Source organism: Rhodopseudomonas parapalustris, assembly GCF_053772255.1.
This window is the reverse complement of sequence record NZ_JAMKBZ010000023.1, coordinates 1-56,079: the sequence shown is the minus strand read 5'-3', so window position 1 is coordinate 56,079 and position 56,079 is coordinate 1. Positions and strand designations below refer to the sequence as shown.

Below are 56,079 nucleotides of genomic sequence, written 5' to 3'. Positions count from 1 at the left end.
TCAGCCCGTCATTCCGGGGCGCGCGCCAGGCGCGCGAACCCGGAATTCCGAGGTGTTCTGGAGCCGAGATTCCGGGTTCGCGAGCTCGCGCCCCGGAATGACGACAAAAGCAAAATCGCGCGGCTCATTTCTTCTTCCCGAATCCCGGGAAGCCGCCGAGGCCGGGCAGAGTCGGCTTGCCGGACAGGCCGGTGAGGCCGGGCAGGTTGGGCATGCCGCCGCGCAGCGAGGCGGGCAGGTCCTTCGGCAGCTCCGGGAGGCCCTCGGGCATGTCGCCGCTCTTCATCTTTTCCTGCATCGCCTTGATCTCGTCGGGCGAGGGCAGACCGCCGCCGAAGCCCATCGCCTTGGCGAAGCCGGCCATCGGGCCACCCTTGCCGCGGCCCACGGCCTTCATCATGTCGGCCATGTTGCGATGCATCTTCAGCAGCTTGTTGACGTCCTCGACCTTGATGCCGGCGCCGGCAGCAATGCGCTTCTTACGGCTGGCCTTGAGGATGTCGGGGTTCTTGCGCTCCTCGCGGGTCATCGAATCGATGATCGCGACCTGGCGCTTGAGCACCTTGTCGTCAATGCCGGAGGCGGCGATCTGGTTCTTCATCTTGGAGATGCCGGGCATCAGACCCATCAGCCCGCCGATGCCGCCCATCTTGGTCATCTGCTGCAACTGATCGCGCAAGTCGGTGAGATCGAACTTGCCCTTGCGCATCTTTTCGGCGACAGCGGCGGCCTTTTCGGCATCCAGCGTCGCGGCGGCCTTTTCGACCAGCGAGACGATGTCGCCCATGCCGAGGATGCGGCTGGCGATCCGGCTCGGATGGAAGTCTTCGAGCGCATCGGTCTTTTCGCCGGTGCCCATCAACTTGATCGGCTTGCCGGTGACGGCGCGCATCGACAGGGCGGCGCCGCCGCGGCCGTCGCCGTCGATACGGGTCAGCACGATGCCGGTGAGGCCGACGCGCTGATCGAACGCACGGGCGAGATTGACGGCATCCTGACCGGTCAAGCTATCAGCGACCAGCAGCACTTCGTGCGGATTGGCGGCGGCTTTGATCTCGGCCGCCTCAGTCATCATCTCTTCGTCGAGCGTGGTGCGGCCGGCGGTATCGAGCAGCACGACGTCATAGCCGCCGAGCTTGCCGGCTTCCATCGCGCGCCGGGCGATATCCGGCGGCTGCTGACCGGCGACGATCGGCAGCGTGTCGATCTCGAGGTCGCGGCCGAGCACTGCGAGCTGCTCCATGGCGGCCGGACGATAGACGTCGAGCGAGGCCATCAGCACCTTGCGCTTGTCGCGCTCGGTCATGCGGCGCGCCAGCTTGGCGGTGGTGGTGGTCTTACCCGAGCCCTGCAGACCGACCATCATGATCGGCACCGGCGGCACCGCGTTGAGGTCGATCGACTGGACTTCCGAGCCCAGCGTAGCGATCAGCTCGTCATTGACGATCTTGACCACCATCTGGCCGGGCTTGACCGACTTGACGACGGTGGCGCCGACAGCCTGCTCGCGGACCCGCTCAGTGAACGAGCGCACCACTTCGAGCGCGACGTCGGCCTCCAGCAGCGCGCGGCGGATTTCGCGCATCGCCGCATCGACATCGGCCTCGCTGAGCGCACCGCGCCCGGTCAGCCGATCGAGAATACCGCCCAGCTTATCCGAGAGATTATCGAACATCGGCCCAATTCCAGCGACGGCCTTCCGGCGAAAGGCCTACAAAACCAAACACTTATGGCGCCCGAGGGCGCATCGCGCTGTCGGACGTTGACCTCCGGCCTCACAGGACCGGGCGGCGGTTCGAAAAGAGCACTTTTCGAGATTTCGGCGGCATCAATACGCGACATCGCCCCGAAGTCAAGAAATCCGGCGCTTCAGCGCCTCGGAGGGACTCCCGACTGGGCGGAAAAGCGCTATATTTCGTGAACTTAACGAGGTCCAAGGCGATGAAGCACGTCAGTCTGGCAGATGCGCGGGCCAACATTGCGAAACTGCTCGACGAAGTCGAGCGCGGCGAAACGGTGACGATCAGCCGTGAGGGTGTCAGCAAGACCGAACTGGAGCCGCCGTTCGACGAGGAGCGAAGAGAGGCAGCTCGCCAAGCGATTGAAGGCATCCGTGCATTCCGGAGCAGCGCAGCTCGGGCGACGATCGACGAGATCATTGCTTGGAAGAACGAAGGTCGCGAATAGCTATGCCATTCGTGATCGATGTCTCGCTCATGGCCGTTTGGCACTTCCCGGACGAGCGAGACTCGACGGCTGATGCGGCTCTTGCGAGGCTCGAGCATGAGGGTGGGGTTGTGCCCCTAATCTGGTGGTTCGAGGTCCGCCAAGTCCTCTTGAAAGGTGAGCGCCGGAGCCGAACGGGTCCGGAGCAATCAGCTCGATTCCTGGCATTCCTCGATAATCTCCCGCTCCGCATTGCGCCGCTGCCTGACGACGATGCGGTCATGCGGCTTGCGCGGCGCCATCAGCTCAGCTTCTACGACGCCGCCTATCTCGAACTGGCGCAGCGCGAGCGGATCGGGCTGGCAACGCTCGACGCGGCGCTGGTCCGGGCGGCGACCGCCGAAGGCGTGGCGCTGGTCGGCGCATGAGCGGATGAACGCGATCACACGCCGCCGCCTGCTGGCGACTGCTGCCGGCCTTGCCGCCACGGCCGGGCTTTCCTCCCTCTGGATCTCCCGCATGACCTATTACCAAGGCCCGGTCACCGATCACTTCGATGGCACGCGGTTTTTCGATCCCGACGGCGCGCCGCCGAAGAGCTTCCTCGACGTGCTGCGCTGGCGGTTCAGCCACAAGCCGGCGCAATGGCCGGACTGGGCGCCGAGCCCGTTTGCCGACACCCCGCCGCCGCGCATCGACGGCGCAGGGGTACGGCTCGTTTATGTCGGGCACGCGAGCTGGCTGATCCAGACCGGCGGGCTCAACATCCTGATCGATCCGGTGTGGTCGGAGCGGGTGTCGCCGGTCTCATTCGCGGGGCCGAAGCGGCACAACGATCCGGGCATCGCGTTCGATAAGCTGCCGGATATCGACGTGGTGCTGGTGTCGCACGGCCATTACGACCATCTCGATCTCGCGACGCTGTCGCGGCTCGCCGCCGCGCATACGCCGCGGGTGATCACGCCGCTCGGCAATGATCTGACGATGACCGCGCACGACGATGCGATCCGCGCCGAGGCCTACGATTGGAGCGACCGGGTCGCGCTGAACGAACGCGTCGCGGTGACGCTGGTGCCGACCCGGCATTGGACCGCGCGCGGCCTGTTCGACCGCAATCGCGCGCTGTGGGCGAGCTTCGTGCTCGAAACGCCGGCCGGCAGGATCTACGTCGTGTGCGATTCCGGCTATGGTGAGGGGCGGCACTTTCGCCGCGTCCGCGATGCGCATGCGCCGCTGAAGCTGGCGATCCTGCCGATCGGCGCCTACGAGCCACGCTGGTTCATGCAGGATCAGCACATGAATCCGGCCGACGCGGTGAAGGCACTGGCCGACTGCGGCGCCGAGCGGGCGCTCGCCAATCATCACGGCACTTTCCAGCTCACCGACGAGGCGATCGACGCGCCCGAGCAGGCGCTGTATACGGCCCTCGACGCAGGGGGCATGCCGCGCGAACGGTTTCCGGTGCTGAAGCCGGGACAGGTGTTCGAGCTTTGAGGGCCGCGCTCAGCGCGTCTTGAAGGCCCAGTTCACCGTCACCGACACGTTCAGGGTTTGCTCGCCCGGCGCGACCTGAGCACCGGCGGCAAAATCGGCCGCCATCTTGCGCATCGGCATCACGACCGGCCCGGAATCTTCCGCGATAGACAGCGGCGCCTCGAGCGTCAGGCCGGCGGCGCGCGCGTAGACCTCCGCTTTGCGGCGCGCGTCGGCGATCGCTTCGGTCCGCGCTTCGTCGAGCAGCTTCGAGGAATCGCTGACGCCGAAGCTGATGCCGCGGACCTCGTTGGCACCAGCCGTCATCAGCCGGTCGAGAATGCCCGCGACCGCCGCAATGTCGCGGACCTTCACCGAGACAATGTTCTTGGCCACATAGCCGGTGATCTCGGTCGGGCCGGGCCGGTCTGCATATTGCGGTTGCAGCGACAATTGCGAGGTCTGGATATCCTTGGGGTCGATGCCGGCGTTCTTCAGTTCCAGCAGCACCTTGCCCATTGCAAGGTTGGTGGCTTCCGCCGCCGCGCGAGCGGATTTGGCGAAGTTCGATACCCCGGCCTCGATCCCGGCGATGTCGGGCGCGACCGATTTGTGGGCTTCGCCACGCACGACGATTCCCGGCGGCGGCGCGTCCTGGGCGCGGGCCGGAAGAGCGACGAGCAGGCAGGCGGCGACGGCAGTGGAGACAGAGAGGAGCTTTTTCATTTCATCGGCACGTAAACGTTGATCACCAGTTTGTCTTCGGCGGTCTTCAGCGGGTCGGTGATGTACTCCTCGATGAAGGTGTCCTTGGCCTCGAGCTTCTTGTCGTCGAGGAAGTTGGTGATCGCCTCGTAAGTGTTGTCCATATTGTCGTAGGAACCGCGGTGGACGAACTTCAGCGCCTTGCCGTCGGGCGATTTGCCGATGCTCATCGACTTGGCGAGGTTCTTCGGCTCCTGCGGCACCGGCACTTCGGCCTGGAAGGTGAACCCGGTATCGTCGGTCGAGGTGTAGACGATCATCGGATTTCCATTGGGCACGATGCCCTGCTTGTCGAGCAGCGCGGTCAGCGACTTGAACGCATCCATCAGGCTGTCGAAGGCGTTGTCCCAGGTCGCCTTGCTCTTCAGAATCACCACCGTCTTCGGCTCCAGCGTGGTCTCTTCGCCGAACGGATCGGCGGTCTGGACCGGCGCGGGAGTAGCCGGCGCGGCCGGTGTCTGGGCCGCCGATGGCGCCTGCGGTGAGGTGGGCGCTGGCGTCACGGCCGGGGCTTCGCTGGCGGACGGCGGCGAGGCAGGGGCGGTGGGCGTAGCAGGAGGTGAGGCTGGCTGGGCCGACGGCGTCTGTGCCGGTTCGGCGGCCGGCGCCTTGTCCTTGGCGTCCTTGCTGGCGTCGGGCGCGGTTTGGGCCGATGCGCCGGCGATCCCGAGCGTCAGCACCAGCGCCGGCACGAGCCCGATACGCGTCAGACCAAACAGGCAGGGGCGTTCCATTCCATGTCTCCCAAGGCCGCAGCGAACGACGCCCGACCTTCCCGCGTGGTGCAGCGTCGGCCGTTGCGCGAGTCGCCGAGTCGAGCGCCTTCTCATAGCATCCGATCCGCGACGTCGTCCCGTCCCGGCGAGGCATGCGACGGCGGTGTGGCTTCCCTGTGGCCGGACGGCGCTTCCGGCGACGGACTGGCCAAACCAGCCGGGGTTCGCCATATAGGCGCGGCGAGGACGAGAGCATGAGCGCGCTGGACAACCGCCTGTTCGCCAAGATGAACGGCATCGGCAACGAGATCGTGGTGGTCGACCTGCGCGATCAGCCGGCACCGGTGACGCCGGCAGATGCGCGGGCGGTGGCGGCGCATGTGCCCTACGATCAGCTCATGCTGCTGCAGCCGGCCCGGTTGCCCGGCACCGAAGCCTTCGTCCGGATCTACAACAATGACGGCTCCGAATCCGGCGCCTGCGGCAATGGCATGCGCTGCGTCGCGCGGCAGATGTTTGCAGCCACCGACAAGAACGGCCTGACCTTCGAGACCCGCGCGGGCCTGCTGAATTGCTGGCGCGGTCCGGCCGACGGCCTCTACACCGTCGACATGGGTGAACCGAAATTCGGCTGGCAGGACATCCCGCTGGCCGAGGAATTTCGTGACACCCGCATGATCGAATTGCAGATCGGCCCGATCGACGCGCCGGTGCTGCATACGCCTTCAGTGGTCAGCATGGGCAACCCACACGCGATCTTCTGGGTCGACGATGTCGACGCCTACGATCTTACTAGGCTCGGACCGCTGCTGGAGAACCATCCGATCTTCCCAGAGCGCGCCAACATTACGCTGGCCCACATCGTCGATCGCCAGCACATCACGATGCGGACCTGGGAGCGTGGCGCCGGCCTGACCAAGGCGTGCGGCTCCGCCGCCTGCGCCACCGCGGTCGCGGCCGCGCGGCTGAAGCGGACCGATCGGGTGGTCGAGATGACGCTGCCAGGCGGCCGACTGACGATCGAGTGGCGCGACAGCGACCACCATGTGCTGATGACCGGCGGCGCCGAATTCGAGTTCGAAGGCAGGTTCGATCCGGCGATGTTCGCCGGCGCGCTCGCTTCGACCACCGCATAATGGCGGTCGAAGTCGTCACTTTCGGCTGCCGCCTCAATGCGTTCGAATCCGAATTGATCCGGCGCGAGGCGGAAGGCGCGGGGCTCACCGAGACCATCGTGGTCAATAGCTGCGCGGTGACGAACGAGGCCGTGGCGCAGGCGCGGCAGCAGATTCGCAAGCTGAAGCGCACGCGCCCCACGGCACGCATCATCGTCACCGGCTGCGCCGCGCAGACTGAACCGGCGACGTTCGCCGCGATGGCAGAGGTCGACCGCGTCATCGGCAACGACGACAAGACCCGCAGCGACGCTTGGCGAGCCGCCAAGGGCGCGCTCGACGCCAGAGCCAGTTTCGGGCTCGACACCGAACAGAAAATCGCGGTCGCCGACATCATGGCGGTACGCGAGATGGCGCCGCATCTGCTGGACGGCTACCAGAGCGGGCTGCCGCGTGTGTTCGTTCAGGTGCAGAACGGCTGCGACCATCGCTGCACCTTCTGCATCATCCCGTATGGACGTGGTAACTCCCGATCCGTGCCGGTCGGCGCGGTGGTCGAGCAGGTGCGGCGTCTGGCCGAGCGTGGCCATGCCGAGATCGTGCTAACCGGGGTCGACCTCACCAGCTACGGAGCCGACCTGCCGGGCGCCCCCAAGCTCGGCAGCCTGGTTAAGAAAGTGTTACGGCACATTCCGGAGCTGCAGCGGCTGCGGATCTCGTCGATCGATCAGGTCGAGGCCGATCGCGACCTGATCGACGCACTCGCCACCGAGCCGCGGCTGATGCCGCATCTGCATCTGTCGCTGCAGGCCGGCGACGATCTGATCCTGAAGCGGATGAAGCGCCGCCACTCCCGCGCCGACGCCATCGCGTTTTGCGAGGAGGTCCGCCGGCTGCGCCCCGACATCGCGCTCGGCGCCGACCTGATCGCCGGCTTCCCGACCGAAACCGACGACATGTTTCGGCGCTCGCTCGATCTGGTCGAGGCGTGCGGCCTGACGTTTCTGCATGTCTTTCCCTACTCGCCGCGCCCCGGCACGCCGGCGGCGCGAATGCCGCAGGTGGCAGGCGATGTCATCAAGGACCGGGCAAGGCGCCTCCGCACCGCCGGCGAAGCGGCGCTGCAGCGGCGGCTGTCCGCGGAGATCGGCGCCGTGCGAAATGTGCTGATCGAAAGCCCGACGCAGGGACGCACCGAGCATTTCATTCCGGTCGCGATCTCAGGCGCGACGCCGGGCGACGTGCAGACCCTGCGGATCATCGGGCACGATGGCGCGCGACTGACCGTGTAGGGACGCGAATTACTTCAACGTCCATACGCCGGTGTGTTTGATTTCGGAATCTTCCAGTTCCCGCGTCACCGGCACGCCGTAGCTCTCAAGCTTCACAAGTTGATCCTTCGGCAGGTAGTAACGCCCCGGATCGCCGATCAGCACCCGTGCACCTTGCGCCGCTCGACTTTGCAGAAACGCGAAGGCCAGCCCGGCGATATCCTGCTGATAGAAGATATCGCCGGCGAGGACGGCCTGCGCCCGCAGCGGATGCGGCCCGGCGAGCAGATCGTCCCCACAGACCTCGATTGCGACGCCGTTGGCCGCGGCGTTGACCAGGATCGCCTCGCGGGCAAAGCCGTCGATGTCGAACGCGGTGACACAGCGGGCGCCGGCCTTCATCGCGGCGATCGCCACCAGCCCGGAGCCGGAGGCGAGGTCGATCACGTCCCTACCGGCGACGTCCTGCGGATGATCCAGCACGTAGCGCGCCAGCGCCTGTCCGCCGGCCCAGGCGAACGCCCAGAACGGCGGCGGCAGCCCGGCCTCGCCGAGCTCTTCCTCGGTCTTGCTCCAGAGCGGCAGCGCCTCGTCGGCGACATGCAGCATCACCTCCGGCACCAACGGCACCTCGCGCAGCCGGGTGTTGGCATGGATGAAGGCGACCGGATCGACGATGGCGGAGCTGCTCATCGCGCGGTGATGGGGGAGCGACGAAGAGATGTAAAGCGTTGCTCTAAGCCAACCACGTCATCGCCCGCATCCGCGGGGATGACGTCAGAACGCGGAGCTTGCGCTCTGCACTACAGCCCGCCCATTTTGCAGACCAGCTTCCACTCCTCGGCGGTGACCGGCTGCACCGACAGGCGCGAGTATTTCATCAGCGCCATGTCGGCGAGCCGGGGCTCAGCCTTGACGGCTGCGAGCGTCACCGGGGTCTTCAGCGGCTTGTCGGCCTTGATGTCGACGCAGACGAACTTGCCGCTCGCGTCGGTCGGATCCGGATAGGCCTCGCGGATGATCTCGGCGATGCCGACAATCTCCTTGCCCTCGTTGGAGTGATAGTAGAACGCGCGGTCGCCGACCTTCATCGCCACCATGTGCAGCTTGGCAGAGTGATTGCGCACGCCGGTCCAGGCTTCGCCGGCAGCGCCCTTGGCGACCTGCTGGTCCCACGACCATACCGACGGCTCGGACTTCACCAGCCAATACGCCACGTCTATTCCTCCGCCTTGAGAGGCCGCGTCAGCAGCCCTTCGATCGCTGCATCGACGCTGAGCTTGCCGCCGAGCACGGCCGCCACCGCGGTCGAGATCGGCATGTCGATGTCTTTCGCCTGCGCCATCTCCAGCAGCACCGGCGCGGTGTAGTAGCCTTCCGCCAGCTTGCCATGCGCGGCGGACTCGATCCCTTCGCCGCGGCCGAGCGCCATGCCGAACGAGAAGTTGCGCGACTGCGGCGTCGAGCAGCACATCGTCAGGTCGCCGAGGCCCGACAGGCCGTGCATGGTCTCGATCCTTGCCCCATAGGCCTTGCCGAACCGCACCAGCTCGACGAAGCCGCGGGTCGTCATCGCCGCCAGCGCCGAAGCGCCGAGCTGCTTGCCCTCGACGATGCCGGCGGCGATCGCCAGCACGTTCTTGGTGGCGCCACCGAGTTCGACGCCGCGCACGTCGGTCGAATGATACGGGCGGAAGCTGCCGGAATTCATCGCCTGGGCGAGCGCCTGAGCGCAGGCCGCGTCAGTGGCAGCGATCGTCACCGCGGTCGGCAGACCGCGCGCCACATCCGCCGCAAAGCTCGGCCCCGACAGGATCGCTGGGATCGCGGCCGGCGCCGCTTCGGCGATGATCTCGGTCATGAACCGGTGGGTGCCGTGCTCGATGCCCTTGGCGCAGGCGACCAGCGGCGTCTTCGGCACGATCAGCGGCTGCAGCAAGGTCACGACCTGGCGCAGCACCTGTGCCGGCACCACCAGCAGCAGCGCATCGGCGCGCGCCGCTTCGGCAAGATCGCGCGTCACCTGAACCGACGGCTCCAGCCTCACACCCGGCAGAAACCGGCTTTCGCGCGCCGTGATCAGATGCTCGGCATTGCCGGGATCATGCTCCCACAAAGTCACATTTCGCCCGGCGCGCGCAGCGGTTTGTGCCAGCGCGGTGCCCCAGGCACCGCCGCCGAGCACGGCAATGGATTGGAAAGAGGTCATCGAAAGAGCTCGTTGAAGTCGTTGTTCGTGCATGCCGCGCAGGCGGGCCGCTGCCTCCCCACCGACGGGGCGGAATGAAGAGGCGCTGCGGCGAGCAGAAAGGCCACGTCGATGATTCCCTCAGAATCCTGCGCGGGTGTTGGTAAACTTGGCCGGCGCAGTGGCGTTGGCGTCGAGCAGCCAGCGCGCGCGCGGCGCAGTGTCCATGGCGTCGGTGAGGCCGAGCGCCAGCCGTTCGGCGCCGGCCCAGGCGATCATCGCGCCGTTGTCGGTACACAGCGCCGGCGGCGGCACCATCAGCGTGGTCTGCGCCTTGGCGGCGACTTCACGCAGCATCCGGCGGATCGCCTGATTGGCCGCTACCCCGCCGGCTGCGACCAACGCCTTCGGCGGGCCGAACCGTTCTTTGAACAGTCGCAGCCCGGTGCCGAGCCTGTCGGCCACCGAGTCCAGCACCGCGGCCTGAAAGCCCGCGCACAAATCGTTGATGTCCTGCGGATCGAGCGGCGTCAGCTTGCCGGCTTCGTTACGCACGGCGGTCTTCAACCCCGACAGCGAGAAGTTGGCATCCTGACGTCCGAGCATCGGGCGGGGAAACGCGAAGCGGTTGGCATCGCCGGCCTCCGCCGCACGCTCGACCTGCGGGCCACCGGGGTAGGGCAGGCCGAGCATCTTGGCGATCTTGTCGAATGCCTCACCGACGGCATCGTCGACGGTGGTGCCCAGACGGACGTAATCGCCGACGCCGAGCACCGCCACGATCTGGGTATGGCCGCCGGACGCGAGGAACAGACAGTAGGGAAATTCGACCGAGTCGGTCAGCCGCGGCGTCAGCGCGTGGGCTTCGAGGTGATTGACCGCGATCAGCGGGGTGCCGTGCACCAGCGCAATCGCCTTGGCGGTGGTCAGTCCGACGATCACACCGCCGATCAGCCCGGGCCCGGCGGCTGCCGCAACCCCGGACAGACCGGCGAAGGCCACGCCGGCCTCGTTCATCGCGGCCGCGATGATGCCGTCGAGCACATCCACATGCGCGCGCGCCGCGATCTCGGGTACGACGCCCCCGAACGGCGCGTGCTCCTCGGTCTGCGAACGTACAATGTTGGAGAGGAGCCGCCCGCTGCCGTCGGCACGACGTTCGACCACGGCGGCTGCGGTTTCATCGCAGGTGGTCTCGATCCCCAGCACCAGCAAGGCTTGTTCACTAGTCAAATTGAGCCCTTGCGTTTGCGCCCGAACCGGCGTTCTCCTTGCCTCGCGTAGCATTGCGGGGTCTTGGAATGCAATCATCCCCTTGGCGCCCTGCGGCCCCGGCAGATTGCGTGGGAGCACCGATGCAGGACGCAGCAGCGCAACCGGTTTGCATCAAGATCGTTGTCGTGCGACCGGGTTTCAACGGATTCGTTTTCATCGATCGACAGGCGAGGACGTAACGCGTGGCTTTGCTCGTCACCCGCCCGCAACCCGACGGCGACGCGACCGCGAAGACGCTGCGCGCGAAGGGCTATGATGTGCTGCTGGCGCCGATGCTGCGGTTCGAGCCGGTGCCGTGTCCCGACGACCCGGAGGCTCGGTATATTGGCGTCATCGTCACCAGCGCCAATGCGCTGCGGGCGCTCGAGGACCAGCCGGTCTTGGCTCGGCTGATGAAGCTGCCGCTGTTTGCGGTCGGCAAGCAGACCGCGCGCAAGGCGCAGGAGGCCGGCTTCGCCACCGTGATCATTGCCGATGGCGACGCCGCCAAACTCAGGATCAAGATCCGAGACAGCATCAGCGGCAAGAGTAAGAGCGCGGGCGCGCTGCTGTATCTGGCAGGCGCCGATTTGTCGCGCGACCTCGCCGGCGAATTGCGCGAAGACGGCTTCGACGTCGTGATGCAGACCGCCTACAAGATGGTGCCGGTGCCGGGTCTGCCGGGCGACGTGTGCGACGCATTCGCCGCGAACCGGATCGAGGCGGTGCTGCATTACTCGCGGCGCAGCGCGCGCGCCTTTGTCGACGCGACGCGCAGTTCCGGGATCGAGATCTCGGCGCTGGCGATTCCGCAGTGCTGTCTGTCGGAAGCGGTCTCCGAGGTAGTGCGCGAGGCCGGCGCCAATCAGGTGATGGTGGCGCGCAAGCCTGATGAAAAGGCGCTGCTCGAAGCGCTGGATCGGGCTTTGGGCCCGGCGAAGGTCAATTGACGCGGCGCCGGACTGCCGGTGCCGACGGGTAGCGACGAGGAAAATCCAAGGATGGTCGAGAACAGGCCCGAACACGAACAGGCTGCGGAGCCGGCCGAGCATCGTCAGCCGACTGCGCAGGAGACGGGCGCCCTATCCGGCGAGACCGAGACGGAGCCCACCGCAGGGGCCACACCCGACGCCGAGCCGGCACGGGGACCCGAGCAGGCCTTCGACATCGCGGCCGATCAGCGCGAGCAAGCCGAACAGTCCGCCGGACTGCCGGAGCCCGAATTCGCCACCACGACGGCTGCCGCCGATGCCACCGCCTCGGCGCAAAGCTCGGCGCCGCCGCGGAGCAGTCTCGCGTCGCTGATCCTGCCGCCGGTGCTGACGATCGCGATCGCCACCGGCCTGGTGGTCGGTGCCGCCAAGATGGGGCTGCTGCCGCAATTCCTGTCCTCGACCAGCGTTACCGCGCCGCAGACCGATCCGGCCGCACTCGATGCGCTCAATGCCCGGATCGCCAAGCTCGAAGCCACTCCCGCGGCGGGCGGCGCAGCAGCCGCACCCAGTGACAGCGCGGCGCTGGAGGCGCTCGCGATCCGGATCACCAATCTCGAACAGCGGCCGCAGGCGGCATCCGGTGGGGCAGCCACTCCCGATCCGGCAGCCTCGAGCCGGATCGATACGCTGGAAAAGACGGTCGCGTCGCTTCGCGATGATTTGACGGCGCTTCGCGGTCGGACCGATCAGCTCGCCGCGACGGTCAACGAACTGAAGCCGGCGCCGGCCGGCGGCGGGACCACCGAAGACTCAAAACCGAACGCGAGCGTTGACGCCGACAAGTCTGCCGCGCTGGAGCAGACCACCGCCGCACTGGCGGCGATCGATCGGCGGCTCGATTCGCTGGAAACCGCCGCCAAGGTGCAGGCCGAGAAGCCGGCGCGGACTCCGGCACCAGCCGAGGACAGCGCGCTGCGCCGTGCGGTGGCCGCCACCTTGCTCGACCTGAGCGTGACTCAGGGCCATCCATTTGAGGCATTGCTCAAGGCCGCTTCGCCGCTCGCCCCCGATCCCGCTGCGCTGAAGCCGCTGGACCAGTTCGCCGCGGCCGGCGTGCCGAGCGCCAAGGCGCTCGGCCAGGAGCTGATCGACCTGCTCCCCAAGCTGCTGCCCGAGAAGATCGGTGCGAACGCCAATTTCATCGACCGATTCCAGGCCAACGCCGAGCGGCTGGTGAAGATTCAGCGCTCCGACGCGGTCGAGGGCATCGATCGCACCGCGATCATCGGCCGGCTGACGGCGGCGGGCAAACAGGGCGACATCGCGGGCGCGCTGAAGGAGCTGAAAGCGCTTGCGCCGGGTGACCGCGCTCCTGTTCAATCCTGGATCGACAAGGCCGAGGCGCGCGACCAGGCCCTCGCCGCATCACGTCAATTCGCCACCTCAGCGCTCGTCGCGCTGCAGAAACCGTCGCCATAGGTCTGCCATGCTGCGCATCGTTCTGTTTCTCGTGATCATCGCGCTCGCTGCAGCGGGCGCTGCCTGGGTGGCCGACCAGCCCGGTGAAGTCGTTCTGTCATGGAACGACTGGCGGGCGTCGATGACGCTGCCGGTGTTCGCTCTGGTGGTCGGCGCCGCGATCGTCGGCACCATGCTGACCTGGGCGATCATCATCGGGTTGCTGCGCGCGCCGGGCCGCATGAAGATCGGCCGGAGCGCGCGGCGGAGCGCGCGCGCGCGTTCCGCCATCACCCAAGGGCTGCTCGCGGTCGGCCATGGCGACAGCAGTGCCGCTCGGGCCCATGCGAACGCCGCGCGGCGCCACGCTCCGCACGATCCGCTGGCGCTGCTGCTGCAAGCGCAGTCCGCGCAGCTCGAAGGCGACCGCGAAGGCGCCCGCCGGGCTTTCCTGGCGATGGCCGCCCGCAAGGACACCAAATCGCTCGGCATGCGCGGGCTGTATATCGAGGCGCAGCGCGCCGACGATCCCTACGCGGCGCTCGCGATCGCCGAAGAGGCGCTGCGGCTGCAGCCGAACTGCGCGTGGGCGTCGCAGGCGGTTCTGGGCTTCCGCTGCGCCCGCGCCGATTGGACCGGCGCGCTGGAGATTCTCGAACGCAATCTTTCGGCGGGACTGATCGACAAACAGACGTTTCGCCGGCAGCGCGCGGTGCTGCTGACGGCCCGGGCGATCGATCTCGAAGAGAGCGACGAGAGTCTGGCGCGCGACAGCGCGCTGGAAGCCAACAAGCTGGCGCCGACCTTGGTGCCGGCGGCGGTGCTGGCGGCGAAACATCTCGCCGATACGCATCAGGTCCGCCGCGCCATGAAGGTGATCGAGGCGGCCTGGCAGGCGCAGCCGCATCCCGATCTCGCGTCGACTTACGCCAACCTGAAGCCGGGCGACACCGCGACCGCGCGGCTCGGCCGCGTCGAGAACCTAATCGGCAAGGGGGCGCAGCAGCTCGAAAGCGCCGTCGCCATTGCGCGCGCCGCAATCGACGCCGGTTCGTTCAACCGCGCCCGCGAAGCACTGCAACCCTATCTCGACATGCCGACGCAGCGGGTCGCGATGCTGATGGCCGAGATCGAACATGGCGACCGCGGCGATACCGCGAAGGCGCGAGCCTGGACGCTCCGGGCGGTCCGGGCCCTGCACGACCCGGTGTGGACCGCCGACGGCTACGTGTCCGATCACTGGCGTCCGGTGTCGCCGGTCACCGGGCGGCTCGACGCGTTCCAGTGGCAGGTGCCGGTTTCGGCTCTGCCGTCCAGCAAGGCCGAGGTGATCGACGACAAGTTCCACGACGCGCTGATCGCCTCCGCGGCCGCCGAGGCGCTTCCCGCCAGCACGGCACCGGAAGCCGTGACGGTGACGGTCGAGCCCGCCACCGAGGCGCCGATCGTGACACCGAAAGACACGACCGCGGTCGCCGAGGAGCCGGCCAAGGTGGACAAGGCGGACAAACCCGCCAAGGCGAACGACGCGACGGCCGAGACCGTGGCAGTGACAGCGACGCCGGCGGCCCCGCTGTTCCACCGCCGCAAGGAGGCTGCGCCGGTGATCCCGATCGTCCGGGCTCCGGACGATCCGGGCGTCGACGAGGACGCCGCACCTGAAGAGTTCACCGAACATGCGCAGGCGCCGGCCGGTCAGAGCGGCGGCTGGCGAGGTTATCGGCCGCCACGCTGACGTGCCGGATCAACGTTCGGCAGTCCAACGGCAGAACAAAAAACGACATCGGCGGAGGCTCCGGCCGCCGGTTCAGGCGCCCTGGTTCTTGCCAATCAGGCCGCCGCCCGATATCAGGAGCCGACGTTTTCGGGCCGCTTCGTGAGTGCGCCCGCGGTCGCCGCAATAGCTCAGCTGGTAGAGCACGTCATTCGTAATGACGGGGTCGGGGGTTCGAATCCCTCTTGCGGCACCACCCTTCTTTCCGCGCGCAGGTCTCCGGCCACAGTCAACGCAACCTCCCCGACGGGGCAGGGCCGCACGACCGGAGCTGGAACGAGTTTGACGGGACCCGCACGAAAGCAGCACCACTTGGTGCCGTCGCGCCCGCGCTGACGTTCGGGCGACTCCTCAACCAGCAGCAACGCAGTCCGAGCTCTTGGCCTGAATCGGGCATCGAGATCTTGGGAAGGCGGCACGACGAGACCGGCCAGGATCGATCGCGGTGCGGGCAGGGAAGGAGGCGCGGCCGTCGATCGGAGGCTCGGTCACCATCGTTCCCCGGCGTTCACCTACCCGAAATAGAAAAGCCCGCGGCGATGCGCGGGCTTTTGTGCTGACCGGCTCACCCGCCTGGGTGAGCCTCGATGTGATGATCTCAACGCTTGGTCTTGATCGTCGCGCCTTCAATAACTCCGGGAGGCGCGTTCACGGTCGCGGAACGAGGCGCCGATCAGGCGCGCTTCGGGACGCCTAGACCGTTGTGCAGCCAGTTGCTCCACGATCGCGACAGCGTCTCGCTGACCGTTCGTCCGTCCGTGAACAGCATCTCTCGGGCATTGCTGACGGCCCCCTTCAGGTCCATCCACATCTCCTTGAGATTGGCCAGAATGCCGTTGGTTCCGTCGAGGACCCGATGACTCTTCAGCTTCGCCAGTTCGATCAGCGACTGCTGGATCTTGGCGATCGACCGCGCGATCCGGCCGATTTCATCCGAGCGGCTCAGCGCATGAATGCGGACGCTGGTGTCGCCGGAGGCGAGGCGCTCGACGTCCTTCTCGAGTTCACCGAGCGGCGCCAGCAGGCCGCGCGAGATCCGAGTCCCGACCAGACCGACCACAGCGAACACCACCACGCCGGCCAGCAACAGCATGGTGCGGGCAGCGCCGACACCGTAGTCGGGAGTCGAGGTCACGACCGTCTCCGAGGCCTGCACCATCAGTCCCTGGCCTTCGAACGAGGCCGGCATCACCACGGGCCCGGAATCCTGCTGCATGACCAGCATGCCCACAATGCTACCGTCAGCGGCTCGGACTGGCGACAGAGTCGCACCTCCTTGGCCGACCAGACGGTCGAGCGACGCGACGCGCGCAGACTGCTTGGCGTGGCTGTCGGTCACCTTGTGCAAGACCATTTCGCCGACGCCACCGATGGCGACCGAGGCGAACAGCGTAATTCCCAAGACGAGGATCGAGATCTTCTGGGCTAGGTTTCGGTTGGACAGATCGAATTGCATCGTAGTTCTCCAGCTTTTTTCAATTAGGGGCGGCTTGCCCCCTAAGGTGAACAGCGTGAACAACGCTTTACTTATTAACGTTAACGGTTCGCTAACTCCGGCATGGACCTGTTTCGGTCACGCTAAGAAAACGCCTCACGCTGGAACGGTGAACGAGCGACTGGTAACCAGACACTCGTTCGAGAGAATCGCGAATCACGATGAGCCAATTAGCCGTCTAACTCTTTGATTAAACAGGTAGTTGCTCAGTAAGTCACGATCCGTGGAATCAGTTTTGCTCCGATTCGCGCGGCTGTAAATATACAGACAAGTCTGGAAAGTCGCTTGACCCAAGACAATGGAGTAAGCGCCAGCTTCACTCCTTAGCGGCAAGTGATCGCAGCGGTGTCTACGTACTAATTTGGCTTATTTTGCGCGACTGCCAGAGCCGACATCGGGATGTCGACACATCAATGCTGAGCACGAATTCCGCTCTCCGCCAGGCGTGAGCGAACTACACGCCGAGGTCCGAACCGAGACCACCTTGTAAGGACGTGCCGTCGCGCCGACGGGACGGCCCGGCCCAAGGCCCGCGACCCTATGCCGCTATCGCACACATCGGCGGCCAGTAGGCGCAACTCAAGGCGGCCGACCAGCCAATCGCCTCATTTTGATTTAGAGCAAGGACGACCGTGCGATTCCGGGGCTCCCTTCGCACCGCGGCAACGGTGCTGGCAGTTTTTGAACGGGCTCACAGCCGCGCGAGGCGATCTACTCCCTGCTTCCCCTCGGCAGCGGCGACGGTTCCATCGCATTCGTTCAGCCTTGTTTTCCTTGGGTCGAGGGCAACCAGATCGAGTGCGTGCCGTGCATCCCGAAAGCATTGTCTCGACTGTTATTCCGCATCTCGTGGTCAAGCACACCGCCGCCAGGACGCGCGCCGCGCAGGATCCGGCCGAAGTGCGGGCCGCCGAGTTGGCTCGACTCCTGATCGCGCCGAATCTCGCAGACGCGTTCGACCTGATCGACAAATCGCTGGCGCGGGCGTCGTCACCGACCGCATTGTTCACCGGCCTGTTCGAGCCGGCCGCCCGCAGCCTCGGCAATCTGTGGAGCGAAGACGCCTGCAGCGAGTTCGAAGTCACCATTGGGCTCTGCCATCTGCAAACCGCGATGCGCCGGATCAGCTTCGATCTTTTGTCGGCGCCGCTGGCGCGTTCCCAGCCGCGCACTGTGCTCCTGGTGTCGCAGCCCGGCGAGCCGCACTCGTTCTGTGCAGCCCTGCACGCCGAACTGCTGCGTCAGGCCGGCTGGAATACGGTCTCCGAGTTTCCCGACTCCGATCGCGCGCTGGCGGACTTGGTCGCGAGCGGCTGGTTCGACGCCGTCAACATCTCGCTGTCGCCTGCGCTCCGCCGTGAGCACTGGCTGCCACGCATGGCAGAGACCGTCCGCAAGCTGCGCGCCGCATCGCGCAATCCGGCGCTGGCCGTGGTCGCAAGTGGCCGCGTGTTCGCCGAGCGCAGCGACGCAGGCGCGCTGATCGACGCCGACGCCGCCACGATTTCGTCTGTCCAGATCGAGCGCTGCCTGATGCGCTCGCTGCTCAATCGCAGTGCGCGGCCGGCCGCGAATTTCGCCTGGATCTGATCTCCACCGCACCTTCCGACATCTCGTGGTCGCTTCGCATGTCAAAGCGGCCACTGCGCGAGTCGCGCTTCGCACGCATGTTGGCCGGATTGCCAACTCGCCCGATGCGCCGCCGCTCGCCATATTCCAATCGTGCGTCCGCGCTATCGGTGATGCCTTCAGAGGGGCTGGTCATGGAATCCGAAACGAAATCCTATCCTTTCGATCACCTGCCGATGATCGACTACGACGCCCACCCGGCCTATGGGCGCGTGATGTCGATGCCGATGCTCGGCGCACGGCTGAAGGCGATCACCATTTTCGGCTACGGATTCTGTCTCACCACCGCGCAGCGGATGATCGATGCCGGACACCTGCCGCGTCCGGCCGAAACCGGAAACCGCTTCTTCACGACGCTGCGCAGCCTGCCGACCTATCTGCGCCTGATCATGCTGCAGCGGCTCGGCCGGTTCAGCGCCGGCTCGGCCTACGCCCCGAAGACCGAGCGCGGCAGCGCGGTGTTTGCCCCGCTGGCCCGCGACGGCTTCGCTCCGGTTCAACTCGGGCCCGACAAGATCGTCGAGCTGCGCAACCAGCTCGACGCCGCATTCAAGACGCTGGAGCATCGCGTCGCGATTCCCGGCGATCCGGATTCGACCCGCGTGGCGATCGATCCGGCCGCCGCCGCTGACCTGTACAAATGGTTCAACCAAGTCGCAGCCGATGCCGGCCTCACCGAGGCCGCGAGCGGCTATCTGAAACGCCCTGTCGGTGTCGGCCAGATCGCCGCCGAAGTGAGCGAGGCGTCCAGCGGTGCATTGTCGAGCCCGTTCGCCGATGTCAGCGTCGATGCCTCGCCGTGCGACGGCTTCAAGGTCGACACCGGCTACAATGTGCTGAAGATGGTGGTGTATCTCGGCGAGACCGGGACCGCGAACGGCCCGCTCACTTATGTGGCGGGCAGCAACCGCGCCGGCCGCCGGTTCTGGGACGCGATGATCCGACGCGCCAATGACCTGTGCGGACTGTCGTCGACGCTGCCGGCGGCGCGCGAAACATTCTACGCACTGCCGGCCGGACTGCAGCGCAAGGCGACGTTCGGGGTCGATCTGGTCGCCGACAGCAATTTCGCCGGCGCCATCGCCGAGAACCAGGTGGCCGTCACCAGCAGTCAGGGCAACGCGGTGATCTACGATCCTGCGGGCATTCACTGCGACGGCGCGCCGAGCCAAGGACGGCGCAGCGCCGTGATCGTCACCTTCACCGAACTGCCGCGCTGAGGCCCTGGCGGGACAGCGGCGGGTGCGCGTCAGCGCCCGCCGAAAGCTTTCAGCGCCGCGGCGAGCTCCGGATGGCCGGCCGCATGATCGGCCACCGGAATTCCGGCGGCAATCGCGTCCCAGGCCTGCCGAATCGAAGCGGCGCCCGCCGCCGGCCCCATCGGATGGCCGAACACGCCGCGGCCGGGCACGAAGCCGAAATCGGCGCTGCCGACCTTGCGATAGACATTCTCCAGCGTCGCCGCCGAGTCGCTGCCGCCCGGCACCGGCAGACACGGCTTGATCGGCCCCATCGGCTCGAGACAGGCGCGGATGCAGTCGAGCACCTCGTGCTCCGGCGTCATCATCCGCGGACCGAAGCCGGGCATGATCACGACGTCGAAACCGGCGAGCCGCTGCAGCCGCGTCATCACCCGCGAATGAATGCCGTAATTCGAAAGCCGGCTGAACGCGGCGATGAACGGGAAATGCGCCATCAGCGGCACGGTGGCGTGCTTGCGCAGCATCCGCACGGCCGAGAGCCCCACCGGCATGGCGTTGACCAGCAGCGCACCGGCGCCATTCTTCACCGCAACGTCGTGCAACTCGATCAACCGATCGACCTCGTCGGTGATATTGGCGAGATAGATTTTTGGCACGCCGGTTTCGGCCGACGCCCGGCGGCAGGCATCGCCGAGCAGCGCGGCACGTTCGGCCAGCGGGCACCACTCGACGTCCGCCAGCATCTCGTCGTCCTTGGCGATGTCGAGGCCGCCGGTCCAGCTCTGGTAGCCGAGCTCGGCAAACGGCTGCGGCGGCAGGCCGATATTCGGCTTGATGACGCCGAAGAAGATCGGGCGATCGAACGCCTGCAGCCGCTCGCGCAACCCCGCAATGCCGAACCGCGGACCATCGAACGCCGCGAGATACGACTCGGGAAACCGAATGTCCTGCAGCCGGATCAACGGAATGCCGGGCGAGAAGAACACGCCCTCGCCGCACACCGCCGACAGCAGGTTCGGAATCTTGGCGCCGAAATTGCCGTGCGGATGCGCGATGGTGACGCGGCAGGCGTGCACCTCGCCGCGCGCGGCGCATTCGACCGGAATGCTGAAGCCTGACGGGCGTGGCTCGGCCGACAGTTCCAGCACCTTGGCGGCGAAGCGCGGACGGAAATCTTCGTCGAAGCCGACCCTGCGCCACTGCGCGGTCGACTGCTCGCTGCACAGATGCGCGGCCGCCTCGCGCGGATCGCCAGCGCATTCGAAATCGAAATCCAACTCGATGTAGTTATCGAGATCGAGATCCGCGCGCTTGGCGTAGAAGCCTGCGATGTCGTCCGGCGTCATGGCTGAAGACCTGTTTGGTGATACCGCTGCGGTGATACGCCGACACAGTCTGCGTATCCATCCGCAACACCCCGTTCTTTCGGTGAAGGAGTCTTTCGGTGGAGGAGCGGTCGCGTGGACCGCGACCAGCCTTACCCGATGATCTGCAGTTCGACGCCGCGACGCTCACGCGGACCGTCGAGCTCGATGAAGAACACCGATTGCCATTCGCCGAACACCATCGCGCCATTGGCGACCGGGATCGTCTCCGACGAATTCATGAACAGCCCGATCAGATGCGAGTGCGCGTTGTCGCGGCCGTCGACCGGATCGAGATTATGCAGATAGTCGCCATCACGCGGCGCGAAGCGCTTCAGGAACGTCAGCATGTCGCGTTCGAGTTTTTCCTCGCGCTCGTTGACGTTGATCCGCGCCGTGGTGTGCAGGCAGCTCACCGTGACCAGACCGTCCTTGATGCCGCTCGAGGTGACGAAGCGGCGGACCTGATCGGTGATGTCGATCAACTGGATCGGCGAGGTGGTGGCGAGTTCGATACGGTGACGTTGAATCTGCATGGCGTCGTCCTGACTGGAACCACCCCGAGTGTTAGCCCGGCCACCACCAGGGGGCAACGCATTGCGATTCTTGCAGAGATAACATGCGACGAGCTCGCAGCGGCCCTTTCCGTAACTTGACAGTCCCCGGCCGCTTCGCGATGACGCCGGACTTGCATCCACCCGCATCGACGGCGCATTTCGCGTCCGGATCGACTGAACTGTTCCTCCAGGACGATAGCTCCCGATGAAGCCCGCCTACCGCAGCGATATCGATGGTTTGCGCGCGATCGCTGTGCTGCTGGTGGTTGGGTTCCACGCGTTTCCGACCGCGGTGAAGGGCGGCTTCATCGGCGTCGATGTGTTCTTCGTGATCTCGGGTTTTCTGATCACCTCGATCGTCTGCCAGGCGGTCGACCGCGGCAATTTTAGCTTCGCAACGTTTTATGCCCGCCGCATCAACCGCATTTTTCCGGCCCTGCTGCTGGTGCTGGCGGCCTGCGCGATCGGCGGCTGGTTCCTGCTGTTTCCGATCGATTATCGCTATGCCGGCAAGGCGATCGGATTCGGCGCCGCGTTCCTTGCCAATATCGCCCTGTTGCACGATTCCGGCTACTTCGACACCTCCTCCGAGCTGAACCCACTGCTGCATCTATGGTCGCTCGGTGTCGAGGAGCAGTTCTACCTGCTGTGGCCACCGGTCATCATCTTGGCGTGGCGCTGGAAGAACGGCGCCGTCGTGGCGGCGGTAGCGATCCTGGTGGTCTCGTTCGCGACCAATCTGCTGCTGACGCCGGCGCATCCATCCGCTGCGTTCTATCTGCCGGTGACCCGGTTCTGGGAGCTGATGACCGGCTGCCTGCTGGCGATCGTTGCGGTGAAGCACACCGATCGGTTGAGCGCCGTGTTCGCGCAGCACGCCGCGATGCTGCGCAACATCGGTGCGATCGCCGGCCTCGCGCTGATCGCAGCCGGCGCCGCGCTGATCGATCGCAGCCGCGCTTTTCCGGGCTGGTGGGCGGTGCTGCCGGTGCTCGGCGCTGCGCTGGTGATCGCAACAGGTCCGGACACCTGGATCGGACGGCGGCTGCTCGGCAACCGCGCGATGGTCTATGTCGGGCTGATCAGCTACCCGCTGTATCTGTGGCACTGGCCGGTGCTCGCGGCGATCCGCATCGCGCGGCTCGGCGAGGAACCGCCGCCGCTGATGAAGCTGATCGCCGTGCTGGTGGCATTCGGGCTCGCCGACTTCACCTATCGGTTCGTCGAACCCCGGATCCGCTATCGGCCGACCCGCGCGAAAACCGCCGCGGCCTTTGTCGGCGTCGCGCTGGTCGGCCTGATCGGCGCCGGCATTTACCTTGCCGACGGCGTTCCGTCGCGGTTCAGCGCGAGCGTGCAGATCGTCACCCGCGATCATCAGGCCGAGGCGATGCCGGCATACCGGTTGGGAAGCTGCTTCCTCGGCTCGGGCTCGACGTTCGCGCCGGCCTGTGACGATGCAGCTTCGCCGGGCTCGCCGCGGATCGCGCTGTGGGGCGACTCGCACGCAGCCCATCTGTATCCGGGCCTGCTCACCGTGCAGCGGAGCGATGGCGGCTTCAGCCTGTCGCAATACACCACCGCCGGCTGCCCTCCGATCTTCGGTTACGTCAGCGCGCAGACGCCCGGTTGCACCGCCGCGAATGAAAATGCGCGCGAGCGCCTGATGGCGCTGAAGCCGGACACCGTCATTCTGGTGGCGCGGCAATGGCGCGATTACGACGGCCCCGACCACGATCCCGCGGCGATCGACTCGATGATCAAGGCGACCCTCGCCGAGCTGCGCAACATCGGCATCCGGCGCATCGTCGTGGTCGGCAGGTTTCCGAGCTGGCGCACCCCGCCGAAGCGCATTCTGGCTCAGGCCTACCGGGCGGAAGCCGCCGGGTTCATCAGCGCGTCCGAGATCCCGACGCGCGACGGTCCGCCGCGACTGGACCGGTCGGAAGCTGACGCCAATGAGCGGCTGCGCACGTTCTTTATGGCGCAGGGTGTCGCGTTCATTTCGCCGACGCCGGTCTTTTGCAACGATCAGGGCTGCCTGCTCGCGGTGCCGGGTGATGGCACGCCGGTGACGTTCGACGGCAGTCACCTCACCGTTGCTTCGTCGCAGTTTTTCGTCAGGAAAGTGGCGAAGGAGCTGCTCGGACGCTGACGCGTCAGGCCGGCAGAACAGCCGCGCAGGCGCGCCCAGCGACATCGGCCGCGGACGGATCGCGGGTCACCAGCGCCATCACGATTGCGCCGTCGATGACGAGGCCGAGGGTGTGGGCGACTTCGGTCGGCTGTTCGATGCCCGCCTCGGCGCAGAGCGTCGTCAGACGGTCGAGCACGATGGTCTTGTGCGCGATCGCGAGACTCCGCATCCGGTTGTCGTTCTTGTCGGACTCGCCGACCGCGTTGATGAACGGGCAGCCGTAGAAGTCGCCGCGGGTGAACCATTCCTTCAGGGCCGGGCCGATCCGTCCGAGCCGCTCGCGCGCGGTGCCGCCCGGGCCGTCGATCGACTCCAGAAACCAGGTGCGCCAGCTCTGGCCTTCGCGCTCCAGCACGGCTTCGACCAGGCCGTCCTTGGAGCCGAACAGCTTGTACAGCGTGGTCTTGGCGGTGCCGGCCTGTTCGATGATCGCGTCGACGCCGACCGAGTTGATGCCGTAGCGGCAGAACAGATGGCGGGCAGTGTCGATCAGCCGGTCGCGCGGCGACAGCTTCGCCTCGACGGCGGAATCGATCACGAGGTTCGCAGCATCGGCCATGTGTCCGGACATACCGCGGCGCTCAGCGATCCGCAATTGAGGAAACCGAATGGTCTGTTCACAGTGGCGGTTTTGCCGCTGAAGCAGGCAAATGCGTCGCAAAGTGACTGCGAATGCGCCCTGCCATTTGAACAGGCAGATGGGCGGAGCAGCGGATCCATTGAGTTTACTCACCTTTTGGCATCGCGGCCGTTTGGCACGCTTCGTGCTGATACAGAACGGTCTGTAGCCAAAAGCGCTGCCGACCGAATGGCAGCCATAGGAGATCCCATGACAAAAGCCGCCACCGCTGTGACCGCCTGCCTGACCCCCGACAGCCCGACCGCTCTGACCGGCTGCCTTGCGCCGATCGACAAGGCCGGCCTCGACGACCTGATCGCCAAGGGCAAGGCCGACCCGACGGTGATCAAGACGCTGAAGTGCAAGACCGTCGCCGAAGGCCGCTTCCGTCACCTCAACTTCATCCGCACGCTGCCGCCCTACATCGTCGACGAGCCGCCGGGCTTGCTCGGCGACGACACCGCCCCGAATCCGTCCGAGGCCTCGCTCGCCGCGCTCGGCTCCTGCCTCGCCGTCGGCATCCACGCCAACGCGGTGGCGCGCGGCATCACCGTCTACAAGCTCGAGATCGAGCTCGAAGGCGACCTCAACATCACCGGCGTGTGGGGCACCGGCGACCTGTCGGAGAAGCCGGTCGGCTTCACCGACGTGCGCGCCAAGGTGAGCTTCGAAGCCGATCGGCCGCGTGAAGAGCTGGAAGCGCTGGTCGCGCATGCGCGGCTGTGGTCGCCGGTGGCCAACACCTTCTCCCGCCCGGTCAATCTCGACGTCGCGATGGCCTGACCGACCAGCCCCCCGAGAAACGGACCAGAACAACGATGTTGGATGTCCAGTCAGTGAGCAAAGGCGACGGCACGGTGCTTCCCGGCGCCGAAGTCGTCGAGGCGGTGCGTGCGCTGGCGGCGCGCGAACTGCCGCCGCTGGTCAATACGATCGACGTCGACGGCTACTATCCGGAAGCTCAGATGCGGGCCTTCGGGCGCCTCGGCGCCTACACGCACCATCTGCCGGGAATGAGCCCGAACGTCGATCTGATGACCGCGATCAACGCGATGGCGGCGGCCGGCGAGCACTGCCTGTCGACGTCGTTTTGCATGTGGTGCCAGGACGCACTGGGTTGGTACATCTACGCGTCCGACAATCAGCATCTGCGGACCAGCGTCGGCCCGCAGATTGCCACCGGCGCGGCGCTCGGCGGCACCGCACTGTCGAACCCGATGAAGTCGCTGTTCGGAATCGAGCCGATGCGGCTGAAGGGCCGCCGCGGCGACGGCGGCTACGTCGTCAAAGGCCTGTTGCCCTACGTCTCCAACCTCGGCGCCGATCATTACTTCGGCGCGATCTTCGAGGTCGAAGACGGCGGCAGCACCCGCAACGTGATGGCGGTAATTCCCTGCAACGCCGAAGGCGTGAGCCTCGCCGACAATGCGAAGTTCACGGCGCTCGACGGCACCCGCACCTTCGCGGTGCAGATGCGCGACGTGGTCGTGCCCGACGCCTGGGTGCTGGCCGATCCGGTCGATCCGTTCATCAAACGGATTCGCGCCGGCTTCATTCTGCTGCAGGCCGGCATGGCGTTCGGCCTGATCCGCGACTGCCTGCGGCTGATCCAGCAGACCAAGGGACCGCTCGGCCACGTCAACAAATATCTCGACGTGCAGCCCGAGCCGATCGCCGAACAACTCGAAGCGATGGAGGTCGAGGTCGCCCGCCTCGCCGCCACGCCGTTCGAGGACGACCTCGGCTATTGGCGCGCGGTGATCGAGGCGCGGCTCGCCGCCGGCGATGCCTCGGTCGCCGCGGCGCACGCGGCGATGCTGCATTGTGGCGCCCGCGGCTACGTGGCCGGCGCTGCCGCGCAGCGGCGGCTGCGTGAAGCTTACTTCGTCGCCATCGTCACCCCGGCCACCAAACAACTGCGCAAGATGCTCGCGGACATGGCGCACTAGCCCGCGAGACGCCATCGCGCGGCCCGTGCCAGGCGCGGGCTGCACCTTCAACGCTCGGCTCCAGGGAACCGCCCTGGAGAGCCCTCAGACAAAGACGTCTTGACCCAACAACGAGCACTGGAGCGACTGATGACTGACAAGGTTCTTGTATCGCCCGCTGAACTCTCCGACATGATGACCGCCGGCGGCACGGTGGTGATCGACACCCGCGATCCGGCCACCTACGCGGCCGGTCACATTCCCGGCGCCGTCAACATCCACGACATCTTCACCTATCTCGCCACCTCGACGCCCGACGGCGTCGCCGAGATGCGCGACAAGTTCGCAGCGATCTTCGGCGCCGCCGGCTTGTCGGGAGAAGAGACTGCGGTGATCACCGAGCAGTCGATGAACACAGGATTCGGCCAGTCGTGCCGCGGCTACGTGCTGCTGAAATATCTCGGCTACCCGAAGGTGATGATCCTGCATGGCGGCTACGCCGCCTGGACCGCCGCCAGCCTGCCGATCACCACCGACGTGCCGATGCCCGCGCCGAAGACCTTCAAGGTCGATCCGGCCGCCGCATCGATCCTGGTCGATCTCGAAGGCATGAAGGCGGCGGTCGGCGACTCCGGCAAGGTCAAGCTCGACACCCGCGACGTCGACGAATGGGTCGGCGAAAGCTCCTCGCCCTACGGCAAGGATTTCTGCCCGCGCAAAGGCCGCATCCCCGGCGCGGTATGGATTGAGTGGTACCGGATGATGAAGCCGTCGCCGGCCGGGCCGATGTTCAAGTCGCCGAGCGAGATTCTCGCCGAATGCGCAACGGTCGGCATCACCCAGGACACGCCTGTCGTTCTGTACTGCTTCAAGGGCGCCCGCGCCTCCAACACGCTGGTGGCGCTGAAGGAAGCCGGCATCAAGGACGTCAGCCTGTACTTCGGCTCCTGGAACGAATGGTCGCGCGATCCGTCGCTGCCGATCGAGCAGGGCCCGCCCTATGCGGCGCAGCCGCTGATGGCCGCGGAGTAATCGAGCCCTCGCACCGGCCGCCATCCGGGCGGCCGGTGCCGTCCCTTCCCGATCGGCAAGATACGAAGGAGCAGCGGTCCGCATGCCGGCATATCGCTCGAAGAAATCATGGCCGGGCGCGCATATCGCGATCCAGGGCGTCAATCATCGCTACCGCCGCTCCAGCAGCAACGTCCTCAGCAGTATCGATCTCGAGATCAAGCCGTGCGAGCAGCTCGCGCTGGTCGGACGCTCCGGCTGCGGCAAGTCGACCTTGCTGCACATCATCTCCGGTCTGACCAAACCCACCACCGGCGAGATCCGGATCGACGGCGCGCTGGTCGAAGGCCCCTCGCCGCACTGGATCGTGATGTTCCAGCAGCCCAATCTGTATCCGTGGATGAGCGTGGCGCAGAACGTCGGGCTCGGCATGAAATTCGCCGGGCGTCCCAAGAAGGAGATCGCCGCGCGCGTCGATGAATTGCTGCATCTCGTCGAGCTCGACGGCTACGCGGGCCGCAATGCGCAGGAATTGTCGGGCGGTCAGCAGCAGCGCGTTGCACTGGCGCGTTCCCTCGCCGTCGACCCCGAAGTGCTGCTGCTCGACGAGCCGTTCTCCGCGCTCGACGCCGTGACCCGCCGCGCGCTGCAGCGCGACGTCCGCCGCATCGCCGAGGAGATGAAGATCACGCTGGTGATCGTCACCCACGACATCCCGGAAGCTGTGGCGATGGCCGATCGTGCCGTGGTGATGGCGTCCGATCCCGGACGGATCGCCGAAGCGATCGCGATCGAGATCGACCGCCGCGATCCTGATCCCGAGCGCCGCGCCGCCAGCGTCGCCGCCGCGCAAGCGAAGCTGCAGGCTGCATTCGAGCGCGCGACAGGCCGCGCGCTGCACGGCGGCACAAGTCCAGCCATTTCCGAAGCCCCTCGCCCCGAACCGCTCAAGATCGTCGCCGCCGGCGCCCGCTAACAGGAGATCACCATGTGCATCAATTGTGGAGATGACGTCGTCCATCCGGAAGACGATCGTTTCAGGATCACGCGCCGGCAGACGCTCGACATGCTGGCGGCTGGCGGCCTCGCTGCGCTCGGTACCATGCTGGGCGGCTTCGGCCAGTCGGCGCGGGCGGCCGATGACGAGGTGGTGCGGATCGGATATCTGCCGATCACCGACGCCACCGCGCTATTGGTGGCGCACGGCATGGGTTACTTCAAAGACGAAGGGCTCGAGGCCGAGCGCCCGACCCTGATCCGCGGCTGGTCGCCGCTGGTCGAGAGTTTTGCGGCCGGCAAATTCAACCTCGTGCACCTGCTCAAGCCGATCCCGGTGTGGATGCGCTACAACAACAACTTCCCGGTCAAGATCATGGCCTGGGCGCATACCAACGGCTCCGGCGTCGTGGTTGGCAAGGAGACCGGCATCGAATCGTTCAAGGACCTTGGCGGCAAGCAGGTCGCGGTGCCGTTCTGGTACTCGATGCACAACATCGTGCTGCAATACGCGCTGCGCAAATCCGGCATCAAGCCGGTGATCAAGGGACAGGGCGAACCGCTCGCGGCCGACGAATGCAATCTGCAGGTGATGGCGCCGCCCGACATGCCGCCGGCGCTCGCGGCGAAGAAGATCGACGCCTACATCGTCGCCGAGCCGTTCAACGCGCTCGGCGAAATCAAGGCCGGCGGCCGGATGCTGCGCTTCACCGGCGACATCTGGAAGAACCACCCCTGCTGCGTGCTGTGCATGAACGAAGAGGTGACGAAGAAGAAGCCGGAATGGACCCAGAAGGTGATGAACGCGCTGGTCCGCGCCGAGATTTACGCCGCCGCCAACAAGAAGGAAGTCGCAAAGTTGCTGTCCAAGGACGGCGAAGGCTACCTGCCGCTGCCCGCGCCGGTGGTCGAGCGGGCAATGACCTATTACGACGACAAGGCCTATGGCGAGACCCACGCCATCACCCATCCCGAGTGGAAGCTCGGCCGGATCGACTTCCAGCCGTGGCCCTATCCGTCGGCCACCAAGCTGATCGTGGAGTCGATGAACGACACCGTGGTGTCCGGCGACACCACCTTCCTGAAGAAACTCGATCCGGACTTCGTCGCCAACGATCTGGTCGACTACAATTTCGTCAAGCAGGCAATGATGAAGTATCCGGATTGGAAGAAGGCGCCGAGCGTCGATCCGGCCGATCCGTTCGCCCGAGCCGAGGTATTGGCGCTGTGAGTCTCGACCTGACCCTCGACGACACTGCCGCGATTGCGCCGCGGAAAGCGGGCGGACAACTCGCAGGTCCCGCGCGCAGCTTCAGCTATGTGCTGCTCGGCATCGCCGCGCTGCTCGCGGTGTGGTGGATCGGCGGCGCGATCGTCGCGGCCAATCCACGCACCGCAAGCTTCGCCGACTTTGCACCGTTGCCGACGTTCCAGCGGCTGTGGTCGATGCTGGTCTCCGGCGAGGCGGTCAAGATGGCGCTGCCGAGTCTCGCCCGGATCGGCGGCGGGCTCGCCTGGGCGATCGTGCTCGGCGTCCCACTCGGCATCCTGGTCGGGCGGTTCAAGGGGATGCGTCAGGCCAGTTCGGTGCCGTTTCAGTTCTTGCGGATGATCTCGCCGCTGGCCTGGATGCCGATCGCCGTGATGGCGTTCTCGAGCTGGAACGGCGCGATCGTGTTCCTGATCGGCGTCGCGGCGATCTGGCCGATCCTGTTTTCGACCGCGCACGGCTTCCGGCGGATCGATCCGGCGTGGTTCAAGGTCGCGCGTAATCTCGGCGCCCGGCCCTGGCACATGCTGTTCACCATCATCGTGCCGGCGATTCTTCAGGATGCACTCGCCGGCATTCGCCTCGCCGTCGGCGTTGCCTGGATCGTGCTGGTGCCGGCCGAATTCCTCGGTGTCACCTCCGGGCTCGGCTACGCCATCAACGACGCCCGCGACACGCTCGAATACGACCGGCTCGCCGCCACCGTGGTGATCATCGGCCTGATCGGCTTCACGCTCGACTTCCTCTGCGAACGCGCCGTCAAGCGCGCAAGCTGGGCGCGGGAGGAGTAAGCACGATCGATCGCGTGACGTAGCACACGTATTCGGAAATCATCGCCGGGTCCCTGCGCCGGCGATAAAGCGGGCTCCGCGCGGTGTCATCCCGTGCGGGGCCCGCTTTGTTGCGACGATCAGAAGTTCAGACCGAGTGTCAGGCGAGACAGAGGTCGTTCCGGCACATAGCGCGCGCAGGCCAATGCCGTCTCCGGCAATGGAATGATGATTCTGAAAAGCAGGCGCGGGAACCGGCAGATCTCTGGAGCGGGCGAAGGGATTCGAACCCTCGACCCCAACCTTGGCAAGGTTGTGCTCTACCCCTGAGCTACACCCGCATCCGAGAAACGGCGCGCCGTGGGCACGACCGTGGGCAGTCGTATGCCAAATGCCGCGAGCGATTGCAACAGCCGTTCGACATTTCATGAGCCGGCTTTTTGAGAGGATGACAGCTCCCGTCCATTTTACCCTCCGACTGCAGCCCGGTGCGCCCGGCCGGAGACGGCAATGGCCGGAAAACCCGGTCGAGACGCGCCCGTAGCGGGGCCAAAAAGCCGGCGCTGGGCCGATTCCCGTTGCAAATCGAACTTGCTGCGCCATCTAGAGCGGGGGTCATGCTAAAACGGCGGACCGACGGACAACAGCGAGGGCGACGTGACGATTTTGGAGCAGGGCAGCGGTGCGGCGCCTCAGGCCGCCGATCTGATCAAGGACACCACGACCCAGAGCTTCGTTCGCGATGTGATCGAGGAATCCAAGCGCCAGCCGGTTCTGATCGACTTCTGGGCGCAGTGGTGCGGTCCGTGCAAGCAGCTCACCCCGATCCTGGAGAAGGCCGTCCGGGCCGCGAACGGCAAGGTCAAGCTGGTCAAGATGAACATCGACGAGCATCCGTCGATTCCCGGCCAGATGGGCATCCAGTCGATTCCGGCGGTGATTGCCTTCGTCGACGGTCGTCCGGCCGATGGCTTCATGGGCGCAGTGCCGGAAAGCCAGGTCAACGCCTTCATCGAAAAGCTGACTGCCAGCATGCCGGGCGGTGCGCCGACCGCCGCCGAGTTGCTGCAGGAAGCCGAAGCGGTACTGGCGGAGGGCGACGTCCAGACTGCGGCCTCGATCTACGCCGAAGTGTTGCGTGCCGACGGCACCAATATTCCCGCAATCGCCGGCTTGGCCCGCTGCTATATGCAGACCGGTGCCACCGAACAGGCCAAGAAGACGCTGGCGCTGGTGCCCGAAGCCAAGCGCGGGGACGCATCGGTGAAGGCCGTGCAGGCGATGATCGATCTGGCCGAACAGGCCGAGTCGCTCGGCCCGATCGCCGAGCTGGAACAGAAGGTCGCGGCCGATCCGCTGGATCATCAGGCGCGGTTCGACCTCGCCATCGCGCTGAACGCCGCCGACCGGCGCGAGGACGCGACCACGCATTTGCTCGACATCGTCAAACGCGACCGCAAATGGAACGACGATGGCGCGCGCAAGCAGCTCGTCCAGTTCTTCGAGGCCTGGGGCCCGACCGACGACGCCACCGTCGAGGGCCGCAAGCGGCTGTCGACGATCCTGTTCTCGTAGTCGCCATTCAAGCGGGGAGCCGGCGATGCCGATCAATGCCGCCTATCGCGGACCAGCCGACCTTCCCGAGGTGATTCCGGTGTTTCCCTTGGCGGGGGCGCTGCTGCTGCCGCGGGGCCAGATGCCGCTCAACATCTTCGAACCACGCTATCTGGCGATGATCGACGACGCGCTGCGCGATGGTCATCGGCTGATCGGGATGATCCAGCCGGACGCGGCGCATTCGTCCGAAACGGCCGAGAAGCCTTCGCTGTTCAACGTCGGCTGCGTCGGACGAATCACCCAGCTGGCCGAATCCGGCGATGGCCGCTACATCCTCGAATTGACCGGCGTCTCGCGCTTCAAAGTGGTCGAGGAGCTGGAGGTGCTGACGCCGTACCGGCAGTGCAAGGTCGACTATTTCCCGTTCGTCGATGATTTTACCGCTCGCAAGGGCGAGGACGAAGTCGACCGCGAGACCCTGCTGGCGGTGCTGACCGACTTTCTCAAGGCCAACAATCTGAAAGTCGACTGGGATGGCGTCGAGAGTGCGCCGAACGAAGCCCTGGTCAACGCACTGGCGATGATGTCGCCTTATGGGCCGCCGGAGAAGCAGGCACTGCTCGAAGCACCCGATTTGAAGACCCGCGCCGAAATCCTGATCGCCGTCACCGAGATGGACCTCGCCAAGAAGCGCACGACCGGCGACCCGCCGCTGCAATAAGCTGCAACAAGACGTGCAGCAATTTGAGCGAGCGCGTTGACGGCCCGCCGCGTCCGTCCGATCAAGCCGGATACCACTCCGTTGTTCTGGAGCCTGAAACCATGACCCTTTCGCCGTCCGAGCGGCCCGATGCCGTCGACCGCAAGCTGCTCGACATCCTGGTCTGTCCGGTCACCAAGGGACCGCTCGAATTCGACGCCACACGGCAGGAGCTGATCTCGCGCGGCGCCAAGCTGGCCTACCCGATCCGCGACGGCATCCCGATCATGCTGCCCGAAGAGGCGCGGCGGATCGACTAGACCCCGGCCGCCGCCAGCGCAGCGAGATCCGGCGCCGGCGTGCCGCGCTGAAACGCCAGCAAATCCAGCGTCGGCGGCTCATCCCCGGTCAGTATCGACAGGCAGGCATGGGCCTGGCCGCGGTGATGCGTCTGATGGTTGAAGACGTGACTGAGAATCTCGGCGCGCGGCTGATGGAAGGATTTGCCCGAGGTCGTCGCATAGGTGACCACCTCGGCAAACGCGGCAGCGTCGTGACCGTCGATCATCTCAATGATGCGCTCGTCCTCCGCGGCACGCGCGGCCGCGAGCGCACGAAGATCGTCGAACAAAATCGCGTCGAGGCGGGTCGGCGCCTCGCCCACTCCGGTCAGTCGCTTCAGCCAGATTCGGTCGGCCACCAGCACATGATTCAGCGTGCCATGCAGGCTGCCGAAGAACACACCGACGCTGCGGCGGTAGACGTCATCCGGCAGCGCCAACGCGGCCTGATAGAGCCGGGCGTTGGCCCAGCGGTTGTAGGCCGCGAATTGCGCGAAATGGCGTCGATCCATGCCAGTCTCCTTCGGCCGCACAGTAGCCGGGAGGTGCGCGGGGCAAGGCTGAGATATTCTCAGCTTTTCGCAATGCGCGATGGACGGCGCGCGTCCCAAGCTATCGCGAAGATTCTGCCCGGGCTGGCGCTGCGTTACAGCGCCTCGCCCTTCAGCAGCCGCGGGGTTTCGCCGGTAAGACCCGCCGCCTGGCGGATGAAGGCCCCCTTCAGCGGCGGCAGGCGGTCGACCAGACCGAGGCCGATGTCGCGAATCCCGCGCAGCAGCGGCGAGTTGTTGGAAAACAGGAAGTTGAGCCCGTTGGTGGCAACCCCCATCGCCATCGTGTCGAACCGCCGCCAACGCTGATAGCGCTCCAGCACGTCGACCTGACCGGGATCGATTCCGAGCCGTGCCGCATCGACCACCACCTCGGCCAGAGCCGCGACGTCGCGTAGGCCCATATTGAGGCCCTGTCCGGCGATCGGATGAATCACGTGCGCAGCGTCGCCGATCAGCGCGAGCCGCGGCGCGATGAACGATTGCGCCACGAAATAGCCGAGCGGAAACGACTTCGGCTTGTCGAGCGGCTTGACGTCGCCGAGCCGCAGGCCGAACCGCTTTTCCAGTTCGCGCTGGAATTCCTTCTCGGGCAGCGCGACGATCCGCTCGGCATCGCGGCGGCTCTCGCTCCACACCAGCGACGAGCGCCGGCCGGTGAGCGGCAGGATCGCGAACGGTCCCGCGGGCAGGAAGTGTTCTTCGGCGCAACCATTGTGGTCGCGCTCGTGCTCGACGGTGACGACGATGCCCGACTGGTCGTAATCCCAGCCATAGGTGGCGATACCGGCACGCTGGCGCAGCTTCGACTTGGCGCCGTCGGCCGCCACCAGCAGGCTGGCATCGATCACGCTGCCGTCGCCGAGCGTGACGCCAATGGCTTCGGGGCGCGCGTCGTAGGAGGTGACCGGCGTCGCCCGCAGTTCGACGCCTTCGGCCTCGGCGCGCTTGGCCAGCGCCTCGACCAGATATTTGTTCTCGACCATATGGGCGAACGGCTCGCCCGGCTGCACCTCGCCCGCGAAGGTCAAAAATACCGGCCGGGTCGCGTCTTCGAGATGGCTGTCGGTGACGACCATATCGATGATCGGCTGCGCGGTCGGCGCCACCTCGTCCCAGACCCCGAGCGCCTCGAACAGACGCCGGCACGCCGCTACGATCGCGGTGGCGCGCGGATCCTTGCTCGGCCGCATCGCCAGCGCCGGATCGGCGACGATCACCGGCACCTCGGGGCCGAGCCCCTGCCGCAACGCCAATGCCAACGCCAAACCGGCGAACGCGCCGCCCCCAATCACAATGCTTCGCGGTGCCGTCATATTTCTCACTCTCGCGCCATGATCCTTGCGCCCGGATCGGAGCTGGGCGAAACAGGTTTCAAGGACCAACCCGCTGTTGCTGTGGCAGTTTCTAACAGACAACGCCGGCAGTGGGAAACGGCCAGCAAGGCCGCGCGGCATTCCGCCCTGATCGCTGCGGCGATGGGCCAACTTGTTGTTTTGGCGTTTTGTTCCGCGGCGTCTGATCCTGCCTGCATCACCCTGAAGGAGCTCGACCGGTGTCCAAGAGCCTGATCGATCTGATCTCGATTCTCGATCTCGAGCCGCTCGAGGTGAATCTGTTTCGCGGCACCAGCCCGAAGACGAGTTGGCAACGGGTGTTCGGCGGACAGGTGATCGGCCAGGCGATGGTCGCCGGATGCCGCACCGTCGAGAACCGGTTACCGCATTCGCTGCATTGCTACTTCATCCTGCCGGGCGATCCGCAGGTGCCGATCATCTACCAGGTCGAGCGGCTGCGCGACGGCAAGAGCTACACCACCCGCCGGGTCACGGCGATCCAGCACGGCAACGCGATCTTCTCGCTGATGATGTCGTTCCACGACGACGAGGAGACCAATTTCAACCATCAAGACAAGATGCCGGACGTGCCGCCGCCGGAAGCGCTGTCGGCCGAGGAGATCGTCAAGCAGCCGTTCTTCAAGGACATGCCGGACTTCATCAAGCGCTACTACGAGAGCGACCGGCCGATCGAGCTGCGCCCGGTGGAGCTGAAGCGCTATTTCGGCCAGAAGATCGACGACGGCCGGATCCACGTCTGGATCAAGACCGCAGCCAAGCTGCCGGACGATCCGGCGCTGCACATGTGCGCGCTGGCCTATGCGTCCGACTTCTCGCTGCTCGACGCCGTGATGGCGCGCTACGGCCGCACGCTGTTCGACAAGCGGATGATGCCGGCGAGCCTCGACCACGCGATGTGGTTTCACCGCCCGTTCCGCGCCGACGAATGGCTGCTGTACGCGCAGGACTCACCCTCGGCGCAGGGCGGCCGCGGCCTGACTCGCGGCCAGATCTTCAAGACCGACGGCACCTTGGTGGCCTCCGTCGCCCAGGAAGGCTCGGTGCGCGAACGCCGGGAGACGCCGAAGGACTGACAGACGCCTTGCCGCAACGACAGGCGGCGGATCGATCCTCACCGGTCCGGCCGCCGACGAGATTACGTAGCCTCGGCACAAAGCCTTCTCCCTGAGCAGTCAATCAGCTTATTTTCTGCGCGCACTGCCGCTAAACCCGGCATATACACGGGAACGGAGCACCGCCGCGGCGGTGTCAAAGGCATTGCGCGAATCAGGGGCTAACGCATGAAACTCGTCGTCGCCATCATCAAACCTTTTAAGCTGGACGAGGTCCGCCAGGCGCTGACCGAGGTCGGCGTCCACGGCATGACCGTCACCGAGGTCAAGGGCTACGGCCGCCAGCGCGGCCATACCGAGATCTATCGCGGCGCCGAGTACATCGTGAATTTCCTGCCCAAGCTGCGGATCGAGATCGCGGTCGATTCCGCGCTCGCCGACAAGGCGGTCGAAGTGATCACCCGCGGCGCCCGCACCGGCCAGATCGGTGACGGCAAGATCTTCGTCACGCCGATCGACCGCGCGCTGCGGATCCGCACCGGCGAGACCGACGTCGACGCGCTGTAAGCCGGCCTTCGACAGCCATTTCCCAAACCCCGCGGAGCCGGGGGGCGCCGCACAGTTCCACAACAGGACGGGCATCATGACCTTGTTGCTACGCCGCGCGGCGTCGGCTGCTACGGGCTCTATCTTTGCAGGACTAGGCTTCGCGGCGGCCGGCACTATGCCGGCGCTGGCTCAAGGGACAGCCGCAGCGGCGCCGGGCATCAACCCGGCCGACACTGCCTGGATGACGGTGGCCACCGCCTTCGTGCTGATGATGACGATCCCCGGTCTGGCGCTGTTCTACTCAGGGATGGTTCGAAAGAAGAACGTACTGGCCACGATGGCGCAGAGCCTCGCCGCGGTGGCGCTGATCTCGATCCTGTGGGTGGCATTCGGCTATTCGCTGGCGTTCACCGGCAGCGGCAGCCTGATCGGCTCGTTCGATCGCATCTTCCTGGCCGGGATGACCATGGACAGCGTCAATCCGGCGGCCAAAACCATCCCGGAAGCGCTGTTCATGCTGTATCAGATGACCTTCGCGGTCATCACCGTGGCGCTGGTGGCCGGCTCGGTCGCGGACCGGATGCGATTCTCCGCCTATCTGTTGTTCTCGATCGGCTGGTTCATCTTCGTCTATGTGCCGCTGGCGCATTGGATCTGGGGCGGCGGCTTTTTGGGCGCGATGGGCGTGCTGGATTTCGCCGGTGGCCTGGTGGTGCATCTGTCGGCCGGCACCGGCGGCCTGGTGGCGGCGATCGTGATCGGCCGCCGCCACGGCTACGGCATGGAAAACCTGTCGCCATTCGACCTGTCGCTGGCGGTGATCGGCACCGGCCTGTTGTGGGTCGGCTGGTTCGGTTTCAACGGCGGCTCGGCGCTGGCGGCGGATTCCCGCGCGGTGTTCGCCATCACGGCCACCCACCTCGCCGCCTGCTCCGGCGCGCTGACCTGGGGCGCAATCGAATGGATGGCGCGGCGCAAGCCGTCGGTGCTCGGCATGATTTCGGGCGCTGTCGCCGGCCTCGGCACCATCACGCCGGCATCGGGCTATGTCGAACCCTGGCATGGCGTGGTGATCGGCATTGTCGCCGGCCTGATCTGCTACTGGGCCTGCACCTGGCTGAAACACCGCCTGCGCTATGACGACTCGCTCGACGTGTTCGGCGTCCACGGCATCGGCGGCCTCACCGGCACGTTCCTGGCCGGCATTTTCGCGACCGCCTCGATCGGCGGCGTGTCGGGCGCCCTCGAAGGCTCCTGGATGCAGCCGCTCACCCAACTTGCTGGTATATTAGTAACGTTCGTGTGGTCGGGGTTGGCGACCTATGTGCTGCTGAAGATGGTCAGCCTGTTCGTGGCCCTGCGCGTCTCGCGCGAGCATGAGATCGAGGGTCTGGACATTTCGCAGCACGGCGAGGCGCTGCAGTAGGCGAACCGCCCGACTTTCGGCTAAGCGTTATGCCCTTCGGATGGGCAATCATTGTGTCCGCACCCGGGCATGCCTGATTCCTGATCAGGCATGCCTACGTGTTAGGCGCGACCGAATAGCGCAGCTGGTGTCCAAGTGCCGCACCGCGAAAAAGGCGCTGATTCCGAAATGATTCCAAGGGCCGCCCCGACTGGCACGGCATTTGATTCTAACGGGCCGGCTGTGCCCGCGTAGTGATGCTCTCCGCGTGGGGAATTTCAGTCGAGATCATTTCCTGGCCAGTTCGGCCGGGACCTAGCGGGGATAGGACCCATGAAAATTGTTATGGCGATCATTAAGCCATTCAAACTCGAAGAAGTCCGTGACGCGCTGACCGCCATCGGCGTTCACGGTTTGACGGTGACGGAAGTGAAGGGATACGGCCGCCAGAAAGGCCACACGGAAATCTACCGTGGCGCCGAATATGCGGTGAGCTTCCTGCCCAAGATCAAGATCGAGGTCGCGATCGCCAACGAGCAGGTCGAGAAGACCATCGAGGCGATCACCAGCGCCGCCAAGACCGGCCAGATCGGCGACGGCAAGATCTTCGTCATCGGCCTCGACCACGCCGTGCGGATCCGCACCGGCGAGGCCGATGCGGCTGCCCTCTGATTCCCTCACCCTCATTGCTTCACTCAGGAGACAAAAAATGACGTTCAAGCGTCCCTACGGTGCGGGATTGGCCGTGCTCGTCGCCGGTACATTCGCGACGACAGCCGCCTTCGCAGCGCCGACCGTCAACAAGGGCGACAACGCCTGGATGATGACATCGACAGTTCTGGTGCTGCTGATGACCATCCCCGGCCTGGCGCTGTTCTACGGCGGTCTGGTCCGCTCCAAGAACATGCTCTCGGTGCTGGCCCAGGTGTTCTACACCGTCTGCGTCGCCTGCATCATCTGGGCGCTGTACGGCTACAGCCTCGCCTTCACCGGCGGCTCGGAGTTCATCGGCGGCTTCTCGAAGGCGTTCCTGTCGGGCATCACCACCGACTCGATGGGCGGCACCTTCACGGTCGATGCGAACATCACCGAGCTGATCTTCGTCTGCTTCCAGATGACGTTCTGCGCCATCACCCCGGCGCTGATCGTCGGCGCCTTCGCCGAACGCACCCGCTTCGCCGCGGTGGCGCTGTTCATCCCGCTGTGGATCACCCTGATCTACCTGCCGATGGCCCACATGGTCTGGTACTGGGCCGGCCCGGATGCGGTCAACGACGCCGCCAAGGCGCTCGCTGCCGCGACCGACGAAGCCGCCAAGGCTGCGGCGCAGGCCAAGCTCGATGAAGTGATGGCCGACGGCGGCTTCCTGTTCAAGAAGGGCGCGCTGGACTTCGCCGGCGGCACCGTGGTGCACATCAATGCCGGTATCGCCGGCCTGGTCGGCGCCCTCCTGATCGGCAAGCGCACCGGCTACGGCAAGGAGCTGATGGCTCCGCACTCGCTGACCATGACCATGATCGGCGCCTCGCTGCTCTGGGTCGGCTGGTTCGGCTTCAACGCCGGCTCCAACCTCGAAGCCTCGGGCGGCGCTGCCCTGGCGATGACCAACTCCTTCCTCGCCACCGCCGCTGCGGCCCTGGCCTGGATGTTCGCGGAGTGGATCTTCAAGGGTCATCCCTCGGTGCTCGGTGCGCTGTCGGGTGCGGTCGCCGGTCTGGTCGCGGTCACTCCGGCCGCGGGCTTCTCCGGTCCGATGGGCGCGATCGTGCTCGGCATCGTCGCCGGCGTGGTCTGCCTGTTCTTCTGCACCGTGATCAAGAACGCGCTGGGTTACGACGACTCGCTCGACGTGTTCGGTGTCCACGGCATCGGCGGCATCATTGGCGCGCTCGGCACCGGCATCCTGGTGAACCCGGCACTCGGCGGCACCGGCGTGTACGACTACACGGTCGGCAAGGTCGGCGAGTACGACTTCGGCACTCAGATGATCTCGCAGTGCTGGGGCGTCGGCACCACGCTGCTGCTGTCCGGCATCGGCTCGGCGATCCTCTACAAGGTGGTCGACGTGATCGTCGGTCTGCGGGCCCCGGTCGAAGTCGAGCGCGAAGGCCTCGACCTCGTCGAGCACACCGAGCGCGCTTACAACATGTAAGTTCTCCCGAGGCGCGGCGCTCTTCAGACCGCCGCGCCAACTCCTACGGTTCGGGCAGATACCCGGCAATGCCCGAACCGTCGAGGGGTCCCAGCGCAAGCTGGGGCCCCTTTCTTTATGGCGAGCCAACCGCACGCCGAAACACGCGAAGTCTGCTATACTGCTCGGATGGACCGCCGCGCCGCACTCGAGATCTTGAGAAACTCCGAGGCTCCGTTACGAGCACGAGGCGTAAGGCGTGCAGCGCTGTTCGGTTCCGTGGCGCGTGGTACCAACCTTCCCGACAGCGATATCGATGTGCTCGTCGAAATCGACCCGGCAGCCCGCATCACGGTGTTCGACTATGCGGAGCTGAAGGATTATATCGCCGGCCTGTTCGACCATCCGGTCGACGTCGTGAACCGCGAACAGCTCAAGCCGTCGATTGCGCCGAACGCAGCGCGAGATGCGGTCTATGCGTTCTGATGCATCGGATATCGCTCTGCGCGACATCCAGCATCACATCGAACTCGCGATCGAGTTCACCAGCGACTTGACGGAGAATGAATTCAAAGCCGACCTGCGTACCGTGTATGCGGTTACGCGCTGCCTCGAGATCATCTCCGAAGCGTCCCGCCGCGTATCCGAGGACGTCAAGCGACGGCACGGCTCGGTTCCTTGGAAGCAGATTGCGGGATCGGGGAATGTCTATCGGCACGATTACGAGGATGTGGCGGCGCAGATGATCTGGGATACCGTCCACCGCGCCCTGCCGGGCCTGAAAGCAGTGGTGATGGAAGAGCTTGCCCGCTCGGGATAGCTGCAAGCCGTAGCGAAGAACTCATGCCGCCCGTCGATGGTTAATCGCGTCTTAACCTCGCCGTATCTATGGTGGCTGATCTGTTTCCGCTCGATCCACCATGGCGATCGGCTGCGGTGAAAACTGGCGTATTTCGAATGGCTTTGTCCGCTTCCACCTCACCGGCGCGTGCGGCCGGCAGCGTCGACGCTACCGGGCAGAGCGAGCGCTCGCCGTTCGCGCGGCTGACTGAATTGTTGGCGCCCCATCAGCCGGGCCAAAGCCTGATCAATCTGTCGGTCGGGGAACCGCAGCACCCGGTGCCGGATTTTGTCAGCCCCGTGCTGGCGCGGCACACGGCCGAGTTCGGCCGCTATCCGCTCGCCAAAGGCATCGAGCCATTCCGCAACGCCGCGTCCTCTTGGCTGACCAAGCGCTTCACGCTCGATCGCGCGCCCGATCCCGAGACCGAAGTGCTGGTGCTGAACGGCAGCCGAGAAGGATTGTTTCTCGCCGCGATCGCGGCCGCACGCCATGTGCCAAAGCGCGACGGCGCGACGGCGATCCTGATGCCGAATCCGTTCTATCCGGCCTATGCGGCCGGCGCGCGTGCCGCCGGGTGCGAGGCGGTGTTCCTGCCGACCACGCTGAGCAACGGATTTCTGCCGGATCTCGACCAGCTCGACGAAGCGACGCTGAAGCGCACCGTGGCGATTTATCTCGCGTCACCTGCAAACCCTCAGGGCTCCGTCGCGTCGCTTGATTACTTCACGCGGCTGAAGCAGCTCGCCGATCGCTATGGCTTCATGGTCCTCAGCGACGAGTGCTACTCGGAGATCTACACCCAGGTCGCCCCCGGCAGCGCGCTGCAGGTCGCGGGTCCCGATTTCCGCAACGTCGCCGTGTTCCAATCGCTGTCGAAGCGATCGAATTTGCCCGGCATGCGGGTCGGCTTCGTCGCCGGCGATGCCAGCTTTCTCAAGGCCTATCACGAGCTGCGCAATGTCGCGGGGCCGCAGGTGCCGATCCCGCTGCAGCATGTCGCCGTCGCGGCTTACTCCGACGAGACGCATGTCGAGGAAAACCGGCGGCTGTATGGGCTGAAATTCGATCTCGCCGATCAGATCCTCGGGGCCCGTTACGGCTATCAGCGTCCGCCCGGCGGCTTCTGCCTGTGGCTCGATGTTTCGGCCCATGGCGGGGACGAAGTCGCGGCGGTGCGGCTGTTCAAGGAGGGCGGCGTTCGCGTGGTGCCGGGCAGCTACCTGGCGCGGCAGCAGAGCGACGGCAGCAATCCGGGTGCCGGCTACATCCGCGTCGCGATGGTGCAGGACAGCGAAATCACCGCCGAGGCGCTGCATCGCCTGGTACGGATTCTCGGATGATGCGCAGGGCCCCATGAGCATGCCGGCGATCGAACGAGCCTTTCCCCTGGTCGGACACCTGCCGCCCTCGGTTCGCGAAGTTCTGGCGCGGCGGCTGCGCGAGCTGGCCGGCTTCGGCCTGATCGCGGTCGCCGCAGTCGCTGCCGCAGCGCTCGCCACCTGGTCGGTGCAGGACCCCAGCCTCAGCCACGCCACGTCGCGGCGCATCCACAATCTGCTCGGCTACCCGGGCGCGATCGGCGCCGATCTGGCGATGCAGATCCTCGGCCTGGGCGCGATCGGACTGCTGATGCCGGTCGCAGTGTGGGGCTGGCGGATGCTGAACCACCGGCCGTTCGACCGCACCGCGCTGCGGATGGGCGCCTGGATCCTGTGCACCATCTTCGCCGCCGGCTTCGCCTCGTCGTTTCCGCACGATACCGCCTGGCCGCTGCCCACCGGGCTCGGCGGCGTGGTCGGCGACGCGCTGGTGCGGGCGCCGTCGCTGGTGTTCGGGCCCGGCCTGATTTTCCGTGTCATCCTGAGCCTCATCCTCGGCGCAGCCGTCATGGCGACATTCCTGATCGCCGGCGGCTTCGGGTCGCATGAACGCGACCCCGACGAGACCCCGGCCGACGAGGATCTGCCGCTCGAGGAGGAAGAGGAGTCCGACCGCGGATCGGTGTCGCTCGGCTGGCTGGTGCACGCCCTCCTCAGTGCCAAAGCGCGGCTGTGGCGGCTGGCGAAACTGTCCTATCGCGGGCTGGTCAGCAGCGCTCCGGCAGGCGGCAGTCAGGCATTCGAACGGCAGGAGCCGCGGCTCGGCGGCCGCTCCGCGCCGCCGATCGCGCCCGAAGCCGATCACCACGACGAGTTCGAGCCGGACGTCGCCGACGAGATCGAAGACGAAGAGGACGAGGAGGAAGCCCCTCCGGTCGCCCGCGCGCCCCGCAAAAAGGTCGCCCCCAAGCCGGTGGCCAAGAAGGCGCGGTTCGACCTGCCTTCGGTCAACGTTCTATCGGCACCGAAGGCATCGGACCGGCAGCCGCTCAACAAGTCCGAGCTCGAGGCCAATTCACGCGCGCTCGAAGGCGTGCTGCAGGACTTCGGCGTGCGCGGCGAAATCATCAAGGCGAGCCCCGGTCCGGTGGTCACGCTGTACGAACTGGAGCCGGCGCCGGGCATCAAATCGTCGCGCGTGATCGGCCTCTCCGACGACATCGCCCGCTCGATGAGCGCGCTGTCGGCGCGCGTCGCGGTGGTGCCGGGCCGTAATGCGATCGGCATCGAGCTGCCCAACGCGCATCGCGAGAAGGTGTATTTGCGCGAGCTGCTCAGCGTGAAGGACGCTAACGAGACCGTGCACAAGCTGCCGCTGTGTCTCGGCAAAAATATCGGCGGCGATTCGATCATCGTCGATCTGGCCCGGATGCCGCACCTTCTGATCGCCGGTACGACCGGTTCGGGTAAGTCGGTCGCGATCAACACCATGATTCTCAGCCTGGTGTACCGGCTGCGGCCGGATCAGTGCCGGCTGATCATGGTCGATCCGAAGATGCTCGAACTCTCAGTCTATGACGGCATCCCGCATCTGCTGACGCCGGTCGTCACCGACCCGAAGAAGGCAGTCGTCGCCCTGAAGTGGGCGGTCCGCGAGATGGAGGAGCGCTACAAGCGCATGGCCAAGCTCGGCGTGCGCAACATCGACGGCTACAATACGCGACTCGGCGAAGCCAAAGCCAAGGGTGAAGAGCTGACCCGCACGGTGCACACCGGCTTCGACAAGGAGACCGGCAAGGCGATCTACGAGGAAGAGAAGCTCGACCTCGAACCGCTGCCCTATATCGTCATCATCGTCGACGAAATGGCGGACCTGATGATGGTGGCCGGCAAGGATATCGAGGGCGCGGTCCAGCGCCTCGCCCAGATGGCTCGCGCGGCCGGTCTGCATGTGATCCTGGCGACGCAGCGTCCGTCGGTCGACGTCATCACCGGCACCATCAAGGCCAACTTCCCGACCCGCATCTCCTTCCAGGTGACGTCGAAGATCGACAGCCGAACCATCCTGGGCGAGATGGGCGCCGAGCAACTGCTCGGCCAGGGCGACATGCTGTACATGGCGGGCGGCGGCCGCATCAGCCGCGTCCACGGTCCGTTCGTATCCGACGAGGAAGTCGAGAAGGTCGTCAAACACCTCAAGGCGCAGGGCGCGCCCGAATATCTCGAGGCGGTCACGGCCGAAGAGCCCGCCGAGGGTGAAGACGGTGCGGTGTTCGACGCGACCGGGATGGGCGGCGACGGCGGCGGAGATCTGTTCCAGCAGGCGGTGGCGATCGTCAAACGCGACCGTAAGGCTTCGACCAGCTATATTCAGCGACGCCTGCAGATCGGCTACAACCGCGCCGCTTCGCTGATGGAGCGGATGGAGCTCGAAGGCATCGTCGGTCAGGCCAATCACGCCGGCAAACGCGAAATCCTCGTGGCCGAAGAGGATTCAAACTTTTGAACGCCGGGATCACGGGAATGCAAATGTCCGATATGGGGTCGCGAAATCGCCATAGCGCCCCTGTAGCGGCAGACGGACAACGCGACGAGGTTGTCGCAACCGTGCAGGACATGAGCTTGATCAAGCAATTCAATGGTTTGAAGCCGGTGTGGGCGACCGAAACCAACCTGCGGCGCGCCTGCGCGGCCGCCGCAGCCATTGTGATCGCCAACATCGTGCAGCAGCCGGCGAATGCCGACCCGATCCCGGCTCCGAAGCCATCGCCCCGCGCGATGAAGCTCAGCGCTGCAGAGCCGAAGCAGCGTTCGCCCCAGGCTCCGGCGCAGCCGCCGGTTGCGAAGCTGACTAAGCCACCCGAGCCGGTGATCCCCGATCCGCGGCGCAACGTGCCGGCCTCGATCTTCACCACCTTCGATGCCGCACAGAAGGCGGAGGCGGCCAAAGCCAGCGCTTATCTGTCGTCGCTACAGACACTGGTCGGCCAGTTTGTCCAGGTCGGACCGGACGGCAGCAAGCTCACCGGCGATTTCTACATCATGAAGCCGGGTCGGGTGCGGTTCGAGTATGACGACCCCAGCCCGATCTCGATGATCGCCGACGGCCAGTCGGTGGTGGTGCGTGATCGCAAGCTGGCGACCCAGGACGTCTATCCGCTGTCGCAGACGCCGTTGCGCTATCTGCTCAGCGACCGGCTCGATCTGCTACGCGACACCAACGTCGTCAGCATCACCTCCGACGACCTGTATTCGAATATTATCATCGAAGAGAAGAACGCCGTCATCGGCACCAGCCGTTTGCTGCTGATGTTCGGCACCAAGGACGGCCAGCTCAAGCAGTGGACCGTCACCGATCCGCAGGGCTACGACACCACCGTCGCGGTGTACAATCTCGACACCACCAAGCGACCCGACCCGTCGATGTTCAAGATCGACTACACCAATTATCAGACCCCGCCGGGTTAGTCGTCCAAACCATGACCGCGGATGCGATCATCGGTCTTTACACACGACACGCACAGCTATGGGATCGTGAACGCGGCCGGACACTGTTCGAACGCGCCTGGCTCGAGCAGTTTCGCCAGAGCGCCGGCGATTGCGCCGCCATCCTGGACCTTGGTTGCGGCTCGGGCGAACCGATCGCGCGGTTTTTGATCGCAGCGGGGCATGGTCTGACCGGGCTGGATTCCTCCCCCGGCTTGATCGAGCTGGCCCAGCGGCGCTTTCCAGATCAGCATTGGGTGGTGGGTGATATGCGGCGCGCCGATCTGAAGCGCCAGTTCGGCGGCATCCTCGCTTGGGACAGTTTCTTTCATCTGTCGCCCGACGATCAGCGCGCGATGTTCGCGGTATTTCGCGCGCACGCGGCTCCCGGCGCGGCACTGATGTTCACCTCAGGTCCGGCCGAAGGCGTGACGACCGGCTCGTACCAGGGCGAGCCGCTGTATCATGCAAGCCTTGCTCCGGCCGAATATCGGCAGTTGCTCGCCCAGCATGGCTTCGCGGTTGTGGCCCACCGCGCCAATGATCCAGGCTGCGGCGGCCACACCGTGTGGCTGGCGAAATCCGGTTGAAGCCGCCGGCCCAGGCTTGCTCCCCTGGCTGCGATCCGCTAGGTCGCGCAGATGCGTCTCACGCTCACGACTTGGAACATCAACTCGGTGCGGCTTCGTATCGACCTGGTGGCGAAATTCCTCAAAGCCCAACGCCCGGACATCCTGTGCCTGCAGGAGACGAAGTGTCCGGACGACGCGTTTCCGCTGAAGCGATTCAAGCGGCTCGGCTACGAGCACATCGCGCTGAACGGACAGAAGGGCTACCACGGCGTCGCGGTGATTTCGAAACTGCCGTTTGTCACCACCGACATCCGCACGTTCTGCGACATCCTCGACAGTCGCCACATCTCGGTCTCGATGAAGACCGACGAGAACGCGCCGCCGCTGGTGCTGCACAATTTCTATGTCCCGGCCGGCGGCGATATTCCCGATCCGACCGTCAATCCCAAATTCAAGCACAAGCTGTCGTTTCTCGACGAGATGAAAGCCTGCGAGCCACTGCATCCATCGGGCGATCAGCGGCACATTCTGGTCGGCGATCTCAATGTCGCGCCGCACGAGCACGACGTCTGGTCGCACAAGCAGCTTCTCAAAGTGGTGTCGCACACCCCGATCGAATGCGAGAAGTTGCTCGCGGTGCTGCGCGCCGGCAACTGGGCCGATGTCGCGCGCGAACGGATTCCGCTCGATCAGAAGGTCTATACGTGGTGGAGTTATCGGGCAGCCGACTGGACGGTGGGCGATCGCGGCCGGCGGCTCGACCACATCTGGGTGTCGGAAGCGCTGAAGGGCCGCGTCACCGACTTCAAGATCCTGCGCGACGCCCGAAGCTGGGAGCGGCCGAGCGACCACGTCCCGGTAACGATGACGATGGAGCTGTAACTACGAAGTCAGCTTGCTGCCGACCATGACGATGTCGTTGGCAATCTGACTGGTGCGGGCTGCAAATTCGTCGCGCAGCCTCAGCGCGGCGCCGGGATCGCTTTCGAGCACTCGCTGAAACAGGCTACGGGCGATCCGGATTGCCGACGAGTATTCGAGCGCCACAGCCGTCGATGGCCGCCGCATCGGCATCACCAGGGCCAGCTCTCCAATCAGATCACCCGGCCGCGCCACCATCTCGTGGATGCCGCCGTCCTCCATCGTAATCTGAAATGCGCCGCGCTGGACCACATAGCCGGCATCGGCCGGCTCACCGGCATTGAACATCACGTCGCCGCGGGCGAAGTCGCGCTGCTCCGAGCCGATCGCCAGCATCCGCAGCGCCTGCTCGCCGAGCAGCCGCAGCGTCGGGACACGCTCGAGCAGGGCAACATCATCTTCGATCGACATGCGGGACCGGGCGGCGAGTGAATCGGCCCCTTATTGGTATCACGGCACGAGTTTGTAGCCACCGGCCTCGGTGACCAGAATCTCGGGATTCGCCGCGTCGCGCTCGATCTTTTGGCGTAGCCGGTAAATGTGAGTCTCCAGCGTATGGGTGGTCACGCCGGAATTGTAACCCCACACTTCCTGCAGCAGCGTCTCGCGCGATACCGGCGCCTGTCCGGCGCGGTACAGGAAACGCAGGATCGCAGTCTCCTTCTCGGTCAGCCGAACCTTCTTGGCGTTGGCGCCGGTCAGCATCTTGGAGCCCGGGCGGAACGAATACGGCCCGACCGCGAAAACCGCGTCCTCGCTGGCTTCGTGCTGGCGAAGCTGCGCGCGGATTCTCGCCAGCAGAACCGCGAACCTGAACGGCTTGGCCACATAGTCGTTGGCGCCGCTCTCCAGGCCGAGAATAGTGTCGGAATCGGTGTCGTGACCGGTCAGCATGATGATCGGGGCCTTGAAGCCCCCCTTGCGCAAGGACCGCACCACCTCGCGACCATCGGTGTCGGGCAAACCGACGTCCATCAGCACCAGATCCGGAGACAGCGCTTTGGCGGTCTGCACTCCCTTGGCGCCGGTATCGACTGCGGACGCCTCGAACTCCTCGTGCAGCGAGAGTTGCTCGACGAGGGCGTCGCGCAGATCATTGTCGTCGTCCACGATCAGGATCTTGCGGGCGTTCGGCATGGCGCGGTCCTTCCGTCGTCTGGCAGTGCGCGGCTGATTTCTTGGTCGCGCATACAAATCACGCGCGATTGTATCGCAGATCAGCAGATAGGGAGTGATTCCGCGGAATTTAACAGCGGAAGCCTAAATTTGCCTCCATGAGGCCCATGCAAACTCTTCGGACCGATGAAAAAGACAGCCGGATCAGAACCTTCGAGACAGTCGCCGCAAGGGCAGCCAGTTCTGCGGCTCCAAGTGCGCGCAGCCGCCGGCCAACGCAGCCGCGGCTGGCTGATCGCCGCCGGCCAGACCATTCCGGTCGCGCTCGGCCGCGGCGGCATTCTGGCGAACAAGCGCGAGGGCGACGGCGGCACCCCGCGCGGCACGTTTCGCCCGCTGCGGCTGTGGTGGCGCGCGGACCGAGGCCCACGGCCTCGCACGCATCTGCCGATCCGAGCGATCACCGCTGATGATGCGTGGTGTGAAGATCCGGCGAGCCGTCACTACAACCGGCCGATCCATCGGTCGGAGAGCGGCGAAGGCGACCGCCTGATGCGGGACGATCACCTCTACGATCTGATCATCGAGATCGACCACAACACCCGGCCCCGCGTCGCCGGCCGCGGCAGCGCGGTCTTCCTGCATCTGGCCCGCGACAATTTCGGCCCCACCGCCGGCTGCGTGGCGATGACGCGCCCCAATCTCAGGCGTTTGCTGGCGCGGCTTGGGCCGAAGACCAGGATCGTGATCGGTTAGTCTAGCTGTCCGTCTTGTCGTCATCGCCCGTGCTGGCGGGTGGTGACGATCCGTGATGTGGAAGGCGCGACGGCTTCAGCGATGCCCAAAAATCGCCGAGCCGACCCGGACATGGGTGGCGCCGAAGGCGATCGCGGTGGCGAAGTCGGCACTCATGCCCATCGACAGCTTGGTCAGCCCGTTGCGCTTGGCAATCTTGGCGCACAGCGCGAAATGCGGCGCCGGCGCTTCATTCACCGGCGGGATGCACATCAGCCCGCTGATCGTCAGGCCCCACCGCTCCCGGCAGGCGACCAGAAAGGCGTCGGCGTCCTGCGGCGCGATGCCGGCCTTCTGCGGCTCCTCTCCGGTGTTGATCTGCACGAACAGATCGACCTTGCGGCCGGCCTGCGGCAGCACCTTGCTCAAAGCCTCGCACAGGCTGTCGCGATCCACCGAATGGATCGCATCGAACAGCGCGACCGCCTCTTTGGCCTTGTTGGACTGCAACGGCCCGATCAAGTGCAACTCAGTGCCAGCATACTCCGCGACCAGCGCCGGCCATTTGCCCTTGGCTTCCTGAACGCGGTTTTCGCCGAACACCCGCTGGCCGGCCGCCAGCACTGGCCGAATCGCATCGGCCTCGAAGGTCTTCGACACTGCGATCAGCGTCACCTCGCTGCGCTCGCGCCGCGCATCCTTGCAGGCATGAGCGATCTCGGCCTCGACCGTCGCCAAATGATCCGCCGCACTCATCGTGTCTCGGACCTCTGAAGCTTGCGGAGACGTGGTGAAGACAACGTAAACGGCGCGAAGTGTGGAGTGAGCTCTCGCACGAGTTGGCTTTCGGTCAAATTGTAACGAATCGCGGAAAGGCTTTTTGAAGCCTTCCACCTAGGATGATTGCGGGGGGTCGAGGGGCAACGATGTCACGCATCGCAATCGTCCGCAAGAAAGCCAAGCTCAGAGCCTTGCTCGGCATCCGGGCCAGGCTGATGGTGCTGGCGCTGATCTTGGTGTGTCCGCTGATGCTGGACCGGGTGCGTTTGCTGGAGCAGACGCGGGCCACGCAGCTCGCCTCGATGGCCAAGGAGCTGTCGACCCTGGCGCAGCGCACCGCCGACGCCGAACGCGAGGTGATGTCCTCGGTCGAGGCCGTCCTCAAGTCCGCCGCCTATGTGCATGCATCGGCCGCCCAAGCGGGGCGGGGCTGCAGCATCCTGCGTGCGAGCCTGCGGGTCGATCTGCCGTCGATCCGGATGCTGATGGTTGCCGATCCGGACGGAATCGTGCGCTGCTCGACCGCGTCGATGTTTGTCGGCACCGATATCAGCGATCGCCAGTACTTCCGGAAGGCATTGGAGACGCACGATTTTGTCGTCAGCGACTTCCTGGTGGGGCGGCAAACGCAGAAGGGCACCATCATGGCCGCCTACCCGGTGTCGGCGATCGATACCGGCAAGGAAGCGGTGATCGTCGCCGGCATCAACCTCGACTGGCTGTCCGACATGATGACCAATCTCGCCGGGCGAAAGGGCGTCAGCGCGGCGTTGATCGACGGCGAAGGCACGGTGCTGGCAACCCCGCCCGACGAGCGCAGTCTGATCGGCAAGAAACTGGAGAGGCTGGCGCTGTTGCCGGCCATGGCGGAGAATCCGCAGGGGGGTCAGGCCGCGACCATCCGCGACGAGGCCGGGCGACTGCTCTCGGTGAGCCGAATCCCAGGAACCAGCGCCAGGCTGGTGGTCACCATCGACGAAAGCAAAGTCTCGGCCGGCATCAATTACGACATCCGCACCGCCTATCTGCAGCTCGCGCTGGTCTGCCTGTTCGTGCTGCTCGGTGCATTGATTGCGGCCGAACGGCTGATCGTTCAGCCGATTTCGGTGCTGACTGCCGTCGCCAACAGGTTCGCCGCGGGTGACTGGTCGGCTCGGGTGGCACGGAGCCGGCTGCCATCGGAATTCGTGCCTTTGGCACGCGCCTTCAACGCGATGGCGGCGCAGCTCGGCCAGCGCGAACGCGAGTTGGTGGCCAGCAACAGCCGCCTCAGCGTAATGGCGTCGATGGACCTGCTGTCGGGCCTTGCCAACCGCCGCGGTTTCCAGACCCAGCTCGAGTTCGAATGGCTGAAGGGCCAGCAGACCGGGCACCGGCTGGCGCTGATGATGATCGACGTCGACCATTTCAAGCTGTTCAACGATTCCTACGGCCATCCCGAAGGCGACGCCTGCCTGAGCCGGATCGGCGAGAGCTTGGCGGCAGTCGCCAACCAGACCGGTGGTTTTGCCGCGCGCTATGGCGGTGAAGAGTTCTGTCTGTTGCTGCCCGAAACCGGCACCGCCCGCGCGGTCCAGGTCGGCGAGCTGGTGCGCGCCACCATCGAGCAGCTCGCGCTGCCGCACCGAACCAGCGCGTTCGAGCACGTCACCGTCAGCATCGGCGTTGCCTGCGCGCTGCCGAGCGAACAGGCCTCTCCGGCCGAGCTGGTCGAGGCGGCCGACGCAGCGCTGTACGCGGCCAAACATCGCGGCCGCAACAACGTGGTCGAGCACGGCTTCGCCCGCGCCTCGGACGGCCCGGTGGCAATAGCGAGCTGAGGCCGCAAAGCACCACCCGGCCGGCCGCCGGGCTTGCGCCATCCCATTGACCCGACACCATGTTTCATGGCCTATTCCGCGCGCTTCGCGCGCGATTTGACCCGAGCCCCCGCACCGGTTGGCGACCTCGGCCGCGCCCTGTTTTCCGCCCTGATGATCCGCGCTCGAACCGGCCGGCCGTCTTCTGATCTGTCGAATCCTGATCTCATGAGCAACGAACGATACAACGCCCGCGAATCCGAGCCGAAATGGCAGGCGAAATGGGACGAAGCGAAGATCTTCGCGACCCGTAACGACGACCTGCGCAAAAAGTACTACGTGCTGGAGATGTTCCCGTACCCATCTGGACGAATCCACATGGGCCACGTGCGCAACTACACCATGGGCGACGTGGTGGCGCGGACGATGCGGGCGCGCGGCTACAATGTGCTGCACCCGATGGGGTGGGACGCGTTCGGTCTGCCGGCGGAGAACGCTGCGATCGAGCGCAAGATCGCTCCGAAGGCGTGGACCTACGACAACATCGCGGCGATGAAGAAGCAGCTCCAGACCATGGGGCTGTCGCTGGACTGGGCGCGTGAATTCGCGACCTGCGATCCGACCTACTACAAGCACCAGCAGAAGATGTTCCTCGACTTCCTGAAAGTCGGGCTGGTCGAGCGCGAGAAGCGCAAGCTGAACTGGGACCCGGTCGACATGACCGTGCTGGCCAACGAGCAGGTGATCGACGGCCGCGGCTGGCGCTCGGGGGCGGTGGTCGAGCTGCGCGAGATGAACCAGTGGGTGTTCAAGATCACCAAATACGCCCAGGAGCTGCTGGACGCACTGGATACGCTGGATCGCTGGCCCGACAAGGTCCGGCTGATGCAGCGCAACTGGATTGGCCGCTCCGAGGGCCTGATGGTGCGGTTCGCGCTCGATAGCGCCACCACGCCGGCCGGCGAGACCGAGCTGAAGATCTTCACCACCCGTCCGGATACGCTGTTCGGCGCCAAGTTCATGGCGATCGCTGCCGACCATCCGCTGGCGCAAGCGGCGGCGGCGAAGGACCCGAAGGTCGCGGCATTCATCGACGACTGTAAGAAGCGCGGCACCGCGCAGGCCGAGATCGATACCGCCGAGAAGCAGGGCATCGATACTGGTATCCGCGCCGTGCATCCGTTTGATCCGAGCTGGAAGCTGCCGGTCTACGTCGCCAACTTCGTGCTGATGGAATACGGCACCGGCGCGATCTTCGGCTGCCCGGCGCACGATCAGCGCGATCTCGACTTCGTCAACAAGTACCAACTCGGCAACACGCCGGTGGTCTGCCCTGAAGGCCAGGACCCGGCGAGCTTCGTCGTCACCGATGTCGCCTATGACGGCGACGGCCGGATGATCAACTCGCGCTTCCTCGACGGCATGACGATTGCCGAGGCGAAGGAAGACGTCGCCAAGCGGCTGGAAACGGCGCAGCTCGGCGGCGCGCCGGTCGGCGAGCGCAAGGTCAATTTCCGCCTGCGCGACTGGGGCATCTCGCGTCAGCGCTATTGGGGCTGCCCGATTCCGATCATCCACTGTCCGACCTGCGACGTGGTGCCGGTGCCGGACAAGGATCTGCCGGTGGTGCTGCCGGAGGACGTGTCGTTCGACAAGCCGGGCAATGCGCTCGACCATCACCCGACCTGGAAGCACGTCACCTGTCCGCAATGCGGCGGCAAGGCGGTGCGCGAAACCGACACCATGGACACCTTCGTCGACTCGTCCTGGTACTTCGCGCGCTTCACCGATCCGTGGAACACGGAGGCGCCGACCACGCTCGATGTCGTCAACCGGATGATGCCGGTCGATCAGTATATCGGCGGTGTCGAGCATGCGATTCTGCATCTGCTGTACAGCCGGTTCTTTACCCGCGCGATGAAGGCGGCGGGTCATATCGACATCCAGCATGACGAGCCGTTCGCCGGCCTGTTCACGCAAGGCATGGTGGTGCACGAGACCTATCGGAAGGCTGACGGCCACTTTGCGTCGCCCGCCGAAGTGTCGATCGTGGTCGACGGCGATCAGCGCCGTGCCACGCTGATCGAAGGCGGCGGTCCGGTCGAGATCGGCCCGATCGAGAAAATGTCGAAGTCCAAGCGCAACACCGTCGATCCCGACGACATCATTGGGACCTACGGGGCCGACACTGCGCGCTGGTTCATGCTGTCGGATTCGCCGCCGGACCGCGACGTGATCTGGAGCGAGGAAGGCGTCAAGGGCGCCTCGCGCTTCGTGCAACGGTTGTGGCGGATGGTGAACGATGCCGCCCCGATTGCCGCCGCGGCTCCGGCCGAGCGGCCGGCGAGCTTCGGTGCCGACGCGCTGACCTTGCGCAAGGCAGCGCACGGCGCGCTCGACAAGGTGCTGGCCGGCATCGAACGGCTCGCCTTCAACGTCAGCCTGGCGCACATCCGAGAGTTCTCGAATACCCTTGGCGACGTGCTGGCGCGGTCCCAAACCCCATCGCCCGATCTCGCCTGGGCGATTCGCGAATCCACCGCAATCCTGGTTCAGCTCTTCCACCCGATGATGCCGCATCTGGCCGAGGAATGCTGGACGGTGCTCGGCCAGACCGGCCTCGTCTCCGAGGCGCTGTGGCCGCCGATCGAACAGGATCTGTTGGTCGAGGACAGCATCACCTTGCCGGTTCAAGTCAACGGCAAGAAGCGTGGCGAGGTGACGGTGCGCCGCGACGCCCCGACCGGCGAAATTGAGGCTGCCGTTTTGGCGCTCGATACGGTAAAACAGGCTCTGGGCGACAAGCCCGTTCGCAAGGTGATCGTCGTTCCGCAGAGGATCGTGAATGTCGTCGGCTAAGCCCGCGGGGCTCAAAAAGTTTGTCGTTCGGCTGGCGCTGGCGGTCGCGCTGGCGGCCCCGATCGCGGGCTGCTTCCATCCGATGTACGCCGATCGTGGCGACGGATCGCCGACGCTGCGGGACAAGCTGACGGCCATTGAAGTGCCGCCGCTCGACATTCCGAACGGCTCGCGCAACTCGCGCCTCGGCGTCGAGCTGCGCAACAAGCTGATGTTCAAGCTGTACGGCAGCGCCACCGGGGCGCCGCCGCTGTACACGTTGAAGATCTCGATCTCGACCTCGCGGTCGTCGCTGATCGTCGATCCCAGCACGCAGCTTCCGACGATCGAGAACTACGCGATCGACGCCAGCTATCAGCTCAAGGACATCGCCACCGGCAAGACGGTGATGACCGGCAACACCTTCTCGCGCGTCGAATACGACGTGCCCGGCCAGTCGCAGCGTTTCGCCCGCACCCGTGCCGGCCGCGATGCGGAAGACCGCGCGGTGCAGGAGATCGCCGAGAACATCAACACTCGGCTGGCCTCGTTCTTCTACGCCGGAATGTGAACCGCGATCGCTCAGAGCACGCGGTGTCGGTTCAGATTTGGCTCTGGCGTTGAGTGATGGTTGCGCTACGCGGCAAAGACGCCACTTCGTTTCTGGCCCGGCCTGACCCGGGCCGGCCGATCGTGCTGCTGTACGGCCCGGACGCCGGCCTCGTGCGTGAGCGTGCCGATGCGCTGATCGCCTCCTCGCTCGACGATCCCAAAGATCCGTTCGCGCTGGTACGGCTCGACGGCGACGAGCTCGCATCCGAGCCGTCGAGGCTGGTCGACGAAGCCCTCGCCATCCCAATGTTCGGCGGTCGTCGCGCGATCCGTGTCCGCGCCGGCTCGCGTAGTTTTCTTGCCGGCGTCGAAGCGCTGATCGCCTCGCCGCCGAAGGAATGTCGCGTGGTGATCGAGGCCGGCGACATCAAACCGGACAATGCGCTGCGCAAGGCTTGCGAGAAGGCGACCACGGGCGCGGTCGCGATCGGCTGCTATCCGGATGCCGAAGCCGACATCGCACGGTTGATCGACGACGAACTGCGGGGATCGAATCTGCAGATCGGCCGCGACGCCCGTGCGGTGCTAACGACACTGCTGGGCGGCGACCGTCAGGCGTCCCGGAATGAGCTGCGCAAGCTGGCGCTGTACGCCCACGGCAAGGGCGAAGTCACGCTCGACGACGTGATCACTTGCGTATCGGATGCGTCCGACCTGAAACTCGACGTCATCGTCGACGCCGCGTTTTCAGGCAAGCCCAGCGTGGTCGAGAGCGAATTCGCCAAAGCGATGGTGGCCGGCACCTATCCGGGCCAGATCATCCTCGCGGCGCAACGCCATGCGGCGTTTCTGCACAAGACGAGCCTCGTGGTCGAAGGCGGCACGCCGGCCGCGATGGCGCTGGATTCCGGATTCCCGCGGCTGCACTTCTCCCGCAAGGCCGCGGCGGAGTCGGCCCTGCGCAATCTCTCCACAACCCGCCTCGCGCAGATCATCGAGCAACTCGCGAGCGCCGCCCTCGAAACCCGACGCCAGGCTACGCTCGGCGCCGCGATCGCGCAGCGAACGCTGCTGTCGATCGCGGTCAGCGCAAGGCGACGGAGTTAGTTGGTATCATCCGTAGTGCTGAGCGCAGCGAAGCGCACCCGGCTCGCCACACGAGACCCCTCTCGTTCGTCATTCCGGGGCGCCGCGCAGCGGCGAACCCGGAATCTCGCAGCGTTGTGCGACAGCGTTTCAACAATCTCTGGATTCCCGGTTCGCGCTGCGCGCGCCCCGGAATGACCATCACTTCTAACCCGCGCCGCGCCGCGGGTTCGC

Annotated in this window: 53 protein-coding genes and 2 tRNA genes; 38 read left to right on the top strand and 17 right to left on the bottom strand. The window is 65.7% G+C overall.

Going from position 1 to position 56,079, the window contains the following annotated elements:
• Positions 1 to 124: 124 nt before the first annotated feature.
• Positions 125 to 1,675 (bottom strand): signal recognition particle protein, encoded by a 1,551-nt coding sequence (ffh, locus tag M9H71_RS18580; protein WP_455406416.1) that lies wholly within the window; start codon positions 1,673 to 1,675, stop codon positions 125 to 127.
• 266 nt (positions 1,676 to 1,941) lie between these two features.
• On the opposite strand from ffh, the gene M9H71_RS18575 reads away from it, so the two are divergent.
• Genes M9H71_RS18575 through M9H71_RS18565 form a run of 3 tightly spaced genes read left to right on the top strand, consistent with a single transcriptional unit; the run spans position 1,942 to position 3,660 of the window.
• Complete coding sequence (locus M9H71_RS18575; RefSeq protein ID WP_455406415.1) at positions 1,942 to 2,187, top strand: type II toxin-antitoxin system Phd/YefM family antitoxin; 246 nt, start codon at positions 1,942 to 1,944, stop codon at positions 2,185 to 2,187.
• 2 nt (positions 2,188 to 2,189) lie between these two features.
• On the top strand, positions 2,190 to 2,594 hold the full coding sequence (locus M9H71_RS18570) for a type II toxin-antitoxin system VapC family toxin (RefSeq protein WP_455406414.1): 405 nt from the start codon (positions 2,190 to 2,192) through the stop codon (positions 2,592 to 2,594).
• 4 nt (positions 2,595 to 2,598) lie between these two features.
• Positions 2,599 to 3,660: an MBL fold metallo-hydrolase gene (locus M9H71_RS18565; protein ID WP_455406413.1), complete on the top strand. Its 1,062-nt coding sequence runs from the start codon at positions 2,599 to 2,601 to the stop codon at positions 3,658 to 3,660.
• Positions 3,661 to 3,669: 9 nt separating this feature from the next.
• Here the strand turns inward: M9H71_RS18565 and M9H71_RS18560 are convergent, their stop codons facing one another.
• Positions 3,670 to 4,365, bottom strand: coding sequence for an SIMPL domain-containing protein (locus M9H71_RS18560; protein ID WP_455406412.1), 696 nt, complete (start codon positions 4,363 to 4,365; stop codon positions 3,670 to 3,672).
• Complete coding sequence (locus tag M9H71_RS18555; RefSeq protein WP_455406411.1) at positions 4,362 to 5,138, bottom strand: GyrI-like domain-containing protein; 777 nt, start codon at positions 5,136 to 5,138, stop codon at positions 4,362 to 4,364. Before M9H71_RS18555 ends, M9H71_RS18560 begins: the two co-directional genes overlap by 4 nt.
• 236 nt (positions 5,139 to 5,374) lie before the next feature.
• Between M9H71_RS18555 and dapF the strand changes: the two genes are divergently transcribed.
• Both dapF and mtaB read left to right on the top strand, forming a co-directional pair.
• On the top strand, positions 5,375 to 6,256 hold the full coding sequence (gene dapF, locus M9H71_RS18550) for a diaminopimelate epimerase (protein ID WP_455406410.1): 882 nt from the start codon (positions 5,375 to 5,377) through the stop codon (positions 6,254 to 6,256).
• Positions 6,256 to 7,527, top strand: a complete 1,272-nt coding sequence (gene mtaB, locus M9H71_RS18545) for a tRNA (N(6)-L-threonylcarbamoyladenosine(37)-C(2))-methylthiotransferase MtaB (RefSeq protein WP_455406409.1) — start codon at positions 6,256 to 6,258, stop codon at positions 7,525 to 7,527. The genes dapF and mtaB overlap by 1 nt, the downstream gene beginning before the upstream one ends.
• 9 nt (positions 7,528 to 7,536) lie before the next feature.
• Here mtaB and M9H71_RS18540 read toward each other — a convergent pair whose 3' ends face one another.
• From M9H71_RS18540 to tsaD, 4 genes are all read right to left on the bottom strand, one after another.
• A complete protein-coding gene (locus M9H71_RS18540) occupies positions 7,537 to 8,199 on the bottom strand; it encodes a class I SAM-dependent methyltransferase (RefSeq protein ID WP_455406408.1) in 663 nt (220 codons plus the stop codon).
• Between the two features lie 110 nt (positions 8,200 to 8,309).
• Positions 8,310 to 8,723 carry an EVE domain-containing protein gene (locus tag M9H71_RS18535; protein WP_455406407.1) on the bottom strand — a complete coding sequence of 138 codons (414 nt, stop codon included), beginning with the start codon at positions 8,721 to 8,723 and terminating at the stop codon, positions 8,310 to 8,312.
• A gap of 2 nt (positions 8,724 to 8,725) precedes the next feature.
• Positions 8,726 to 9,715, bottom strand: a complete 990-nt coding sequence (locus tag M9H71_RS18530) for an NAD(P)H-dependent glycerol-3-phosphate dehydrogenase (RefSeq protein ID WP_455406406.1) — start codon at positions 9,713 to 9,715, stop codon at positions 8,726 to 8,728.
• Between the two features lie 120 nt (positions 9,716 to 9,835).
• Complete coding sequence (tsaD, locus tag M9H71_RS18525; RefSeq protein WP_455406437.1) at positions 9,836 to 10,909, bottom strand: tRNA (adenosine(37)-N6)-threonylcarbamoyltransferase complex transferase subunit TsaD; 1,074 nt, start codon at positions 10,907 to 10,909, stop codon at positions 9,836 to 9,838.
• Positions 10,910 to 11,151: 242 nt separating this feature from the next.
• Between tsaD and M9H71_RS18520 the strand changes: the two genes are divergently transcribed.
• The 4 genes from M9H71_RS18520 to M9H71_RS18505 all read left to right on the top strand — a co-directional run bounded on the left by M9H71_RS18520 (position 11,152) and on the right by M9H71_RS18505 (position 15,311).
• Positions 11,152 to 11,898 carry a uroporphyrinogen-III synthase gene (locus tag M9H71_RS18520; protein ID WP_455406405.1) on the top strand — a complete coding sequence of 249 codons (747 nt, stop codon included), beginning with the start codon at positions 11,152 to 11,154 and terminating at the stop codon, positions 11,896 to 11,898.
• 51 nt (positions 11,899 to 11,949) lie between these two features.
• Positions 11,950 to 13,362: a COG4223 family protein gene (locus tag M9H71_RS18515; protein WP_455406404.1), complete on the top strand. Its 1,413-nt coding sequence runs from the start codon at positions 11,950 to 11,952 to the stop codon at positions 13,360 to 13,362.
• A gap of 7 nt (positions 13,363 to 13,369) precedes the next feature.
• The gene (locus M9H71_RS18510) at positions 13,370 to 15,076 is read left to right on the top strand and encodes a heme biosynthesis HemY N-terminal domain-containing protein (RefSeq protein WP_455406403.1); all 1,707 of its coding nucleotides are present in this window, start codon (positions 13,370 to 13,372) and stop codon (positions 15,074 to 15,076) included.
• A gap of 159 nt (positions 15,077 to 15,235) precedes the next feature.
• Positions 15,236 to 15,311: transfer RNA gene (locus M9H71_RS18505), tRNA-Thr, on the top strand.
• A 477-nt stretch (positions 15,312 to 15,788) separates the two neighbouring features.
• Here the strand turns inward: M9H71_RS18505 and M9H71_RS18500 are convergent.
• Positions 15,789 to 16,571, bottom strand: coding sequence for a HAMP domain-containing protein (locus M9H71_RS18500; protein ID WP_230765083.1), 783 nt, complete (start codon positions 16,569 to 16,571; stop codon positions 15,789 to 15,791).
• Positions 16,572 to 17,417: 846 nt separating this feature from the next.
• Here M9H71_RS18500 and M9H71_RS18495 point away from each other — a divergent pair.
• Positions 17,418 to 18,200: a cobalamin B12-binding domain-containing protein gene (locus M9H71_RS18495; protein WP_455406402.1), complete on the top strand. Its 783-nt coding sequence runs from the start codon at positions 17,418 to 17,420 to the stop codon at positions 18,198 to 18,200.
• A gap of 173 nt (positions 18,201 to 18,373) precedes the next feature.
• The gene (locus M9H71_RS18490; RefSeq protein WP_455406401.1) at positions 18,374 to 19,459 is read left to right on the top strand and encodes a hypothetical protein; all 1,086 of its coding nucleotides are present in this window, start codon (positions 18,374 to 18,376) and stop codon (positions 19,457 to 19,459) included.
• A 29-nt stretch (positions 19,460 to 19,488) separates the two neighbouring features.
• Here the strand turns inward: M9H71_RS18490 and M9H71_RS18485 are convergent, their stop codons facing one another.
• Both M9H71_RS18485 and M9H71_RS18480 read right to left on the bottom strand, forming a co-directional pair.
• Positions 19,489 to 20,787: a RuBisCO large subunit C-terminal-like domain-containing protein gene (locus M9H71_RS18485; RefSeq protein ID WP_455406400.1), complete on the bottom strand. Its 1,299-nt coding sequence runs from the start codon at positions 20,785 to 20,787 to the stop codon at positions 19,489 to 19,491.
• A gap of 131 nt (positions 20,788 to 20,918) precedes the next feature.
• Positions 20,919 to 21,341 (bottom strand): secondary thiamine-phosphate synthase enzyme YjbQ, encoded by a 423-nt coding sequence (locus M9H71_RS18480; protein ID WP_455406399.1) that lies wholly within the window; start codon positions 21,339 to 21,341, stop codon positions 20,919 to 20,921.
• 226 nt (positions 21,342 to 21,567) lie between these two features.
• Here M9H71_RS18480 and M9H71_RS18475 point away from each other — a divergent pair, with 226 nt between their 5' ends.
• The gene (locus tag M9H71_RS18475; RefSeq protein WP_455406398.1) at positions 21,568 to 23,517 is read left to right on the top strand and encodes an acyltransferase family protein; all 1,950 of its coding nucleotides are present in this window, start codon (positions 21,568 to 21,570) and stop codon (positions 23,515 to 23,517) included.
• A 4-nt stretch (positions 23,518 to 23,521) separates the two neighbouring features.
• Here the strand turns inward: M9H71_RS18475 and M9H71_RS18470 are convergent, their stop codons facing one another.
• Positions 23,522 to 24,130 (bottom strand): TetR/AcrR family transcriptional regulator, encoded by a 609-nt coding sequence (locus tag M9H71_RS18470; RefSeq protein WP_455406397.1) that lies wholly within the window; start codon positions 24,128 to 24,130, stop codon positions 23,522 to 23,524.
• Between the two features lie 258 nt (positions 24,131 to 24,388).
• On the opposite strand from M9H71_RS18470, the gene M9H71_RS18465 reads away from it, so the two are divergent.
• The 6 genes from M9H71_RS18465 (at position 24,389) to M9H71_RS18440 (ending at position 30,174) form a co-directional block, all read left to right on the top strand.
• Positions 24,389 to 24,961: an OsmC family protein gene (locus M9H71_RS18465; protein ID WP_114360451.1), complete on the top strand. Its 573-nt coding sequence runs from the start codon at positions 24,389 to 24,391 to the stop codon at positions 24,959 to 24,961.
• A gap of 35 nt (positions 24,962 to 24,996) precedes the next feature.
• On the top strand, positions 24,997 to 26,127 hold the full coding sequence (locus M9H71_RS18460) for an acyl-CoA dehydrogenase family protein (protein ID WP_455406396.1): 1,131 nt from the start codon (positions 24,997 to 24,999) through the stop codon (positions 26,125 to 26,127).
• A gap of 129 nt (positions 26,128 to 26,256) precedes the next feature.
• Entirely contained in the window at positions 26,257 to 27,138 is an 882-nt protein-coding gene (locus M9H71_RS18455) for a sulfurtransferase (RefSeq protein WP_455406395.1), read from the top strand.
• An 82-nt stretch (positions 27,139 to 27,220) separates the two neighbouring features.
• Entirely contained in the window at positions 27,221 to 28,093 is an 873-nt protein-coding gene (locus tag M9H71_RS18450) for an ABC transporter ATP-binding protein (protein WP_455406394.1), read from the top strand.
• A gap of 12 nt (positions 28,094 to 28,105) precedes the next feature.
• Positions 28,106 to 29,344 carry an ABC transporter substrate-binding protein gene (locus M9H71_RS18445; protein WP_455406393.1) on the top strand — a complete coding sequence of 413 codons (1,239 nt, stop codon included), beginning with the start codon at positions 28,106 to 28,108 and terminating at the stop codon, positions 29,342 to 29,344.
• A complete protein-coding gene (locus M9H71_RS18440) occupies positions 29,341 to 30,174 on the top strand; it encodes an ABC transporter permease (protein ID WP_455406392.1) in 834 nt (277 codons plus the stop codon). The genes M9H71_RS18445 and M9H71_RS18440 overlap by 4 nt, the downstream gene beginning before the upstream one ends.
• Positions 30,175 to 30,419: 245 nt before the next feature.
• On the opposite strand, the gene M9H71_RS18435 is transcribed toward M9H71_RS18440, so the two are convergent.
• Positions 30,420 to 30,494, bottom strand: a tRNA-Gly gene (locus tag M9H71_RS18435).
• A gap of 316 nt (positions 30,495 to 30,810) precedes the next feature.
• On the opposite strand from M9H71_RS18435, the gene trxA reads away from it, so the two are divergent.
• From trxA to M9H71_RS18420, 3 genes are all read left to right on the top strand, one after another.
• On the top strand, positions 30,811 to 31,728 hold the full coding sequence (gene trxA / locus M9H71_RS18430; RefSeq protein ID WP_455406391.1) for a thioredoxin: 918 nt from the start codon (positions 30,811 to 30,813) through the stop codon (positions 31,726 to 31,728).
• Between the two features lie 25 nt (positions 31,729 to 31,753).
• Positions 31,754 to 32,431, top strand: a complete 678-nt coding sequence (locus tag M9H71_RS18425; protein ID WP_455406390.1) for an LON peptidase substrate-binding domain-containing protein — start codon at positions 31,754 to 31,756, stop codon at positions 32,429 to 32,431.
• A gap of 101 nt (positions 32,432 to 32,532) precedes the next feature.
• Positions 32,533 to 32,730 carry a Trm112 family protein gene (locus tag M9H71_RS18420; RefSeq protein ID WP_455406389.1) on the top strand — a complete coding sequence of 66 codons (198 nt, stop codon included), beginning with the start codon at positions 32,533 to 32,535 and terminating at the stop codon, positions 32,728 to 32,730.
• Here M9H71_RS18420 and M9H71_RS18415 read toward each other — a convergent pair.
• On the bottom strand, positions 32,727 to 33,263 hold the full coding sequence (locus M9H71_RS18415) for a DinB family protein (protein ID WP_455406388.1): 537 nt from the start codon (positions 33,261 to 33,263) through the stop codon (positions 32,727 to 32,729). The genes M9H71_RS18420 and M9H71_RS18415 overlap by 4 nt on opposite strands.
• Positions 33,264 to 33,397: 134 nt before the next feature.
• Complete coding sequence (locus M9H71_RS18410) at positions 33,398 to 34,759, bottom strand: ubiquinone biosynthesis hydroxylase (RefSeq protein WP_283808792.1); 1,362 nt, start codon at positions 34,757 to 34,759, stop codon at positions 33,398 to 33,400.
• A 98-nt stretch (positions 34,760 to 34,857) separates the two neighbouring features.
• Here M9H71_RS18410 and tesB point away from each other — a divergent pair, with 98 nt between their 5' ends.
• The 12 genes from tesB (at position 34,858) to M9H71_RS18350 (ending at position 46,900) form a co-directional block, all read left to right on the top strand.
• On the top strand, positions 34,858 to 35,733 hold the full coding sequence (gene tesB / locus M9H71_RS18405) for an acyl-CoA thioesterase II (RefSeq protein WP_230765067.1): 876 nt from the start codon (positions 34,858 to 34,860) through the stop codon (positions 35,731 to 35,733).
• 207 nt (positions 35,734 to 35,940) lie between these two features.
• On the top strand, positions 35,941 to 36,279 hold the full coding sequence (locus M9H71_RS18400; protein WP_110786995.1) for a P-II family nitrogen regulator: 339 nt from the start codon (positions 35,941 to 35,943) through the stop codon (positions 36,277 to 36,279).
• A gap of 76 nt (positions 36,280 to 36,355) precedes the next feature.
• A complete protein-coding gene (locus tag M9H71_RS18395) occupies positions 36,356 to 37,687 on the top strand; it encodes an ammonium transporter (RefSeq protein WP_455406387.1) in 1,332 nt (443 codons plus the stop codon).
• Between the two features lie 312 nt (positions 37,688 to 37,999).
• A complete protein-coding gene (locus M9H71_RS18390; protein ID WP_011155842.1) occupies positions 38,000 to 38,338 on the top strand; it encodes a P-II family nitrogen regulator in 339 nt (112 codons plus the stop codon).
• A gap of 37 nt (positions 38,339 to 38,375) precedes the next feature.
• Positions 38,376 to 39,818: an ammonium transporter gene (locus M9H71_RS18385; RefSeq protein WP_164607280.1), complete on the top strand. Its 1,443-nt coding sequence runs from the start codon at positions 38,376 to 38,378 to the stop codon at positions 39,816 to 39,818.
• Positions 39,819 to 39,986: 168 nt separating this feature from the next.
• Positions 39,987 to 40,283: a nucleotidyltransferase domain-containing protein gene (locus M9H71_RS18380; RefSeq protein ID WP_230765063.1), complete on the top strand. Its 297-nt coding sequence runs from the start codon at positions 39,987 to 39,989 to the stop codon at positions 40,281 to 40,283.
• The gene (locus M9H71_RS18375; RefSeq protein ID WP_230765061.1) at positions 40,273 to 40,617 is read left to right on the top strand and encodes a HepT-like ribonuclease domain-containing protein; all 345 of its coding nucleotides are present in this window, start codon (positions 40,273 to 40,275) and stop codon (positions 40,615 to 40,617) included. The genes M9H71_RS18380 and M9H71_RS18375 overlap by 11 nt, the downstream gene beginning before the upstream one ends.
• A gap of 137 nt (positions 40,618 to 40,754) precedes the next feature.
• Positions 40,755 to 41,981, top strand: a complete 1,227-nt coding sequence (locus tag M9H71_RS18370; protein WP_455406386.1) for an aminotransferase class I/II-fold pyridoxal phosphate-dependent enzyme — start codon at positions 40,755 to 40,757, stop codon at positions 41,979 to 41,981.
• A 13-nt stretch (positions 41,982 to 41,994) separates the two neighbouring features.
• Positions 41,995 to 44,466: a DNA translocase FtsK gene (locus M9H71_RS18365; RefSeq protein WP_455406385.1), complete on the top strand. Its 2,472-nt coding sequence runs from the start codon at positions 41,995 to 41,997 to the stop codon at positions 44,464 to 44,466.
• Positions 44,467 to 44,483: 17 nt separating this feature from the next.
• Positions 44,484 to 45,428 carry an outer-membrane lipoprotein carrier protein LolA gene (locus M9H71_RS18360; protein WP_455406384.1) on the top strand — a complete coding sequence of 315 codons (945 nt, stop codon included), beginning with the start codon at positions 44,484 to 44,486 and terminating at the stop codon, positions 45,426 to 45,428.
• An 11-nt stretch (positions 45,429 to 45,439) separates the two neighbouring features.
• A complete protein-coding gene (locus M9H71_RS18355) occupies positions 45,440 to 46,036 on the top strand; it encodes a class I SAM-dependent DNA methyltransferase (RefSeq protein ID WP_455406383.1) in 597 nt (198 codons plus the stop codon).
• A 51-nt stretch (positions 46,037 to 46,087) separates the two neighbouring features.
• Positions 46,088 to 46,900: an exodeoxyribonuclease III gene (locus M9H71_RS18350; protein WP_455406382.1), complete on the top strand. Its 813-nt coding sequence runs from the start codon at positions 46,088 to 46,090 to the stop codon at positions 46,898 to 46,900.
• On the opposite strand, the gene M9H71_RS18345 is transcribed toward M9H71_RS18350, so the two are convergent.
• Together M9H71_RS18345 and M9H71_RS18340 are read right to left on the bottom strand one after the other, a co-directional pair.
• Entirely contained in the window at positions 46,901 to 47,350 is a 450-nt protein-coding gene (locus M9H71_RS18345; RefSeq protein ID WP_455406381.1) for a cyclic nucleotide-binding domain-containing protein, read from the bottom strand.
• Positions 47,351 to 47,389: 39 nt separating this feature from the next.
• Positions 47,390 to 48,076 (bottom strand): response regulator transcription factor, encoded by a 687-nt coding sequence (locus M9H71_RS18340; RefSeq protein ID WP_013500184.1) that lies wholly within the window; start codon positions 48,074 to 48,076, stop codon positions 47,390 to 47,392.
• 165 nt (positions 48,077 to 48,241) lie between these two features.
• On the opposite strand from M9H71_RS18340, the gene M9H71_RS18335 reads away from it, so the two are divergent.
• Entirely contained in the window at positions 48,242 to 48,811 is a 570-nt protein-coding gene (locus M9H71_RS18335; protein WP_455406380.1) for a L,D-transpeptidase family protein, read from the top strand.
• A gap of 75 nt (positions 48,812 to 48,886) precedes the next feature.
• Here M9H71_RS18335 and M9H71_RS18330 read toward each other — a convergent pair whose 3' ends face one another.
• Entirely contained in the window at positions 48,887 to 49,546 is a 660-nt protein-coding gene (locus M9H71_RS18330; RefSeq protein WP_455406379.1) for a YggS family pyridoxal phosphate-dependent enzyme, read from the bottom strand.
• A gap of 170 nt (positions 49,547 to 49,716) precedes the next feature.
• On the opposite strand from M9H71_RS18330, the gene M9H71_RS18325 reads away from it, so the two are divergent.
• The 4 genes from M9H71_RS18325 (at position 49,717) to holA (ending at position 55,866) form a co-directional block, all read left to right on the top strand.
• The gene (locus tag M9H71_RS18325; RefSeq protein WP_455406378.1) at positions 49,717 to 51,390 is read left to right on the top strand and encodes a diguanylate cyclase domain-containing protein; all 1,674 of its coding nucleotides are present in this window, start codon (positions 49,717 to 49,719) and stop codon (positions 51,388 to 51,390) included.
• A 207-nt stretch (positions 51,391 to 51,597) separates the two neighbouring features.
• Positions 51,598 to 54,228, top strand: a complete 2,631-nt coding sequence (gene leuS / locus M9H71_RS18320) for a leucine--tRNA ligase (protein ID WP_455406377.1) — start codon at positions 51,598 to 51,600, stop codon at positions 54,226 to 54,228.
• Positions 54,215 to 54,778, top strand: a complete 564-nt coding sequence (gene lptE / locus M9H71_RS18315) for an LPS assembly lipoprotein LptE (RefSeq protein ID WP_455406376.1) — start codon at positions 54,215 to 54,217, stop codon at positions 54,776 to 54,778. The genes leuS and lptE overlap by 14 nt, the downstream gene beginning before the upstream one ends.
• Positions 54,779 to 54,834: 56 nt before the next feature.
• Entirely contained in the window at positions 54,835 to 55,866 is a 1,032-nt protein-coding gene (holA, locus tag M9H71_RS18310; protein WP_455406375.1) for a DNA polymerase III subunit delta, read from the top strand.
• Positions 55,867 to 56,079 lie beyond the last annotated feature (213 nt).

Bases quoted from the DNA above. Each gene is read 5' to 3' on its own strand.
- M9H71_RS18385 (WP_164607280.1), top strand. From the start codon at position 38,376: ATGACGTTCAAGCGTCCCTACGGTGCGGGATTGGCCGTGCTCGTCGCC.
- M9H71_RS18380 (WP_230765063.1), top strand. From the start codon at position 39,987: ATGGACCGCCGCGCCGCACTCGAGATCTTGAGAAACTCCGAGGCTCCG.
- M9H71_RS18510 (WP_455406403.1), top strand. From the start codon at position 13,370: ATGCTGCGCATCGTTCTGTTTCTCGTGATCATCGCGCTCGCTGCAGCG.
- M9H71_RS18575 (WP_455406415.1), top strand. From the start codon at position 1,942: ATGAAGCACGTCAGTCTGGCAGATGCGCGGGCCAACATTGCGAAACTG.
- M9H71_RS18355 (WP_455406383.1), top strand. From the start codon at position 45,440: ATGACCGCGGATGCGATCATCGGTCTTTACACACGACACGCACAGCTA.
- dapF (WP_455406410.1), top strand. From the start codon at position 5,375: ATGAGCGCGCTGGACAACCGCCTGTTCGCCAAGATGAACGGCATCGGC.
- M9H71_RS18480 (WP_455406399.1), bottom strand. From the start codon at position 21,341: ATGCAGATTCAACGTCACCGTATCGAACTCGCCACCACCTCGCCGATC.
- M9H71_RS18325 (WP_455406378.1), top strand. From the start codon at position 49,717: ATGTCACGCATCGCAATCGTCCGCAAGAAAGCCAAGCTCAGAGCCTTG.
- mtaB (WP_455406409.1), top strand. From the start codon at position 6,256: ATGGCGGTCGAAGTCGTCACTTTCGGCTGCCGCCTCAATGCGTTCGAA.
- M9H71_RS18490 (WP_455406401.1), top strand. From the start codon at position 18,374: ATGGAATCCGAAACGAAATCCTATCCTTTCGATCACCTGCCGATGATC.
- M9H71_RS18460 (WP_455406396.1), top strand. From the start codon at position 24,997: ATGTTGGATGTCCAGTCAGTGAGCAAAGGCGACGGCACGGTGCTTCCC.
- M9H71_RS18365 (WP_455406385.1), top strand. From the start codon at position 41,995: ATGAGCATGCCGGCGATCGAACGAGCCTTTCCCCTGGTCGGACACCTG.
- M9H71_RS18395 (WP_455406387.1), top strand. From the start codon at position 36,356: ATGACCTTGTTGCTACGCCGCGCGGCGTCGGCTGCTACGGGCTCTATC.
- ffh (WP_455406416.1), bottom strand. From the start codon at position 1,675: ATGTTCGATAATCTCTCGGATAAGCTGGGCGGTATTCTCGATCGGCTG.
- M9H71_RS18400 (WP_110786995.1), top strand. From the start codon at position 35,941: ATGAAACTCGTCGTCGCCATCATCAAACCTTTTAAGCTGGACGAGGTC.
- leuS (WP_455406377.1), top strand. From the start codon at position 51,598: ATGAGCAACGAACGATACAACGCCCGCGAATCCGAGCCGAAATGGCAG.
- M9H71_RS18425 (WP_455406390.1), top strand. From the start codon at position 31,754: ATGCCGATCAATGCCGCCTATCGCGGACCAGCCGACCTTCCCGAGGTG.
- M9H71_RS18475 (WP_455406398.1), top strand. From the start codon at position 21,568: ATGAAGCCCGCCTACCGCAGCGATATCGATGGTTTGCGCGCGATCGCT.
- M9H71_RS18485 (WP_455406400.1), bottom strand. From the start codon at position 20,787: ATGACGCCGGACGACATCGCAGGCTTCTACGCCAAGCGCGCGGATCTC.
- M9H71_RS18330 (WP_455406379.1), bottom strand. From the start codon at position 49,546: ATGAGTGCGGCGGATCATTTGGCGACGGTCGAGGCCGAGATCGCTCAT.
- M9H71_RS18445 (WP_455406393.1), top strand. From the start codon at position 28,106: ATGTGCATCAATTGTGGAGATGACGTCGTCCATCCGGAAGACGATCGT.
- M9H71_RS18410 (WP_283808792.1), bottom strand. From the start codon at position 34,759: ATGCCGCGCGGCCTTGCTGGCCGTTTCCCACTGCCGGCGTTGTCTGTT.
- M9H71_RS18370 (WP_455406386.1), top strand. From the start codon at position 40,755: ATGGCTTTGTCCGCTTCCACCTCACCGGCGCGTGCGGCCGGCAGCGTC.
- holA (WP_455406375.1), top strand. From the start codon at position 54,835: ATGGTTGCGCTACGCGGCAAAGACGCCACTTCGTTTCTGGCCCGGCCT.
- M9H71_RS18560 (WP_455406412.1), bottom strand. From the start codon at position 4,365: ATGAAAAAGCTCCTCTCTGTCTCCACTGCCGTCGCCGCCTGCCTGCTC.
- M9H71_RS18335 (WP_455406380.1), top strand. From the start codon at position 48,242: ATGAAAAAGACAGCCGGATCAGAACCTTCGAGACAGTCGCCGCAAGGG.
- M9H71_RS18345 (WP_455406381.1), bottom strand. From the start codon at position 47,350: ATGTCGATCGAAGATGATGTTGCCCTGCTCGAGCGTGTCCCGACGCTG.
- M9H71_RS18515 (WP_455406404.1), top strand. From the start codon at position 11,950: ATGGTCGAGAACAGGCCCGAACACGAACAGGCTGCGGAGCCGGCCGAG.
- M9H71_RS18540 (WP_455406408.1), bottom strand. From the start codon at position 8,199: ATGAGCAGCTCCGCCATCGTCGATCCGGTCGCCTTCATCCATGCCAAC.
- M9H71_RS18555 (WP_455406411.1), bottom strand. From the start codon at position 5,138: ATGGAACGCCCCTGCCTGTTTGGTCTGACGCGTATCGGGCTCGTGCCG.
- M9H71_RS18450 (WP_455406394.1), top strand. From the start codon at position 27,221: ATGCCGGCATATCGCTCGAAGAAATCATGGCCGGGCGCGCATATCGCG.
- M9H71_RS18570 (WP_455406414.1), top strand. From the start codon at position 2,190: ATGCCATTCGTGATCGATGTCTCGCTCATGGCCGTTTGGCACTTCCCG.
- M9H71_RS18415 (WP_455406388.1), bottom strand. From the start codon at position 33,263: ATGGATCGACGCCATTTCGCGCAATTCGCGGCCTACAACCGCTGGGCC.
- M9H71_RS18455 (WP_455406395.1), top strand. From the start codon at position 26,257: ATGACTGACAAGGTTCTTGTATCGCCCGCTGAACTCTCCGACATGATG.
- M9H71_RS18565 (WP_455406413.1), top strand. From the start codon at position 2,599: ATGAACGCGATCACACGCCGCCGCCTGCTGGCGACTGCTGCCGGCCTT.
- M9H71_RS18420 (WP_455406389.1), top strand. From the start codon at position 32,533: ATGACCCTTTCGCCGTCCGAGCGGCCCGATGCCGTCGACCGCAAGCTG.
- M9H71_RS18350 (WP_455406382.1), top strand. From the start codon at position 46,088: ATGCGTCTCACGCTCACGACTTGGAACATCAACTCGGTGCGGCTTCGT.
- lptE (WP_455406376.1), top strand. From the start codon at position 54,215: ATGTCGTCGGCTAAGCCCGCGGGGCTCAAAAAGTTTGTCGTTCGGCTG.
- M9H71_RS18360 (WP_455406384.1), top strand. From the start codon at position 44,484: ATGCAAATGTCCGATATGGGGTCGCGAAATCGCCATAGCGCCCCTGTA.
- M9H71_RS18500 (WP_230765083.1), bottom strand. From the start codon at position 16,571: ATGCAATTCGATCTGTCCAACCGAAACCTAGCCCAGAAGATCTCGATC.
- M9H71_RS18390 (WP_011155842.1), top strand. From the start codon at position 38,000: ATGAAAATTGTTATGGCGATCATTAAGCCATTCAAACTCGAAGAAGTC.
- M9H71_RS18530 (WP_455406406.1), bottom strand. From the start codon at position 9,715: ATGACCTCTTTCCAATCCATTGCCGTGCTCGGCGGCGGTGCCTGGGGC.
- M9H71_RS18470 (WP_455406397.1), bottom strand. From the start codon at position 24,130: ATGTCCGGACACATGGCCGATGCTGCGAACCTCGTGATCGATTCCGCC.
- M9H71_RS18465 (WP_114360451.1), top strand. From the start codon at position 24,389: ATGACAAAAGCCGCCACCGCTGTGACCGCCTGCCTGACCCCCGACAGC.
- M9H71_RS18375 (WP_230765061.1), top strand. From the start codon at position 40,273: ATGCGTTCTGATGCATCGGATATCGCTCTGCGCGACATCCAGCATCAC.
- M9H71_RS18340 (WP_013500184.1), bottom strand. From the start codon at position 48,076: ATGCCGAACGCCCGCAAGATCCTGATCGTGGACGACGACAATGATCTG.